This window comes from Mangrovimonas spongiae (genome assembly GCF_003944795.1).
Classification (GTDB): Bacteria; Bacteroidota; Bacteroidia; order Flavobacteriales; family Flavobacteriaceae; genus Mangrovimonas; species Mangrovimonas spongiae.
Genome location: NZ_RWBG01000003.1, coordinates 288,358 through 346,028, shown reverse-complemented (window position 1 = coordinate 346,028; position 57,671 = coordinate 288,358). Strand labels below are relative to the sequence as shown.

Below are 57,671 nucleotides of genomic sequence, written 5' to 3'. Positions count from 1 at the left end.
GCTTCAGAACAAATGATAAGCATGTTTATTAAAAATATTCCTGCTTTAAAAAAGAAGTTGTTTAATCCAGCTTTACGTATGGTTATTTGTATTCCTTCAGGAATTACAGAGGTTGAAATGCGCGCTGTAAAAGAAAGTGCCGAACGCGTTAATGGCAAAGAAGTTTATCTTATACACGAACCTATGGCTGCGGCCATAGGTATTGGTGTTGATATTATGCAGCCTAAAGGAAACATGATTGTTGATATAGGTGGTGGTACAACCGAAATTGCAGTTATTGCTTTAGGAGGTATTGTTTGCGACAAATCGGTAAAAATTGCAGGTGATGTATTTACCAATGATATTATTTATTATATGCGTACCCAACACAACCTTTATGTTGGTGAACGTACTGCCGAAAAAATAAAAATACAAATTGGTGCAGCTACCGAAGACCTCGAATTACCACCAGAGGACATGAGTGTACAAGGTAGAGATTTACTTACAGGAAAACCAAAACAGGTACAAATTTCGTATAGAGAAATAGCAAAGGCTTTAGATAAGTCCATTTTACGAATTGAAGACGCTGTAATGGAAACCTTATCACAAACGCCCCCAGAATTAGCTGCCGATATTTACAACACGGGTATTTACCTTGCTGGTGGTGGATCTATGTTGCGTGGGTTAGACAAACGTCTATCTCAAAAAACAGACTTACCGGTTTATATCGCAGAAGACCCATTAAGAGCCGTAGTACGCGGTACTGGAATAACTTTAAAGAACATAACTAAATATAAAAGCGTCTTGATAAAATAGCCATAACATATGCAACAAATCATTAACTTTTTAATAAGAAACAAAACCTTTTTGTTGTATATATTATTGCTTTCTATATCGCTTGTTTTTACTATTCAATCGCATTCTTATCACAAAAGTCGGTTTATAAATTCAGCTAACTTTTTAAGTGGTGGCATTTATAATTCGACTAACAATATTTCTGAGTATTTTAATTTAAAAACACAAAATACCATTCTTCAAGAGGAGAACAATAATTTAAGAATGCTTATTCACAACGGTGAAAAACAAAACGATTCTATTCAAATCACTTACATAGACAGTACAAGTTTTGGCATCGCTTACAAATTCACACCTGCTTTGGTGATAAAAAACAGTTACTCTGCAACTGATAATATTTTATTACTAAACAAAGGGGAACGAGATAGTATAAAAGAAGATTTTGGTGTTATTACACCAAAAGGTATTTTAGGAATAATAGACCAAACAAGTAAAAAGTTTTCTACTGTAATTTCTATTTTAAACACCAATAGTAGAATAAGCGCTAAACTAAAACATACAAATCATTTTGGGTCGTTAATTTGGAATGGTAAATCGCCCTATACAGTTCAATTAAAAGAAATTCCTAAAATAGCACCGGTAACCCAAGGCGACACCATTACAACCTCAGGGCTTTCGGCTATTTTTCCTAAGGGAATTCCTATTGGCACTGTTACAGATTTTTCTTTAGACAACGCTGAAAATTATTATACTATAAACGTAAAACTCTTTAATGACATGACTAATATTGAACATGTTTACATTATAGAGAATAAAGATAAAAATGAAATTAACAACCTGTTAAACCCAACAGATGAATAATTTAATTTCTGGCCATACATTACGTTTTGTCATACTTGTGCTTCTTCAAGCATTAATCTTAAATCACATTAATTTTTTAGGATATATAAACCCATATCTTTACATTCTTTTTATAGCACTTTATCCTATTAAAAATAACCGTTTTTTATTTTTATTTTTAAGTTTTTTATTAGGGCTTTTTGTCGATATTTTTTCCGATTCTGGCGGTATTCATGCTGCAGCTGCATTAACGGCTGCTTACACCAGACCTATTATTTTAAAGTTTTCATTTGGGGCAGCTTACGAGCATCAAACTATTAGGTTTAACACTATTGAATTTGGAGCGCTCCTCGTATATTTAATTACGCTAACCTTAATACATCATTTGGTTGTATTCTCTTTAGAAGTTTTTAACATAAAGAACATACTTTTAATACTTAAAAAAACGTTATTCTCTAGTATTTTTACTATAATACTAACCGTATTAACAATCATAATTTTTAGCAGAAAGCGTTAAATGAGACAATTATTACTATTCGTTTCTATTATTGTTGTAGGAATCGTTTTTATTGGCAGACTTTTCTACTTACAAATCTATAATTCGGACAACTACGATTTGTTTGAAGACCCTGCTATACGAAAAGTTTACGATTACCCTAAACGCGGCTTTGTTTTTGACCGGAATGGCGAGCTACTAGTTGCTAATCAGCCATCTTACGATGTTATGGTTATTCCTAGAGAAGTTAAACCTTTAGATACTGTTGAATTTTGTTCATTATTAAAAATAGACAAAGCACAATTTGTAAAAACCTACAATAAAGCTTATCACTATTCGCCAAGACTGCCATCGGTATTTGTATCGCACCTCTCAAAAGAAGATTATGCCGTACTACAGGAGAAAATGCGTAAATATGAAGGGTTTTACATTCAAAAGCGCTCTTTAAGAGATTATCAAACCTCTATTGGCGCCAATGTTTTAGGGTTTATTGCCGAAGTTAACCAAGGGCAAATACAAAAAAATCCCTATTACAAAATGGGCGATTTAATAGGGAAACAAGGAGTTGAACTGTCTTACGAGGAAGAGTTACGTGGTGTTAAAGGCGTTAAGTTTATCCAAAAAGACCGATTTAACCGCGACTTAGGCCCATACAAAAACGGTAAATTCGATACTATTCCTGTTCCCGGAAAAGATATCACCATAACTATAGATTCCAAACTACAAGCTTATGGCGAAAAACTTATGGTAAACAAAAGAGGCGGCATAGTTGCTATAGAGCCAAAAACTGGTGAAATTTTAGCTTTAGTTTCGGCACCTTCATATAATCCCAATTTATTAGTAGGCAGAAAACGTTCTAAAAATTACAACAAACTCTATAAAGACTCTATTCATCTACCATTAATAGACAAAGGCTTATTACGTGTTCACGAACCAGGCTCTCCTTTTAAAGCCCTTGTAGCACTTACAGCACTACAAGAAGATGTTATTACACCTAGCTTTTCGGTAACCTGTAGAGGCGCTTATCATTATGGCGGAAGACGCCCAATGGGATGTCATTGTGGTGGCGGACGCCGAGATTTAACCAAAGGAATCGCTAAATCTTGTAACTCTTACTTTGCAACTATTTACAGAAAATCAATCGATAAATATAGTAATGCCAGTAAAGGGATGGATGTATGGAGTAACCACATTAAAAGCTTTGGTTTAGGACAGTACCTAGGTACAGATTTACCTATTGGAAAAAAAGGTAATATTCCAGATGGTGCTTACTATGATAAATGGTATCCAGATTTTCGTTGGGGTGCTACAACAATTATTTCAAACTCAATTGGACAAGGCGAAATTTTAACCACCCCTATTCACATGGCTAACTTCACTGCCGCTATTGCCAACCGGGGTTACTACTATACACCACATATTATAAAAGGCATAGAAGGCGAAAAAATAAACAAAGATTTTGTTACTAAGCATGAAACAACCGTAGCACCAAAACATTTCGACCCTATTATTGAAGGATTATATGATGTTTATGAAAACGGAACCGCTAAGTTTTTAAGAATCCCAGGTATAGAGATTTGTGGAAAAACAGGTACTGCCGAAAACTTTATAAAAATTGATGGCGAACGCATGCAGCTACAAGATCACTCTATTTTTGTGGCATTTGCTCCTAAAGATGATCCCAAAATTGCCCTTGCTGTTTTAGTTGAAAATGGGCATTATGGATCTATTTACGCAGGAAGAATAGCCAGTTTAATGATTGAACAATATTTAAAAGGCGACATTACCAGAACCGATATGGAAACTTGGCTATTAAACAATAGCTTAGAAGATGAATATATAAAACCCTACTCAGGGCAACCATTTAGCATAAATTAATGTATAGAGAAACTAATAGATATTTTAAATTCGATTGGATTACCATTATTCTTTTTCTACTACTAGTAGGCTATGGCTGGCTAAACATCCTATCGGCTTCGCATGTTGGCGAAACATTTAATTATTTAGATTTTTCTCAACCCTACGGAAAACAACTTATGTTTATTTTCCTGACATTTATACTTATTGTGCTCGTATTGGCCATAGACGCTAAGTTTTACGAGCGGTTTTCGAGTGTTATCTACATCATAGCCATGCTCTCTTTAATAGGGCTCTTTTTCTTTGGAAAAAATGTTAATGGTGCAACTTCGTGGTATGGTATAGGCGGTATGACCATACAACCAAGTGAATTTGCTAAAACAGCAACCGCTCTAGCCGTGGCAAAATACATTAGCGACCTTAACACCGACATAAAAACATTTAAAGATCAAATAAGAATCTTTACCATAATTGCCATTCCAGCGCTTTTAATCTTATTACAAAACGATGCTGGTAGTACTATTGTTTACGCCTCATTTTTTTTCGTTTTATATAGAGAAGGTCTACCCAAAATATACCTAACCATTGGCGTTTTACTTATACTAATTGCTATATCTGCCCTAAAATTTGGCATTCTAGCCACGATATTGGGAGCGTCGGTAATTATTTTAACTTATCATTTCACAAGAAGGAAAAAACCAGCTTTCTACAAAACATTATTTACTATTATAGCATGCAGTGTATTAGCTTTTGGAGTGAAGTTTTTTTACAATAATATCCTTCAACCACACCAACAAAACAGAATTACACTTTGGCTGCGCCTAGAAAAAGACCCAGCCAAACTTGAACTCATGAAAAAACGGGAGGCTTACAACCTTATCCAATCTGAACAAGCCATAAGTTCTGGCCGCTGGACAGGAAAAGGCTTTTTAGAAGGCACAAGAACGACAGGAAAATTTGTTCCCGAGCAACATACCGATTATATTTTTAGCACCGTTGGTGAAGAATGGGGTTTTGTAGGAAGTGTTTTTGTAATTATACTTTTTGTTTTGCTCTTACTAAGAATCCTACATCTAGCCGAACTTCAAAAATCGCAATTTAGTAGAATTTATGGGTATAGTGTTGCCGCAATTATGTTTACCCATTTTATGATAAACATAGGTATGGTAATGGGCTTAATACCTACTATTGGTATTCCTTTACCCTTTTTTAGCTATGGTGGTTCTGGGCTTTGGGGCTTTACAATTTTACTATTTATCTTTATTAAACTAGATTCTAATAGAATTAACGAGTGGTAATTACTTTTTTGTAAGCTCTAATTTTTCCGCAAAATAATCACAAAAATCCATCATTGTAGCACTCATTTTTTCGTCTTGGGTAGCGCGCTTAAAAGTATTGCTCATAGCTACTAAGGTTTGGTGAAAAAACACTTTCATCTCATCAACAGGCATATCTTTTGTCCATAAGTCGATACGTAAAGACTCTTGCTTTTCACTATCCCAAACCGAAAGCATCATCGCTTTCGCTTCTTCGTTTTTTATACCGCCATCTTGGGCATTCCAAGTTAGTTTTTCCGGTACGCGATTTTCATCTAATTCTACGGTTAATTCTATGGTCGATTTTATATTTGCCATTATCGTTTTGGTTTAAATTTTGAGTTATTAAAAATTGCTTCGGGCGATTTTAAAAGCATTTGGCTTAGAGAAACATCATTGTTTTCCATGTAAGCTTTAACTATTTGCCAGCCCATATATTTTCCTATTTCTCCAGGAGATTCACTATCTATTTCTTGTAGGTAAAACTTAGAGAATGGCGCCGGATTTATAAATCTACTTGGTAATTTAGAATTGGTACTAAACAATAGTTCTTTTTCTAGAAAATAACGCCAAATCTGGTTTTCATTTTTTTCTGCCCAAAGATAATCGTCTTTGGTATACCCAATAATCTCATTCTTTTGTTTTTTAGGTAACATTTTCTCTGTAAAATAAAGCTGTTTACCAAAATAAATCATCTCGTCTAAGAGTGTTTTCTTTTGCTCTTGATATATATAGTTTTCAGAATATTTTTTAGCTAAATCGATACTTATTTGCGATTTATCAAAACGTTCTCTTAAATACTTTTGAATACCTTGATAAAACTTATGGCTTTCACCTAAATAGGTGTCTAAAGAAATTAACACAATAGTATCTGTTACAACAACCTTATTGCGGTAATCTACACTCGAAGTTGTTGTAACAACTCTTGGTATTTTAAAATTATTAGGAAAATAAAATTTTAAATGCTGAAATAAGGTTTTTATATCTTGCCGTTCTTGCTTTAAATCTGGAAATGTTTTTGTGGTTTCTTTAAGGAGTTCTTGCTGCAAAGTATCTGCCATCCTATCAATCCAAAAGGTGTCTTTATATTGACGAGGAAACATAAATGGGTAAGCCGATTTAAGTTTAGGCAAATCTTTGGGTGTGGCTTCTTGAAAAGCAAGATCAAATCGTTCTATGGTAAAATCAACATCTATAGTAGCTATCTGTCTTTCAATTTTGCTATCCTTGTTACAGGAAAAGCATATCATTAAAACGATAAAAAGCAACATGGTCTTTTTCATATAAACTTCGTTCAAGTTAATTTTCATTAATACAACGATTACGTTATTTTTGTGTGGCAAAGGTACTAATTCTTTGTTTTAAATTTAGTCATCATGCAAACAGAAAAAGTAGTTAATCATATTGTAAATTGGTTAAAAGATTATGCTAATAACGCTAAAATTAATGGTTTTGTTATAGGCGTTTCTGGCGGAATAGATTCTGCTGTAACCTCAACCTTGTGTGCCAAAACAGGATTAGATGTTTTGGTTTTAGAAATGCCCATCCACCAAGCGCAATCACAAGTTAACCGAGCTATTAATCATGTTAATTGGCTACAATCTAATTATACAAATGTTTTGATGACTCAAGTTAACTTAACCCCTGTTTTTGATAGTCTTGTCCAAGCACTACCTTCGGTAAAAAACGAAGAAGACAGATTTATGTCGCTAGCTAATACTAGAGCGCGTTTAAGAATGACCACGCTTTATTATTTTGCTGCTTTACATAACTATTTAGTGGCTGGTACAGGTAACAAAGTAGAGGATTTTGGCGTAGGGTTTTACACAAAATATGGCGATGGTGGGGTAGATTTAAGCCCAATTGCAGATTTACTTAAAACCGAAGTGTATGAGATTGCCAAATACTTAGGTATAAATCAAGATATTATTGATGCACAACCAACCGATGGCCTTTGGGGAGATGACAGAACAGACGAAGACCAAATTGGAGCATCTTACCCAGAACTAGAATGGGCGATGGCTATGGTAGAAAAAGGAAAATCTGAAGCTGATTTTTCAGGAAGGGAGCTCGAGGTATTTAAAATTTATACTCGTTACAATCGTAACAACAAACATAAAATGGTTCCTATTCCTGTTTGTGAAATCCCAGAAAATTTAAAGTAAGTAAGTTTATTCGTAAAAAATTCATTATCTTTACTTTAGCACAAAGTTTCGGTGTTATTTTTTGCCTCACAACCATTTTTAAATTTTTTTATTATGATTAAACTATTGGTTGCAGATAGTCATCCCGTTGTTCGTAAAGGGATTGAGTTAATTTTTGTGGCATCGCAAGACATAAGAGTTGTTGGAGGTGTTAGCAATGGAGAGGCTATTTTCGAATTTTTAAGGCATCATCAAGCCGATGTTATTCTTTGCGAAGTAGATTTACCAAAACTTAATGGTATTACGGCTTTAAGGCGACTCTCTAAAGAGTATCCAGATATTAATGTTCTTATGTTTACCTCTCAACCAGAGGAAATTTATGCATTAAACACTATTAAAGCTGGCGCTTCTGGCTACCTGTCTAAAATGGCTAATATTATAACACTTAAAGAAGCCATTACTAAAGTAAGCCAAGGCGAAACCTATTTAAGTCCTAATTTAACCGAGCAATTATCGTATAGACGAAAAATAAACAGACGCTCTGGTTCTTACTACAAAAAATTGTCCACCAGAGAAATTGAGGTATTAAAGTTATTATCGGTAGGTAAAAAGAATAAAGAAATTGCCCAAGAACTGGAAATAAACGAAAAAACAGTTAGTACGTATAAATCGCGTTTAATGAAAAAGCTAGACGTAAACAATATTGTTGATTTGGTTAATCGTGCAAAATTAATGAATGTTTAAAGCGGCTTATCTAGTTTTCTAGATAATAAATTATCTAACTTCTTGTAGTTCATAACATCTTCCAAAATAGTAGGATGTTGTTCTTGAATATTGTTTTTCACCTCCTCACTTAATTCATCTATTTTTCTAGAAATTAAATAACTTCTTAAATTTAAAATAGTTTGATTTACAAGTTGTGCTACAGTATCGGTCTTCTCTTTAGGGAAAATATTTTGTATTTGCCAGTTAGAAAGTTCGTACCGCTCATCTTCCATGAGAATGGTCGTTATTTCAGAGGCGACATCTGGCGTTACATCGTTAACTAAATTTTCTACAGCATATTCTGGGTCTTGATTAAGCTTTTCAATTATACTATAATAGAGTGTTTTAAAATGGTCGTTGGTAAACTCCATCTCATCTTCTTGTAAATCTAAATATATTTTCTGAAACACTTTGGCTTCCATTTCTTCCGACTCTAGTACAAGCTCATTCTCTTCGTTTTCTTTTAACAATAAATCGTCAAAAATTTCGGTACGATTACCATAAAGCAATAAAATTTGAATAATTTTTCGTTCCAATTCATATTGAACATCGACCGTTTTTCTTTGAGGTTCGTTTTTTACAACCTCGAAAGCTTTTTGTTGTTGCTCTTTTTTATATTGCTTATTAGCGTTGCTAATTTCTTTTTGCGTTAATTGCTGAAGCGTGCTAAACAAAACCGTTTCGCTAATGTCCATTATCTTAGAACATTCTCTTAAATAAATTTCTTGTTTAATCCGGTCTGGTATTTTAGAAATACTATTTACAATGTCTTTAATTGTTTCGGCACGTTTAACTGGATCGTCTTTTGCTTCATTAACTAATATAGACGCTTTGTAGCGTATAAAATCTGTAGCGTGATTTTCTAAATATGTAGTTAACTCTTCTAAGGTGTTTTCTCTTGCAAAACTATCGGGATCTTCACCTTCAGGAAAGCTACACACTTTTACATTCATGCCTTGCTCGAGGATTAAATCGATACCTCGAAGCGATGCGCGTATTCCGGCTGCATCGCCATCAAACAAAACCGTTATGTTGTTAGTCAATCTGTTAATTAACCTTATTTGTTCTGGTGTTAAGGCTGTCCCAGATGATGATACCACATTGTGTATTCCTGTTTGATAAAACTGAATAACATCGGTATAACCTTCAACTAAAAAGCAATTATCCTCTTTTGCTATGGCTTGTTTAGCATTGTAAATACCATAAAGCACTTTACTTTTATGGTAAATATCGCTCTCTGGAGAGTTTAGGTATTTAGCCGCTTTTTTATCGTTTGTTAAAATACGTCCGCCAAAACCTAAAACACGGCCACTCATACTTTTTATAGGGAACATAACGCGCCCTTTAAACCTATCGAAGTGTTTATCGCCTTTAACAATGGTGAGTCCTGTTTTTTCAAGGAACTCCATTTTATAGCCTTTTTTTAAGGCTTCGTCTGAAAATGCTTGCCATTCATCAAGCGAATAGCCTAAATCGAACTTTTCAATTGTTTCTTGTGTAAAACCACGTTCTTTAAAATAGCTTAATCCAATGGCTTTACCTTGGTTTGTTTTATGTAATGTTTTCTGAAAATAGGTGTTTGCAAAGTCGCTTACCAAATACAAACTCTCACGCTCGTTAGCTTTCTCTTTTTGCTCGTTAGTTTGCTGAGTTTCTTCAATTTCAATGCTATACTTTTTAGCTAAGTATTTTATGGCTTCTGGATAGGTAAAATGCTCGTGTTCCATTAAAAAAGCGACGGCATTACCACCTTTTCCGGTACTAAAATCTTTCCAGATTTGCTTTACAGGCGATACCATAAAACTCGGAGTGCGTTCGTCGCTAAACGGACTTAATCCTTTAAAGTTACTTCCCGCCTTTTTTAACTGCACAAAATCGCCAATAACCTCCTCTACACGAGCAGTTTCAAATACTTTATCTATGGTGGATTTTGATATCAAAATATGTATGCGATTAAGAGTGTAAAAATATAAAGATAAAAACAATAAATGTAAAAAGGCTTCATTTTTTAATGAAGCCTTTTTTGATTTCTACAGCTCTCGTTTTTAATGAATCTTAATCATCTTTTTATTCCGTTTTTAATAGTAAAGGATTTAGATTGTTTTGAACAAAATATATCCCAATTTGTGAAAACAAAAAAAAAAAAAAAATAACTTGCAGGTAAATCAAAAACTATTTATTAATCAATTTCAATTTTATTTAAAATGAAAAATTTTATGTTATCCAAATCTCTATTATCCCTATTCTTATGTATTGCTTTATTTAGCAGTTGTTCAAGCGATGACGACAACAATGACCAACCTGAAACACCATCAAATGTAAATATATATGATAAATGGTGGTATGACAGTGAAGACTTTGCTGCTGATATCTATTTTCACTCCAATGGACAGTATGAACAAAGACTTGAAATGTTAGGTAACACCTATACTGCAACTGGTGATTGGTTTTGGCTAAACGAAGATGAAACAATAATGAAAATAGAAAACTTGGTAGGTGATGCTCAAGGGGTAAACGAAGGTTGGTTTAAATTCACTGATAAACAGAATACTACAATTACTATTCAGCAAGCATTAGATGGCGAAAATTACTCCGGAGATGTTATTTTTAATGATGTTGACTAAACCCTTATTTAGTTAAATAAAAAAGCCCAAATAATGGGCTTTTTTATTCTAATCCAAATCAAATCTTAATCCTAATGAAATATTATTTTGATCGATGGCTTGGTCTTTAAATATAGGATTCAAATCGTACTTTGCATAAATTCCTACATTACCAAATCCAGCATAAGCACTTAACCCATATACGATATTGTTTGTATTATAGCTTTTGTATTTATCTTTTTCGCGATTACCGTCTAATTTATACTTCACCTTTTGTAGCGAGCCAATATTAAATCCAGCATAGCCACCTATACCAAATTTAAATTTATGATAGGTTGAATACCTAAAATAATCTTCTTTTTCGATTTTCTTTGAAGGTCCAAACTCGAAATGTACTGGGAATACTAAATTGGTTGTTCTAAATTTCGACTTTCTAACTTGATAAGGAAACTCTTGTAAAGTGATTATGCCTTCATCGTTTTCATATAAATACTTATCGTCTTTAATATCTAATTTATTCCACTGAAAAGACATGCCGTATTTTACCCTTAAAGCATTAGTGTTTTTAAACACCCGTGTTTTCCATGCCCAGCCTAACTCTACAAAACCAGATCCTCCTAATTTATATGGAGAATCGTTTAAGGACTCGCCTTCTATTACAGCATTATTAAAACCAATAGCAAATACTAAATCGCTTGTGGTTCGCCGGTCGTATTTTCTGGGCTTTAACTTATAATCTTCTTCTTCGCCAAAATAAACAACGCCTCTATCGTATGCATCTGAGTCTTCATTTTTACCAATTTTAAAAACATATTTTAAGGACTCTTCATCATTAAAATCGATTTCTTCATTGCGTTCTAACAAGGCTATTTTATTTTCAATAATAGCAATCCTATTTTCTATGTTTAAGGCACGCTTTTCGGCAGCTTGCTGTTTTAATGCATCGGCTTTTTCCTGTGTAATACTACCTGCATCAAGTTGTTTATTAATATCTTCTACTTCTTGTTTTAATAACGCTTTCTCCTCTGATGTTACCTGTTTTATGGACTCCTGTAAATACTCGATTTTATAATCAACTTTTTGAGATTGTAGGGTGTCTTGTGCCTTTACAAACGTAATACTTAAGCATAAGATGAGCGGCACGATTAATTTTGTAATAGTGTTCATAACTGTTCGTTTTTTAATTGATGATTGTTTTAATGGTTACGTTGGGCAACTGCAGTTTTTACCGTTTCGTAACTAGATAATAATGCTTCAAAAACCTTATCTCTAAAGGAGTGATCTATGTTTTCTTCAACGTCTTGAAGTAACGCCATAGCATCTACAGTTTTTGTTGCTTGATTATATATTCTATGAGCTCGTATGTCGTTTTGTGCTTTTTTAAGTAGCGAATCTATTTCTGTATCGGTAACCGATGATTGATTTGCTTTCATTTTTTGAATACTAGCCACGACTTCTTTAATTTTTTCGTCTTCAAATGTTGTTTCGACATCATTCTCCTGAACTTTTGTAGTGGCCACTAAATCATCTTGATTCACATTTTTTTGCAACAATGCCTCATGTTGTATTTCTGTTTTATTAGCATTAGAGTTGGACACAACACGATTTTTATGATCAGGGACTTTAATGTGTTCTTTTGATGCTGAATTTTCTATTAATTTCTCATTCTTAACAGTTTTTTTTACCGCATTAGTTTCAATAGTATTTTCCAATGATTTTGGCGCTTGCTCGACAACTTTACTATCCGCTTCAATACTTTTTGACTGATTAGCGACTTTAAAAAACAAGGTTGATAGTAACAGTACCCCAATAAAACAGGCAGCAATACCAATAATCCAATACCATTTTTTATTTGAGTGTTTCTCAACAACATCAAGTTTGTCTTCCAACTTATTCCAAGCTGATTGAGACGGTGAAATATGTCTCGACTCTAAACGCTCTTTTATATGCTCTTCAAATTTAAGTGGTGCCATTTTCAATCTTATTTTGCTTAATAATTTGTTGTTGCAACATTTGTCGTGCTTTAAACAACTGCGATTTTGAAGTCCCTTCTGTTATTTGCAGCATGGTAGCAATTTCATTGTGTTTATAACCTTCTATGGCATATAATATAAACACCATTTTATAGCCTTCTGGAAGTTGGTCTATTAACTGCTGAATTTCGGCAACATTCATATTAGAAGTTATATTGTCTGAATATGTGTTAGGTAAAGACATGTCTTCCATAGAAAACTCAACATGTTTTTGTTTTCTTAAAAACGAAATGGCTTCTCTAACCATAATACGTCTTACCCAACCTTCAAAACTTCCTGCTGCCTTATAACTTTTTAAATGGGTAAATACTTTTAAAAACCCATTTAGCATCACTTCTTCTGCTTGATGTACATCTTTTATGTAATACCTACAAACACTCAACATTTTAGGTGCATGCAAATCGAACAACGCTTGCTGTGCATTGCGCTTATTTTTTAAAGCCCTTTTTATAAGGTTTTGTTCGTTATTGTGCAGTTGAATGACTTTCAAAAAGTTATTTTAAAGTTGACTTCTATTTATAAAGACGCAAAATGTGATCCAATGGTTGCCTGAATAAAAAAATAATTTCAAAAAACCACAATACACTGGTTTTTAACCAAATATACTAAACAAGAAATGTTTACTTTTTTCTATCGATAACATAATTCACCATAAGTTGCAGTGAATCTTTAAACTCTGAAGATGGATAGTTTTCTAAAATACTTAAAGCTTCTTTTTGAAACTTCTCCATAACAGAAATAGCATACTCCAAACCATTATTAGCCTTAACAAAAGCAATGACTTCTTTTACGCGTTTCCTATCTTTATTATGGTTTTTAATGGAGTTTATAAGCCACTTTTTCTCTTTTGGTGTACAATTATTAAGAACATAAATTAAGGGAAGTGTCATTTTTTGTTCTTTAATATCTATACCTGTTGGCTTACCTATTTTTTCCTCGCCGTAATCAAACAAATCATCTTTAATTTGAAAAGCCATTCCTATAAGTTCACCAAACTTACGCATGGCTTCTACTTCTGGCGAATTAGGCTTTACAGAAGCTGCGCCTAAACTGCAACATACGGCAATTAGTGTGGCTGTTTTTTGACGAATAATTTCGTAATAAACAGCTTCGGTAATATCTAATTTTCTAGCCTTTTCTATTTGAAGTAACTCACCTTCGCTCATTTCTCGAACAGCAACCGAAATAATTTTAAGTAAATCGAAATCGTTATTATCTATGGAAAGCAATAAACCTTTTGAAAGCAGATAATCGCCAACTAATACGGCAATTTTGTTTTTCCAAAGGGCATTTATTGAGAAAAAGCCACGACGCCTATTGCTATCATCTACCACATCGTCATGTACTAAGGTTGCTGTATGAATCAGTTCAATAACCGAGGCACCGCGATATGTTCTTTCGCTCACCTCGCCATTATTCAGCATTTTAGCCACCAAAAACACAAACATAGGACGCATCTGTTTGCCTTTACGGTTTACAATATAATGCGTAATCCTATTAAGCAATGCTACTTTTGAAGACATAGACAGTTGGAACTTTTGTTCGAAAAGTTCCATTTCAAAAGCAATGGGTTGTTTTATTTGTTCAACGACTTTCAAAAGAGAAATGTAAAATCCTCACAAAACTAGGAAAAAACAGCTTTATATACTATTTAATAGAGCATTTTGAAATATTTAACACTTACTGCAAACACTCTTTTTTAGAAAAAAACTAAATTTATGGCTATTAATAACCTATTAAACATAAATCTTTATGAAAAAAATTACTTTGTTACTTTTTTTAAATTTAATAACCTCTTTTGGAGTTTACAGTCAATGTACTACCATTTCAGGCGGTAATTACGGAAACCTTGTTATGGTTAATGATGGGACTGCTGAACAAATAGCTACAGATAATTGGCCAAATGCTGAGTACTCTGCGATTGAAGGATTAATAATTGGCAATACTTACACTGTTACAGGAACTAATAGCACTAGCATTTATATTACTGTAGCTGAAATAGATTGGGATAATCCATCTACCGGAGGTACTGTTTTAGGGCATGGCGCCTCTTCAGTATCTTTTACAGCAACTACTACAGATGTTATTATTCACTGGCATTTAGATGCTTTGTGTAACACACAAGCGAGTGATGCTACTTTAACGACAATACAATGTACAAGCCCTTCTTGTACTTGCACTGCAACTGTTTTACCAGATGCTGCTGTTGCAACATACCCTGCTGATGGCGCTACCGACGTACCAATTGATATGACTGACCCAGCAAACCCAGTAATAAATGGATTTACTTGGACTGATAATGGAGAAGCAACTAATTATACTTATAATTTAACTAGTGTTGGCTCTGTAAACGGTGTTGCAAACCCAGTTAATATAACTTATACCTGGGCTTATAGCACAACTTATACTTGGAGTGTTACTTCAACCAACTGTCTTGGTGAAGTTACTAGTGCAGACTTTACGTTTACAACAGAGGCCGACCCTGAACTTTCTATAGATGAGTTTGAAGCACAAGGCTTTAGCCTTTACCCTAATCCAACATCTGATTTAATAAGTGTTAAAACCAATTTAGACATTACTAGTATTGATATATTTGATCAACTTGGAAAAAAAGTAATGCAAATAGATGATAGCAATTTTGATAATACTATTGATGTAAAAAACTTTGATGATGGTATTTATTTTATGACCATTACTTCTGGTGATAAGAAACAGACTTTAAAGTTTATCAAACAATAATTGTACCTAGTAAAAAACAAAAAAAGCCACTTAATTAAGTGGCTTTTTTGTTAACTCTTATTAGCTAATTGTCCGCAGGCGGCATCAATATCTTTACCACGAGAACGCCTTACCGTTACAGTTATATTATTTGCCTCTAATGTGTTTATATACATTTGAAGTGCTTCTTCATTGGCTTGTTGAAAATCGCCGTCATCTATAGGATTATATTCTATTAAATTGACTTTGCTTGGCGCAAATTTGCAAAACTGCACTAGGGCATCAACATCTTTTTGTTTATCGTTAACACCTTTCCAAACCACATATTCGTAAGTAATTCTATTTTTAGTTTTAGCATACCAATATTCCAAAGCTTCTCTTAAGTCCTTTAATGGAAATGTAGCATTAAATGGCATGATAGATGTACGAACCTCATCTATGGCAGAGTGTAATGATACTGCTAATTTGAATTTCACCTCTTCATCGGCCATCTTTTTAATCATTTTAGGCACACCCGAAGTTGACACAGTAATTCGTTTTGGAGACATTCCTAATCCTTCTGAAGAAGTTATCTTATCGATAGCTTTTAATACATTATTGTAATTCATTAAAGGCTCACCCATGCCCATAAAAACAATATTACTTAACGGGCGATCGAAATATAAACGACTTTCGTTGTCTATGGCTTTAACCTGATCGAAAATTTCATCTGGGTTCAGGTTTCGCATACGTTTAAGCCTAGCTGTTGCACAGAACTTACAATCTAAGCTACATCCTACTTGCGACGACACACAAGCTGTGGTTCTTTTTGATGTTGGAATTAAAACCGATTCAACAATTAATCCATCGTGAAGTTTAACAGCATTTTTTATCGTACCATCGTTACTACGCTGTAATTGATCGACTTTTATATGATTGATAACAAAATTATCATCTAACATTGTTCTAGTTTGTTTTGAGATATTGGTCATATCATCAAAACTATGAGCGCCTTTACTCCAAAGCCATTCGTACACTTGGTTACCACGAAAGGCTTGGTCGCCTTCAGCCACAAAAAAATCACGCAATTGTTCTTTACTTAAGGCTCGTATATCTTTCTTTTTTGTCTTCATATAAATCTGTTGCAAAAGTACTATTTACAAATGGCATAAAAAAAACCTTGTCGTTAAACAAGGTTTTATGTTATTGGATATAAAACTTTTATAGAATTAACATCGCATCGCCATAAGTGTAGAAACGATATTTTTCTTTTACGGCTTCTTCGTAAGCTTCCATAATAAAATCGTGTCCTGCAAATGCAGAGGCCATCATTAATAATGTAGATTTTGGTGTATGAAAGTTTGTTACCATACAATTAGCTATACTAAAATCGTAAGGTGGGAAAATAAATTTATTAGACCACCCTTGGAATTCGTTTAAAGTTCCGCTTGAAGACACCGAACTTTCAACAGCTCTCATTACCGTGGTTCCTACTGCACATATTTTTCGTTTTTCAGCTATTCCTTGATTAATTGTATTAACAGCTAATTTATCGATAGTGATTTCTTCGCTATCCATTTTATGCTTAGAAAGATCTTCTACCTCTACTGGATTGAAGGTCCCTAAACCAACATGCAAAGTAATTTCGGCAAAATTAATGCCTTTAATTTCTAATCGTTTTAATAAATGTTTAGAAAAATGAAGTCCAGCTGTTGGAGCTGCTACGGCACCTTCGTTTTTTGCAAAAATAGTTTGGTATCTATCTTCATCTTCAGGCTCAACCTCTCTTTTTATGTATTTTGGAAGTGGTGTTTCTCCTAATTCGTTCAGCTTTTTTCTAAAGTCTGTATAAGAACCATCGTATAAAAAACGTAATGTTCTTCCTCTTGATGTTGTATTATCGATAACTTCGGCAACTAACGATTCGTCTTCGCCAAAATAAAGTTTATTACCAATTCTAATTTTTCTGGCTGGGTCTACTAAAACATCCCATAAACGTTGTTCTTCGTTAAGCTCTCTTAATAAGAACACCTCTATTCTTGCACCTGTTTTTTCTTTGTTACCAAAAAGTCTAGCCGGAAATACTTTTGTATTATTAAGTATCATGACATCGTCTTCATTGAAGTAATCTACAAGATCTTTAAAAAGCTTGTGTTCTATGGTTTTCTTTTCTCGGTTTAAAACCATTAAACGAGCTTCGTCTCTGTGCTCTGATGGATACTCTGCCAACAACTCCTTAGGAAGTTCAAAATTAAAATTGGATAATTTCATTTGCTTGTTTTATATTTTCAAAGGTGCAAATATACAATCTGAAAGTATGGGTTGTCAAGTATTTAACCGATTATTATTGAGATATCTTAAATCCAAGTGTTTTTAAATCATCCCAAAACGCTTTGTAAGACTTTGTAACCACATAGGCATTTTTAATTAAAATGTCTGTTTTTAGTGCTAATGGCGCAAAGGCCATAGCCATTCTATGGTCGTTATACGTATTGATTTCTATGTTTCTTATTAGTTTGTTTGAAGCGTGTAATTTTAATGAATTATCTGTAATATTAATATGCCCACCTAGTTTTTTAATTTCTGTTTTTAAGGCTTGTAATCTATCGGTTTCTTTAATTCTAAGTGTATGTAATCCTGACAAATAGCATGAAAGACCTAATCCTAGACAGGTTACCGTTATGGTTTGGGCAATATCTGGGCAGTTTACTAAATTAAGTTCGATATCTTTTTCTAGAGTAACTTCTGATATTTTTTCTAGAGTTATTGTATTCTTTTTAAAACTGGTTTGCACACCAAATTGTTGGTATATGCTTGCCAATTCGGAGTCCCCTTGCAAACTATTTTCCTTATAAGACGATAAAGTTATTTTAGTCCCCATAGAAGACATAGCTACTATGCTATAAAAATAAGATGCTGATGACCAATCGGACTCTACAATACTATCTATCGTTTTATCTAAACTAGGTTTTGGGGTGACGGTAATAATATTATCCTTAAATGTTGTATCAACACCTATTTGCTCTAATAGCGACAAGGTCATTTTTATATATGGTACGGATGTTATTTCTCCTTTTAGTGTTAGCTCTAACCCATTTTTTAATTTAGGAGCAACTAACAATAACGCCGAAATGTACTGGCTACTTACATGAGCATTAAGAGTTACTTTGTCTTTTACAAGTTCCTTTCCTAAAATTTTTAATGGTGGGCAACCATCGTTCTCCATATAAGTAATATCAGCCCCAAGATTTTTTAAAGCATCAACGAGTATTTTTATGGGACGCTCTTTCATTCTTTCGGAGCCTGTTAAAACCACCTCTTTTTGTGCTTGCATAGCAAAATAGGCTGTTAGAAAACGCATAGCTGTTCCAGCATGATGAATGTCTACAACATCAAAATGTCCTGACAGACCTTTTTGCATGACATGAGAATCGTCTGAATCGGAAAGATTACTTATATTTATTTTAGGGTATAAAGCTTGTAATAACAGTAACCTATTGGATTCGCTTTTAGACCCTGAGACTGTTATATGACTCTCTTTTTTTATGTGCGATTGATGAAGTTTTAAATGCATAATAGACCTCTTCTAAAATGGGTTATTTTAGTTTTTCGTTATTATGATGCCTATCGTGGTCTCTTTTAGTTTTTTTGTTCATTTTTTTACTAAAAGCGTCTTGTAAATCAATTCCTGTTTGATTAGCTAGACATAATACCACAAAAACAACATCGGCTAATTCTTCGCCTAAATCTTTGTCTTTATCGCTTTCCTTCTCGCTTTGTTCGCCATAACGACGAGCAATTATCCTAGCAACTTCACCTACTTCCTCGGTAAGTTGTGCCATATTGGTGAGCTCGTTAAAATAACGAACGCCATGTTCTTTAATCCAATTATCTACTGCTTTTTGTGCGTTTTGTATGTCCATTTACTCTTTATTCTTAGTATCTATAATTATGGTTACAGGCCCATCATTTAGCAAGTCTACTTTCATGTCTGCTCCAAATTCACCTGTTTGAACGGGTTTTCCTAAATCTGTTTCAAATTGTTTTACAAAAGCTTCATACATGGGTATGGCAACATCTGGTTTTGCCGCTTTTATATAACTTGGTCTGTTCCCTTTCTTTGTACTAGCGTGTAATGTAAACTGACTTACAATAATAGCATCGCCATTTGTATCGATTAACGAATGGTTCATAACACCTTTTTCATCGTTAAAAATTCGAAGATTATTAATTTTTCTTGACAACCACTCTATGTCTTGAATAGTATCAGAATCTTCAATTCCTAACAACACCAAAACACCTTGTTGTATATTGGCTGTAGTATTGTTGTTTATTGTAACACTTGCTTTTGAAACACGTTGTATAACAGCTTTCATTTAATCCCAATTATCGGTTCTATAATGTTCGTCTTCACCTTCTAGTATTTGCAAATAACTACGATATCTTGAGTAAGCTATTTCATCATCATCTAAAGCTTGTTTTACAGCACATTTAGGTTCATCTACATGAATACAGTTATTAAATTTGCAGTCTTGTTTTAATTTAAAGAACTCTGGAAAATAATCGCCCACTTCTTCTTTATCCATATCAACAATACCAAAGCCTTTAATTCCTGGTGTGTCTATTAATTTAGCACCAAAACTTAAATCGAACATTTCTGCAAAAGTTGTAGTATGTTGCCCTTGCTGATGTTGTTCTGAAATAACTTTTGTTTTCAACTCTAATCCGGGTTCTATGGCGTTTGCTAGCGTAGATTTACCAACTCCTGAATGTCCCGCAAACATACTTACTTTACCAGTCATTAAATGTTTTACTTTATCAATATTTTTGCCAGTTTCTGCTGAAATCCCAATACATTCATAACCTATTTTACGATAAATATGTGCTAAATACCTAACTTCATCTAGCGTTTCTTTATCATAAACATCTATCTTATTAAACAATAAAATAGTTGTAATACCATACGCTTCGGCAGTCACTAAAAAGCGATCTATAAAACTGGTGAATGTTGGCGGATTATCGATGGTTACTAATAAAAAAACCTGATCGATATTGGCTGCAATAACATGTGTTTGTTTTGATAGGTTTACCGATTTTCTAACGATATAATTTCTCCTGTCATGAATATTATTTATGATGCCAGTAGTTTCATCGTTTTTAGTTTCTAGTTCAAAATCTACCATGTCTCCAACCGCAATAGGGTTCGTACTTTTTATACCTTTTATACGAAATCTTCCTTTTATACGGCATTGGTAATTTTTTCCCAATTGGGTTTTTACGGTATACCAACTTCCTGTAGATTTATAAACTGTTCCTGTCATGCTTTTGGATCAATATTCTGCAAAATAAAGAATATTATTGATTGCTCCTAAAAGCATTTCAACCTTATCCATTTATTATCTTTTCTTGATGGTTTATAGACTCTTGATGAATAGCCTTAAATACTCTTAAAATAAACTCTTCACTTAACTTTTTCTCCTCGCCTTGTAAAATCATTTTTCCTAGAATTTCATTCCAGCGTTTCGATTGCAAAACTGCTACATTATGCTGTTTTTTTAAGTTACCAATATCATCAGCTATTTTCATGCGCTTTCCTAGCATGTCTATTAATTGATGATCAATAACATCTATTTGTGTTCTTAGGGTATTGATTTTATTTTTAAACTCGGCAGCTTCGCCTGTTTCCTTTCTAATTTTTAAATCCTCAGTATATGTTTTTAGTGTTTCCGGGGTGATTTGCTGTGCAGCATCACTCCAAGCTTTATCGGGATTATGATGTGTTTCTACCATAAAGCCATCATAATTAAGGTCTAGGGCTGTTTGGCATAAATCGAAAATAATATCGCGACGTCCTGCTATGTGAGATGGATCTAAAATTAATGGTAAATCGGGAAAACGATTTTGTAAATCGACGGCTATTTGCCATTCGGGATTATTACGGTATCTGGTTTTTTCATAGGTTGAAAACCCTCTATGAATAACCCCTAAGTTTTTTACATCGGCCGTATAAAAACGCTCTACAGCACCTAACCATAATGCTAAATCTGGATTAACAGGATTTTTAATTAACACTGGTTTATTGGTTCCTTTTAAGGCATCTGCAATTTCTTGAACAATAAAAGGGCTTACTGTTGTTCTTGCGCCTATCCAAAGAATATCAACATCGTGTTTTAAGGCTAAATCTACATGGTTGGCATTTGCGACTTCGGTTGTGGTAAGCAAGCCTGTTTCTTCTTTTGCTTTTTGCATCCATTTTAAACCTAATGCGCCTACACCTTCAAAATTTCCTGGTCGTGTTCTTGGTTTCCAAATTCCTGCTCTAAAAACGGTAGTATCTGTTTCCTTTAATTGATGAGCAATTTTTAGGACCTGTTCTTCTGTTTCAGCACTACATGGTCCAGCAATAACTAACGGATGTTCTAAACCAAAGCTATCTAACCAACTTCTTAATTCTTTTTTGTTTTCCATAATTTCCTTTTATTCAATTCCGTTTAAAATGTCTTTTATATGATTGATGTCATTCATTTCTTTATAGACGTCTTCAAAAGCATTGGTCTCTAAACATGTCTTAAAACGCTCTAAGTTATTAATGTATTCGTCTAATGTTTCTATAATATTAGTTTTATTCTGCTTAAAAATGGGGGTCCACATATCTGGTGAACTTTTTGCTAAACGCACTGTTGATGCAAAACCGCTGCCCGCCATATCAAAAATATCACGTTCATTTTTTTCTTTCTCCATAACTGTTTTCCCTAACATAAATGAGCTTATATGTGATAAATGAGAGACATAAGCAATATGTTTATCATGAGACTCTGGATTCATATATCGGATTCGCATCCCCATAATGTTAAAAATAGCTAAGGCCATTTCTTGTAATTTAAAGGCTGTTTTTTCAACCTCACAAATAATATTTGTTTTTCCTTTAAACAACCCTTGAATAGCCGCACTTGGTCCAGAAAACTCTGTTCCTGCAATAGGATGCGTAGCCATAAAATTTCTGCGCTTTGGATGGTTTTCAACTGCCTTACAAATATCTAATTTGGTAGAACCCGATTCCATAACCAAGGTATCATCTGAAACGAGGTCTAGTATTTGCGGTAATACATTAACCGATGCATCTACAGGAATAGAAACAATAACAATATGCGCGTTTACAATATCGTTTAAAGTCGCTTTATTATCGATAATCCCTAAATCCAAGGCTTGGTTTAAATGAGCTTCATTTTTATCAATTCCAAATAATGTAATATCTGGATTGAGATGTTTAATATCTTTTGCGATACTTCCTCCAATTAATCCAACACCTACTATGTATACATTTTTTATATTCATATCTATCTTACTCTTGCTAAGGTTTCTTCTAAATCTTCGGTTGAGGCACAAAGTGAAAACCTAACATAACCTTCACCATTGCTACCAAAAACGGTTCCTGGCGCAATAAAAATGGCTTTTTCTTTTAATAATAAATCCACAAATTCTTCTGATTTTACTAACGGTGGTAACTTGGCCCACACAAACATACCTGTACTATTTTCGTTGTAAGTACAGTTTAAAGCATTGGCAATTTGCCACACATAATTCCGGCGCTTTCTATAGACACTATTTAGGCTTTTATACCACATATTAGAACAGTTTAAAGCTTCTATAGCACCTTTTTGAATACCATAAAACATACCCGAATCCATATTGCTTTTTACTTTAAGTATGTGTTGTATAAATTCCGATTTCCCTAAAACCATACCTACACGCCAACCTGCCATATTAAAAGTTTTACTTAAGGAATTTAATTCTAAGCAACAGTCTTTGGCGCCTTCAAATTTTAAAATACTTTTAGGATTATCATTAAGTATAAAACTATAAGGATTGTCGTTTATTAGTAAAATATTATGACGCTTAGCAAAATTGATTAATGCCTGATAAAACATATCATCTGCTTGTGCCCCTGTTGGCATATGCGGATAATTAACCCACATAATTTTCACCTTACTTAAGTTAGTTTTTTCTAACGCTTTTAAATCTGGCAACCAGTGTGTATTTTCGGTTAAATTATAAGGTATAGGTGTGGCTCCCAATAGTTTGGTTACTGACGAATAGGTAGGATAGCCTGGATTAGGTGCTAAAACCTCATCTCCTGGATTTAAAAATGCCATAGAAATATGCATAATGCCTTCTTTACTTCCCATTAGGGGTAAAATTTCGGTTTGTGCACTTAACCATACATGAAATTGTTTTTTGTAAAACAGTGCTATAGCATCTCGTAATTCTGGCAACCCTTGGTAGCTTTGGTATTGGTGAGCAACCTCTTTACTTAAGTTTTCTGTTAATGCACTTACTACACGTTCCGATGGATTTAAATCGGGGCTTCCTATACCTAAATTTATAATAGGTTTCCCTTGAGATTTTAAAAAATTCACTTCTTTTAATTTCTTAGAGAAATAATATTCTTCTACGGTATGTAATCTATCGGCTACTGTAATCATTGTTTTGCATTTTTGTATTCGCCTAGAATTTTAAAATCCTGAGCCATAAGCTTAAGTATGGCTTTTGCTTTGTTGTAATCGTTGTAATCATCAAAAGTAACATCCACGAAAAAGGCATATTTCCAAGGTGTCTCTATTTTAGGCAACGATTGTATTTTGGTTAAATTTAACTTGCAGTCGCTCATCATGTTTAACACAGCTGCTAAACTGCCTCGTTTATGTTCTAGTTCAAATTTTAATGAGACTTTATTAATCTCGTTTTTAGTGATTTCTGAGTTATGGCGTTTTACTACAACAAATCGTGTTTCGTTGTGAGAAATGGTTTGTATACTTTTTGCTAAAATGTCTAAACCAAAAATATTGGCTGCTAAATCACTTGCTATGGCTGAAACTCCGTTTAATTGCTTGTCTTGAATTTGTTTTGCCACATCGGCTGTATCATTAGCCTCAATAAGTTTTATATGCGGGTAGTCTTCAAAAAATGCTTTACATTGTAATAAAGCCATTGGGTGAGAATGCACTTCTTTAATATCGTAAATACGCTGTCCTGGCAATGCCATTAAATGATGCTGAATATCTAAATAATGCTCCCCTACAATGTGTAATTTATTAACATCGATTAAGGCATAATTGGGAATAATTGATCCCGCAATAGAATTTTCTAACGCCATAATAACGGTATCTGTTTGACCATTTAAAAGACTTTGCACTGCAGCATCAAACGACAGGTATTCCTTTATCTCGACGTTTTCTTGAAAGAAAGCTTGAGCTACAATATGGTGGAACGATCCTTTTATACCTTGTATGGCAACTGAATTAATCATATATATTCAAAAAAAAAATCCCGATTTAATAAATCGAGACCTTCTGTTAGTATTATCTTATTTGACATGTTTACATATCAGGCCTCGTTCCCTTTGCTAAAAAAGAAATAAAACCAGTTATAATATGTAAATGTGCTATTAGTTTTCATTTTGTTAAAGCTAAAGTAACCAAATAATTGAAAAAACAAAATCTTTTTTTAGAAGGATTTGCAATATAACGTTTTCGCTATGCGTTGAGATAGACAATATTGTTTATTTTTGACAAAATTTCAGCTTGTTTTATGTCTATAGAAGTTTCTAACATCACTAAAATTTACAATCAACAAAAAGCATTAAATAATGTTTCTTTTAAAGTTGACAAAGGCGAAATTGTTGGCTTTTTAGGCCCTAATGGTGCTGGAAAATCGACCATGATGAAGATTTTAACAACTTATATTGAGGCTTCTAAGGGTACTGCTAAAGTAAGTGATTACAATGTTGCAGACTCTTCAAGAGACGTACAAAAACGCGTTGGATATTTACCAGAACACAATCCGTTGTATTTAGATATGTATGTAAAAGAGTATCTAAACTTTAACGCCAATGTTTACAACATTCCTAAATCTAGAATAGATGATGTTATCGAGCTAACAGGCCTTACTCCTGAAGCACACAAAACCATAAATCAGCTTTCTAAAGGGTATCGACAGCGTGTTGGTTTAGCGAATGCTTTATTACATGATCCCGAAGTTTTAATTCTGGATGAGCCTACAACTGGTTTAGATCCTAACCAGCTAATCGATATAAGAAATCTTATTAAATCTATTGGTAAAGAAAAGACAGTGTTTTTATCGACACACATTATGCAAGAAGTTGAAGCTATGTGCGATCGTGTTATTATTATAAATAAAGGCGAAATTGTTGCCGACAAAAAGTTAAAAGATCTTCGTGATAACCAAATACAAACCGTTATTGTAGAATTTGACTATCGTGTAGAAGAGGCTTTTTTACTTAAACTCCCTAAGGTTTCTAAAGTTGAAAATACGCACGATTTTGTTTATGAAATTACGTTTGCAACAACTGAAGACATGCGCTCGCATGTATTTGATTTTGCTCATGATAACCAATTAAAGATTCTACAACTCAATCAAAAAAATGCAAGCTTAGAAAGCTTATTCAGAGATTTAACTAGAAATTAAAAGATTACCAAAAAATCAATTCTCCAGTATACAAGCGTTCTATAGTAACTATTGGTGGTTGATTTACTGAAATCAAATCCCCTGTACCTCGTAAAACACCTGTTAATTCTTGTTGTGGATTAACAATCATGTCATTACTTCCACGGTGATTAACCTCTACATTATCAGCAATTAAATTTGCACCTTCAAACCTTCCTGCACCAGCAAAAAAGCCTACAAATAAATTGGTAGTTGTACCTGATAAATAAAACGATGATATATTATTAGAGGTTACTCTTACTTGGCTACAATCTAATTGTAGCCTAAAATCGCCTACGGTAAACTCCGAGCCTCCGTTATAATCTTCTGAAAGAAGTTTCAAGTTATTATAACTTAATACGCCATCAGATAATACTTCAAATTGAGACGAGGTTCGTATTTCTGAAATATCTGGCGAGCTTACATACACTTTGGTTGGGGCATAATCTCGTGCATAATTACACATATTATTATCGGTGATAATTAATTTTGAGTTTTCAACTTTTATATCAACATCATTTATAAGATTTTTACCAGATTCCACCACAACTTTTGTTGTTACATCATCTTTTAAAATAAGCTGCACATTTCTATTAACTAAAATCCTATTAAATGTTGCAACTGTAATCTCTTCTTGAACTGTTTGCCCCGACGTTTGGAAACAATCGTTTGCATCTTCACTATCGCAAGAGAACAAACCTATTAAAACAATTATATAAAGTAGTTTTTTCATATTACAATCGTATTCCAACACCAAGTTCTACAGCTTCGGCTTTTGCCCCGTGAGATTTTAATGTTAATGCGCCAAAAAGTTTTTTTCCAAAGTAACGTTTTAAACCAATTCTTAAATACGTTCTCCCTTCAAAATCGTAAGGATAATATACATAATACCCTAGCTGCGTGACTACCGACATTTTATTAATAAACAATTCGTGACCAGCAAAAATCCCCACGCGTTTCCAGTCTTCATCGCCACTAACATTTTCTTCTGGATAAGCTACGGATTGGTAGTAAATTAATTCTTTTAAAAACTCCGAAAAAAACACATCGGCACCAAGTTGCACAGCACTTACATGCCCTAAACGCTTATCGGCATACGCCGAAACAACAAAAAATGGATATTGACCACTACCAACAAAATCGCTTTCATTTATTCCGCCTCTTAAAACGACATTAAGCTTAATGGGTTCGGTGAATTTTTCTTTTTTAATATTGTAAACATATTCAGGTTCTTCATCTTCCAAATTATAAGTAAGCCCTACGTTTAATGTTAGCGAATTTACACTTGTATTTGGCGCTTTTACATTGGCATTTGAATAATGAATTAGGCTTAATCCTGCTTGTAAACCAAACTTATTAAAAAGGCGCTCTTTTTTATAATTAAGCATAAGATAGGTGCTACTTAATAAACGAGAACCGAAGGCTATATTTTTATGGTTCTCAACTTTATCGTAAGGATTGCTTGCATAAGCTAACCCTTGACCAACACGCAGCATAACATGTCGTTTTAAAAAGTAGAAATTATAATGTGCATATAGTGAATAGTTATTTCCTAACACATCGTTTTTTAAGTTTTGATAAGCAAACGACACCCCATAATCTGGATAATTATAACGTTGTTCCCAATCTTGATGTCCAAAGGTTTTTTTGTTCCAACTTAAGATAAATCCTTCTGGATGCCCTTTAATTAAATGTAGAATATCGTTATTATGAAGTGCGATATTACCTTTAAAGTAATTGACATCAAATGTAGACGTAGTTAATTTCTCCTGTGCAAATGCATAACAAGCATACAACACAAAGATGCAGGTTAATAGGTGCTTCATAGTTTCGTTTAGTGAAGCAAAAATAACAGAATTATTAAAATAACGCTTCGGCTATGGCTTTAATATTGTCGCTTTTTCCCATTGAGTAATAATGCAATACAGGAACGCCTGCATCTTGTAATTCTTTTGATTGCTGAACACACCACTCTACCCCAACCTGTCGTACAGCTTTGTTATCCTTACAGTTTTCAACAGCATTAATCAACTCTTCAGGTAAATCAATTTTAAATACTTGTGGTAAAAGTTGCAAATGCTTTTTAATAGAAATAGGCTTAATTCCTGGTATAATTGGCACATGTATTCCTGCTTGTTTAGCAGCTTTAACAAATTCAAAATATTTCTTATTATCAAAAAACATTTGTGTAACCACATAATCGGCACCACAATCAACTTTGTGTTTTAAGCGTTTTAAATCGGTTTGTAAGGATGGTGCTTCAAGATGTTTTTCTGGGTAACCTGCAACACCAATACAAAAATCGGCTTTGTCATCGGCTTCAATAACATCGTGAAGATATTTTCCTTTATTTAAATTTTGAATTTGTTTAACTAACTCATTCGCATATAAATGTCCGCCTTTAGAAGGTTCGAAATACTTTTGATGACTCATCGCATCGCCACGTAAGGCCATTACATTTTCGATGCCTAAGTAATGGCAATCTACTAGTAAATACTCGGTCTCTTCTTTGCTAAAACCACCACATAACACATGCGGAACCGTATCTACATTGTACTTGTATTTTAAAGATGCGCAAATACCTACCGTACCAGGACGCATACGTGTAATTTTTCTATCTAAAAGCCCATCTTTTTCTATATAAACATGCTGTTCTCTAGATGTAGTTACATCTATAAACGGCGGTTTAAACTCCATTAAAGGATCGATGTTATTATACAATTCTTGTATATTACTTCCTTTTTGTGGCGGAATAATTTCAAACGAAAATAAAGTCTTGCCTTTGGCGTTTTTAATATGCTCGGTTACCTTCATAATTTACTGATAGCCAAACCCTAAATCTAGGCAATAAGGTAAGCTACCAATAAAGAAACTGCTGTCATAAGTACAACTTGAACGGCAAAACGGATTTCTAATTTTAATTTCCCCATAACATTCTTTTTTTGATAGTACGATATTACGCTATAATTTGGATTTCAATTTTAATTTAATTGTAATTATTTATTAATTTTTTGTTGTTTTTAATACTCTGCTAAATTTGGACTTAACCATTTTCTAGCTTTTTCTTCTTCTATTCCTCGACGCTGTGCATAATCTTTAAGTTGCTCTTCAGTTATTTTACCAAGACCAAAATATTTAGCCTCTTTATTTCCAAAATAGTATCCACTTACACTAGCAGCTGGCCACATGGCTAAACTATCGGTAAGTTTTACACCTATCGTTTCTTCAACTTGCAACAAACTCCAAATAGTCTTTTTCTCTAAATGATCTGGACAAGCTGGATAACCAGGTGCTGGACGAATACCTTTATAGTCTTCTGCTATTAATTGGTCGTTGGATAAATTTTCTTCGGAAGCGTAACCCCAGTGTTTGGTTCTTACTTCTTTATGTAAATATTCCGCAAATGCTTCGGCTAATCTATCGGCTAATGCTTTGATCATTATGGCATTGTAATCGTCGTGATTCGCTTCAAATTCTTTGGCTAATTGCTCGGTTCCAAAACCTGTTGTGACACAGAAACAGCCTATATAATCTTGAACTCCAGTATCCTTTGGTGCGATAAAATCGGCTAATGCAAAATTTGGAACACCGTCTCGTTTTTTTAATTGCTGACGCAAGGTTAGGAATTGGTATTTGGTGTTTGGTGTTTGGCCTTCAACCGTTACTTCAATATCATCATTATTTACAGTATTTGCTGGAAACAAACCGAAAATAGCTTTAGCTTTCAGTAGTTTTTCATCAAAGACTTTTTGCAACAAATCTTGAGCATCCCTAAATAATTCTGTAGCATGTTTACCTACAACATCATCGGTTAAAATATCTGGATATTTCCCATGTAAATCCCAACTTCTAAAAAATGGTGACCAATCGATGTAGTCTTTTAAAATAGTAATATCAAAATCTTGAATATCTTGAATTCCTAACTGTTTGGGCTTAACAATTTTGATCGTTTTCCAATCTATTTGAAATTTACGTTCTCGAGCTGCCTCTATTGAGATATACTCCTTTTTCTTACCGCGTTTTAAAAACTGCTCACGGAATTTTTCATATTCCTCACGAATCTGTTCTTTATAAACTTTGTTGTCTTTTTGTAATAAATTCCCAACAACAGTTACCGCTCTCGAAGCATCGTTTACATGAACTACTGTATTTGAGTAATTGGGAGCAATTTTTACTGCAGAATGCGCTCGTGATGTTGTGGCACCGCCTATTAACAACGGAACATTAAACCCTTGTTTTTCCATTTCTTGGGAGACATAAACCATTTCATCTAGTGAGGGTGTTATTAAACCACTTAACCCAATAACATCGACGTTTTCTTTTTTAGCCATTTCTATAATTTTTTCTGGCGGGACCATAACCCCTAAATCGATAATCTCGTAATTGTTACACCCTAACACCACGCTTACAATATTTTTACCAATATCATGCACATCGCCTTTTACAGTCGCCATTAATATTTTACCGTTAGATTGTTGCGAATCATCTTTTTCGGCTTCAATATATGGTTGTAAATGTGCTACGGCTTTTTTCATGACACGCGCCGATTTCACCACTTGCGGGAGAAACATTTTTCCGCTTCCAAATAAATCCCCTACCACGTTCATTCCAGTCATTAAATGCCCTTCGATAACCTCAATAGGTTTGCTTACAACTTGTCGTGCTGCTTCAACATCTTCAATTATAAATGCGTCAATTCCTTTTACCAAGGCGTGTGTAATTCGGTCTTGCAACGGTTCATTACGCCATTCTTGCACTTTTGCTACATCGTCCTTTTTTTGTCCTTTTACAGTTTCGGCAAATTCCAGTAAACGTTCGGTAGCATCGTCTCGCTTATCAAAAAGTACGTCTTCTACGTGTTCTAATAAATCCTTCGGAATTTCATCATACACTTCTAACATAGTAGGGTTGACAATTCCCATATTCATACCGTTTTGGATGGCGTGATATAAAAATGCGGCATTTATAGCTTCGCGAACCACATTATTTCCTCTAAATGAAAATGACACATTACTTACACCACCAGAAACGCTAGCATACGGTAAGTTTTCTTTTATCCATTTTGTGGCTCTAAAAAAGTCTAAGGCATTTAGGCGATGTTCTTCCATTCCTGTGGCCACAGGAAAAATATTGGGATCAAAAATGATATCTTCTGGTGGAAAATGAACTTGATTTACCAAAATATCGTAAGAACGCTTACATATTTCAATTCTTCGCTCGAATGTATCGGCTTGTCCATCTTCGTCAAATGCCATAACTATTACGGCTGCACCATAACGCTTGATAAGTTTTGCATGATGAATAAATGCTTCTTCCCCTTCTTTTAAACTAATAGAGTTTACTACCGATTTTCCTTGTACAACTTGTAAACCAGCTTCGATAATATCCCATTTAGAACTATCAATCATAATGGGCAAGCGTGCTATATCTGGCTCTGATGCAATAAGGTTTAAAAAGGTAACCATGGCTTGTTTACCATCTAGCATGCCTTCATCCATATTCACATCAATAATTTGTGCGCCTCCTTCTACTTGATCTCTGGCTACCTCTAAAGCTTCGGTATAATTTTCCTCTTTAATTAATCGTAAAAATTTACGCGATCCTGTGACGTTAGTACGCTCGCCAACATTAATAAAATTACTTTCTGGTGTAATAATTAAAGGCTCTAGACCAGATAGTTTTAAGTATCGGTTTTTATTCTCTTTCATACTTTAAAAGTTCTTGACTGCGCTCGAACCGACAGTTCTTGGTTTATATTTAGCCGCCACTTCGGCAATGGCTTTTATATGTTCTGGTGTGGTACCGCAACAACCGCCTATAATATTTACCAAACCATCTTTTAAATAGTTTTCTATAAGTTGTTGCATCTGTTTAGCGGTTTGATCATACTCCCCAAACGCATTTGGCAATCCAGCGTTTGGATGTGCCGATGTAAAAAAATCGGTTTCGTGAGACAATCGTTTTAAATACGGTTGTAATTGGTCTGCACCAAGTGCACAATTAAAACCAACACTTAACAACGGTATATGAGAAATGGAAATTAAAAATGCTTCTACGGTTTGTCCTGAAAGTGTTCTTCCAGAAGCGTCGGTAATAGTTCCTGATACCATAACAGGAATATCAATATTATGCTCTTCCTTAACTTCTTGTATGGCGAATAATGCTGCTTTTGCGTTTAAAGTGTCGAAAACAGTTTCTACTAGCAGTATATCGGCACCACCATCGACTAAAGCTTCTACCTGTTGTTTGTAGGCCATACGCAATTCTTCAAACGTTATTGCTCTAAATTCTGGTCTGTTAACATCTGGCGATAAACTTGCTGTGCGATTAGTTGGCCCAATACTTCCAGCCACAAAGCGTGGTTTTTCAGGATTTTGCTTAGTGAATTCGTCTGCGACTTGTTTGGCTATTTTAGCGGATTCGTAATTTAACTCATACACCAAGTCTTCCATATGGTAATCGGTCATACCAATGGTTGTACTAGAAAATGTATTGGTTTCGACAATGTCGGCACCTGCTTCAAAGTATTTAGCATGAACTTGTGCAATAGCTTCGGGCTGCGTTAAGGATAATAAATCGTTATTACCTTTTAATGAATGTTTAAAATCTTTAAATCGTGAACCACGAAAATCGTTTTCAGTAAAATTATAACGCTGTAACATGGTTCCCATAGCGCCATCTAATACTAAAATTCGGTGTTGTAATATTTTAAAAATGTCTGACATTTTATATTTTTTAAAATGTCATCATGAAAAGAGAGAAGAATAATTCTCGGGTTATCTGTCCCAATTGTGGGGTAGAATTTAGCACCTTCTTTAAAATTAAAGGGTTGCTAAGGCTTCGTCGGGTCTATTCCCTCTGCCTTTCGTGATAACATCATTAAGATTATGAACTAAGGGACAAAGTAACGTAATAAAAAGTTGAATAGCAATATTTATTCAAATAAATCTGAAGACAAATATCTATCGCCTATATCGCAAATAATGGCAACAATTACCCCTGACTCTATAGTCTCTGAAACTTTAAGAGCAGAAGCCACAGCACCACCACTACTCATCCCTGCAAACACACCTTCTTCTTTTGCCAGTCTGTTGGCCATTTCTCGTGCGTCTTTTTCGCCTACTTCTACAATTTGATCTACTTTATCTCTATTGAATATTTTGGGTAAATAAGCTTCTGGCCATTTACGAATACCTGGAATTTTTGCGCCGTCTTTAGGTTGCGCACCGACTATTGCTACGTTTGGTTTTTTTTCTTTTAGAAATGTTGACACGCCCATTATGGTTCCTGTGGTTCCCATTGCCGACACAAAATGAGTGATTTCGCCATTAGTGTCTCGCCAAATTTCTGGGCCTGTTGTTTTATAGTGTGCTTGCCAATTATCATTATTCGCAAATTGGTTAAGCATAAAATAGCCTTTTTCTTTATGGAGTTGTTCTGCTAAATCCCGTGAGCCTTCAATCCCGTCGTCTGCTGAGGTTAAAATAAGCTCTGCGCCATAAGCACGCATAGTTTTTATACGCTCTTGGGTAGAATTTTCTGGCATTACTAAAATCATTTTTACGCCTAGCAATTTTGAAATAAATGCCAAAGCAATTCCGGTATTACCGCTTGTAGCTTCTACCAAGGTATCGCCTTTTTTTATATCGCCTCGTTTTAAAGCTTCAGAAATCATATTGAAAGCAGCACGATCTTTTACACTTCCGCCAGGGTTTTTTCCTTCAAGTTTTAAAAACAATCTGACGCCTTCATTTTTTAAGATATTTTTGGCTTCTATTAATGGCGTATTTCCTATTAAATCGGTTATAGACTGGCTATTTATCATGATTTCTAGTACTAATTTTTATTTCTGATTTGTAGGTTACTAAAGAATTTGGCGGCACCGATTGTGTTATCCATACATTAGCGCCAATAATACTATTTTCACCAATTACAATGTCACCGCCTAAAATTGTAGCGTTGGCATAAATGGTTACATTATTTTCAATGGTGGGGTGACGTTTTGTTTGCGCTAAACTTTTCTTTACAGATAGCCCTCCTAAGGTAACTCCTTGAAAAATCTTGACATTATTTTTAATAATACTGGTTTCTCCTATTACAATTCCTGTACCATGGTCGATAAAAAAGGATTCTCCAATAGTGGCTCCAGGATGAATGTCAATTCCTGTTTTGCCATGAATACATTCGCTCATCATTCTTGCTACAATTGGCACGCCTAATTTAAAGAGTTCATGGCTCATTCTATGGGTAGCAATAGCGTGAAATCCAGGATAAGCTAAGTAAATTTCCTCCAAACTCTTGCAAGCTGGATCGTTTTTTTCTGTCGCTAATGCATCCAGTTGAATTTTATGTTTAATTTCTGGTAATTTATTTTTAAAGTCTTCCCATATTTTTTTGGGCTCTTTATCTGTTATTTCAGAGACTACCGTTTTAAAAACTGTTTCAAGCGCTTTAAGTTCCTGCTGTTGCTTTTGTTCATTATCAAAAAGCATATAAAACAATCGTTTGGTAAAGTCGGGTACCGTTTCTTTAATTCTTAAATTGATTTGCATATTTCGCTCTTATAAACTGTAAAATTACTATTCCATTTTTGGATATACACAAGCTTTAAGATTTAATTAAAATAAAACCCCGCAGCAACATAAATTACCACGAGGAATTACAACTAAATATACAGCAACTAATTTTTAATTTATAGCTTGCACCACGGCTTTTGGTGCTTCTTTTCTACTTCCATCAAAACCATCTACCCCACTTACAGTTGTATATTTTAACACATATTTTTTTCCAGGGTTTATAATTTTATAAGCTGATTGGCACATTAGTGTTGCTTCATGGAAACCACATAAAATCAACTTTAATTTACCTTCGTACGTATTAACATCGCCTATAGCAAAAATTCCAGGAATGTTGGTTTGATAATCTAACGTATCGACTTTTATGGCATTTTTTTCAATTTCTAACCCCCAATTTGAAATAGGCCCTAGTTTTGGTGATAGACCAAACAGCGGAATAAAATGATCCGCTTCTAAAAGTATGTTCTCGCCTTCTTTTTCGATTGTTACACCTTCAACATTTTGATTACCATGAATGGTTGTTACCTCAGCGGGCGTCACTAAATTTATTTTTCCTAATAGCTTTAATTCTCTCACTTTTTCGACAGAATCTAAAGCACCTCTAAATTCATTTCTACGGTGAACCAAAGTTACCTCTGAAGCTATATCAGCTAGAAAAATACTCCAATCTAAAGCAGAATCTCCTCCACCAGAAATAACCACTTTTTTATTGCGATATACCTCTGGGTCTTTAATAAAATACTCTACGCCTTTGTCTTCGTAAAATTCCAGATTGTCAATTTTAGGTTTTCTAGGTTCAAAGCTTCCTAATCCTCCAGCAATAGCTACTACAGGCGCATGATGTTTGGTTCCTTTATTTGTTGTAACAATAAATGTCCCGTCTTCTAACTTTTCAATAGTATCTGCGCGTTCTCCTAATGTAAATCCCGGCTCGAACTGCTTGCCTTGTTCTAGAAGGTTTTTAGTTAAATCACCTGCCAAGACTTCTGGAAAACCTGGAATATCATAAATTGGTTTCTTTGGATAAATCTCTGAACATTGTCCACCTGGCTGTGCTAATGCATCTATTAAATGGCATTTTAATTTTAATAATCCTGCTTCAAACACGGTAAATAATCCGGTTGGTCCTGCGCCTATTATTAATATATCGGTTTTAATCATGCTTAAATATGTTTGTTTGAAATTAATGTTTTAGTCACATTGTTTAACGTTTGAACTTTGTGCTCAAAATCGCCTTTTATTGTTTTTCTAAATCGGTTTAAATTTTGTACTAAATCGTCTATATTTTCTGGAATCACATCTTCAAAAAATTGTCGTAAACGTTTGGCTGTTGTTGGCGATTTCCCATTGGTAGAAATAGCTACTTTCACATTTCCTTTGGTAACTATTCCGCCTAAATAAAAATCGCATAACTCTGGTGTATCTGCTACATTTACTAATATGTGATTTGCTTTTGCATCGTTGTAAATTTGCTTATTGACTTCTGGTTTGTCTGTCGCTGCAATGATTAAATCTTGATCTAATAAAAACGACTCGTGATAAGACATTTTGATTAACTTAACATCAAACTGTTTTGCTAATGTTATAACATTTGGTCTAAAAAAATTAGCAATCATAGTTACTTTGGCATTGGGACTAGATTTAAGTAAAAACGTTAATTTTTCTAAAGCCACATACCCACCACCAACAATTAGTGTATTAATGCTATGCATTTTTATAAAAATTGGGTATAAATTGTTTCTCTCATTCATGGTTAAGCTACTTTTAAAGTTTCTACTTGTTTAGCGATTGAACTTAGTGCAACACGCTGTTTTACAACATCACCAACTACAATAATTGCAGGGTTTGACAGTTGTTGTTGTTTTACAACATCACAAATCGTATCTACAGTTCCAACACCAAATTTTTCATCTTTTGTTGTTCCGTTTTGAATAATTCCAACAGCAGTTTTTGCTTTACCTTGGGCTGTAAAGACATCCATGATTTGTCGTAATTTTCCCATTCCCATTAGGATAACAACTGTTGCTGTAGACTTTGCTGCAAGCACAATATCATTAGACATATTATGCGATTTGGTTGTACCAGTGATAACCCAAAAACTTTCTGAAGCACCACGTTTTGTTAACGGAATTCCTTGAAATGCAGGCACTGCTAATGCTGAAGAAATACCAGGCACCACAAAAGTTTCTAAACCAAAAGGTTTCACATAGTCAATCTCTTCTGCACCACGACCAAACACAAAAGAATCACCTCCTTTTAGTCTTACAACATGCCCTTTTGTTAGCGCTCGCTGAACGATTAACTCGTTAATTTGCTCTTGTTGAAATGAGTAGCATCCTTTACGCTTACCAACATAGATCATTTCAGCATGATCTGAAGCATAACTCAACAAATCTTCATTAATTAATGCATCATATAGAATTACATCTGCTGATTTTATTGCTTTAATCGCTTTTAAAGTAATTAATTCCGGATCTCCTGGACCAGCACCAACCACCGTTAATGTGGGTTTTTTTGTTTTAACCTTCTTCATACTTCCATGTTTTAACTAGCCACTTTCTGTTCCTTTTTTCTATAAGCCTTTACTATACTTAAAAATGATTGAGCATTTTCTAAATATTGTTTTGCAAAAGCAACTGATGGTGCGTGTACTTTTATTTGATAAATCAAATCTGAAAAAGAAATATCTAAATCCACTCGTTTTGTTTCTACAAAATCTTTATCAAACTGACTGATAATTCCTGCTTGAGTATTGGTTGTTTTATTTTCGGTTAACAAAATGGCCTTTGCTGAATTTACCATAGAATTATAGGCATGATAAATAGCATGAGAATACACCTTATTCTGAAATGCTTCTTCAGCAAGCTCAATTTTCTCTTGGCTTTCTAAAAATAAGGTTGAAATTAAATCAATAACCACACCTGCACATTCACCAACACCAATCGCTTTAACATATTTATGATTTGTTCCCCAATCAATAAAATCTTCTTGGGTTAAATTGCTTACATCGGACAAATCTGTAAGCATCTCATAAAAATACATTTGCCCTTTGGCTAAATAATAATCCAAAAAAGACTCATTTTTTGCATTCTCCTCATAATCATTTAAGATTCTCCTTAAAGCTTCAGGACCACGACGACTAGGAACCTTCACTACTTTATCCGCAAAAATGCCTTGCCCATTTCCTCTGTTTCCACCGCCTAAAAGCACTTGTAAAGCTGGAGCTACTAATTTATCAGGTGTACGAATTGACATCCCTTGAAACCCAATATTTGCCATATTGTGTTGTCCACAGGCATTCATACAACCACTTATTTTTATAATTAAATCGTTATTTTTTAAATATTGTGGATATTCAGTTTTAATTACACGCTCTAACTCTTCGGCTATCCCAGTACTGCTTGCTATTCCTAAATTACACGTGTCAGTTCCTGGGCAAGCTGTAATATCTACCGCTTTGTTATAACCAACTTCTGCAAACCCTAATTTGGATAATTCTTGATAGAAATATGGTAATAAATCTTCTTTTACAAACGGAATTAATATGTTTTGGCGTAAGCTTAATCGTATTTCTCCTGCTGCATAATCTTCAACTAAATTAGCTAACAATCGTGCTTTGTCTGTGTAAAAATCACCTAACAACACTTTAATTCCAATCGCTACATATCCTTCTTGTTTTTGCTGAATAACGTTAGTACTTTTCCATGTTTGAAATGCTTTTTCATCTTTTATAACAACTTTTGGTACTAAAACATTTACTGGTTTTGAAACCGGATAATGTTCTGTATCTATTGGAACAGAAGCGAATTCTATTGCTTTTTGTTCTTCTTTTACAAGACGCTTGAATTCTTCTAAACCAATAGCTTTTATTAAGAATTTCATACGTGCTTTTGCACGACTTTTACGTTCGCCATGTCGATCAAAAACTCTTAACACCCCTTCCATAACGGGTATAATCTTATCTGAGGGCAAAAACTCATAAAGCACATCGGCATGACGTGGTTGCGAACCTAATCCGCCACCAAGCATAACTTTAAAGCCACGAACACCATTGTTTATTTTAGCAATAAAACCTAAATCATGCATATAAGACAATCCTGTATCTTCATCTGAAGCCGAAAAAGACACTTTAAACTTTCGTCCCATTTCTTGACAAATAGGGTGTCGTAAAAAGAATTTAAACAACGCATCTGCATAAGGCGATACATCAAAAGGTTCGTTTACGTCAATTCCAGCAGTTTCACTTGCTGTTACATTTCTTACAGTATTACCACAAGCTTCACGAAGGGTTACCTCATCGCGTTCTAACTCCGCCCACAATTCTGGGGTTCGATCTAAATCGACATAATGAATTTGTATGTCTTGACGCGTGGTAATATGCAATCGTCCACGAGAATACTCATCAGAAACGTCTGCTATTCTTCGTAACTGCTTACTTAAAACCTTTCCGTAAGGTAGTTTAATACGAATCATTTGCACACCTTGTTGCCTTTGTCCGTAAACGCCACGTGCCAAACGTAAACTTCGGAATTTTTCCTCATCAATCTTTCCATTATGAAATAGCTCAATTTTATTAGCTAACTCTATAATGTCTTTCTCCACAACGGGGTTTTCTATTTCTGTTCTAAAACTCTGCATAACATGCTTTTAATGTTATTGTAGGTGAATCCCACACTCTCTATTTTGTAAGGCTTTTACCGGATCGAAATAATCATGATTTTTTTGCAACCCATGTTCTGCTACATAATTATCTAAGTCGGCATCTGTCCAATAGTAAAAAGGACTCACTTTTAAAATTCCTTCTTTACTAAAACTTAGGATGTCTTTTTTATTTCGTAGCTCAGTTTGGCGCACTCTAATATTTGTAAACCATACTTCGGGTTGATGCTCTTTTAAAGCTCTTCTAAAGGGTTCTAGTTTTACTGTTTCTGAAAACGCTTCAAAATTTTCATCTTCAACACTAGGAAATCCAATAGTTGCTTCCACTTCTTCTTTAGTAATTAATGCCTGATAACGATAAATATTTAGATTGTACTGTTTAATTAAACTAGATGCATGCTCGTAGGTTTCTTTTGTATTATACAAGGTATCACACCAGATAACCTTAATATCATTCACGTGCCTTGTGATGGTACTCAACAAAACGGAAGAATATACACCAAAACTTGTTGTTACTAATCTATTATCTGTGAGTTTTAAAGCCCAACTTATAATTTCATTGGGGGTTTTATCTTTTAATTCTTTATTCCAAAACTCAATGTCAATGCTATGTTTAATCATTTTTTATTTTATTTTACTTAAATCCTATCGGAATAATAGGAATTAAGAACAAAACTATATAAAATATTTAATCTGACAAGGTTAAAATTCACTTAATTACTTAATTAAATCGGCTAATGATGTATTGTTAAAAATATGGAGTGTGCTATCTCTTACTTCTGTCATTAAATTATGAACTGTACATGCTGTTTCGTCTGGGCAATCATCGCATTTTTCATAAAAATTTAAACTCACGCATGGCACCATAGCTATTGGGCCTTCAAGAATTCTCATGACTGAAGACATCTTAATGTCTTTAGGGTCTTTAAGCAAGTAGTAGCCACCAAGCTTCCCTTTTTTAGAACCTAAAAAGCCATTTTTTCTTAAAGTCAATAAAATACTTTCCAAAAATTTTCTAGAAATATTTTCATCTTTAGAAATGGCACTAATTTGAACAGGTTGATTTCCTTCCTGTTTGGCTAAATAGGTTAGTGCTTTAAGACCATATTTTGTTTTCTTTGAAAGCATATTTTCAAAGATAACCAAATTCTCAAATCAACCTAATGCTTGTTTTAAATCACTTATAATATCGTCGGTATGCTCTAATCCAACTGAAACTCTCACTAAACCATCTGTAATTCCGACTTCTAATCTATCAACTTCACTTAATTTACTATGCGTAGTTGATGCCGGATGTGTGGCAATACTTCTAGTGTCGCCTAAGTTTGCCGACAATAACAATAATTGCAATTTGTTTAAAAATTGCCTTCCGGCTTCAATACCTCCTTTTATTTCAAAAGCTACAATATTACCGCCTTTTTTCATTTGCTTTTTGGCTATGTCGTATTGTGGATGCGATTTTAAAAATGGATACTTTACCAATTGCACATTTTTATGCGACTCTAAAAACTCTGCTACTTTTAACGCATTTTCGCAATGCCTATCTACACGAACTGAAAGCGTCTCCAAACTTTTTGATAATACCCACGCATTAAATGGCGACAAAGCAGGGCCGGTATTTCTTGAAAACAAATAAACCTCTCTAATCAAATTGGCTTTACCAACAGTAACACCACCTAAAACACGACCTTGACCATCTATTAATTTAGTTGCTGAGTGAATGACTAAGTCTGCTCCAAATTTAATTGGGTTTTGCAAATAGGGTGTTGCAAAACAATTGTCAATTATTAATAGTAGATTGTGCTTTTTGGCAATGTTTCCTAATAATTCCAAGTCTAAAATATCAACAGCAGGGTTGGTTGGTGTTTCGGCATAAAGAATTTTAGTGTTTGATTGAATAAGGCTTTCAATATTATCAACTTCATTCACTTTAAAATAACTGGTTTCTATATTCCATTTTGGTAAAAATTTGGTAAACAAACTATGTGTTGATCCAAAAACGCTTCGGCAAGACACTACATGATCTCCAGCATTTAACAAAGCAGCAAATGTTGAAAACACGGCAGACATGCCTGTTGCATAGGCATAGCCGGCTTCGGCGCCCTCTAACTTGCAAATCTTATCTACAAACTCTGATGTGTTTGGATTTGTAAAACGGCTATAAATATTGCGTTCCTTTTCTTCTGAAAATGAGGCACGCATATCTTCGGCATCTTCAAACACAAAACTACTGGTTAAGTGCAATGGCGTTGAATGCTCTAAATATTGTGAACGCTCCATTTGTGTGCGTATAGCTTGGGTTTCAAAATGGTTTTCCTTGCTCATTATCTTTAATTTTTTTCTTTTAATTAATATGTTTTGAAAGGCGTAAAATATCTCCAAAAACGCCTCTTGCAGTTACTTCTGCACCTGCTCCAGCCCCTTGAATTACGATTGGGTGCTCGCCATACGATTCGGTGAAAATTTCAAAAATGGCGTCAGCTCCTTTTACTTGTCCTAAAGCGCTATTTTTAGGAATTGACACCAATTTTACTTCTAAATTCCCTTTATCTTGTTGTAAATCTCCAGATAAATCACCAACATATCGCAATACATGGTTTGGTTGTTGTGTATCTTTTATATTCTGAAATGCTGAATCAAGAACATCCAGTTGCTGTAAAAACTCTGCAACCGAAATATCACGATATGCTTCAGGTATTAAATTTTGAACAGCAACATCATCAAACTCGTTTATTAAATCCAATTCGCGAGCTAGAATAAGTAGTTTCCTTGCTACATCATTTCCTGAAAAATCTTCTCGTGGATCTGGTTCGGTAAAGCCTTTATCAATCGTTTCTTGAACAATGGTACTAAATGGTTTATCCTGAATCGAAAAATTATTGAACAAGTAACTTAACGTTCCTGAAAACACACCACGAATGCGTGTAATATTCTCTCCAGATTCATGCAATAGCTTAATAGTGTCTATTAGCGGCAAGCCTGCACCAACTGTAGTTTCGTACAAGTATTGTTTGTTATTGTCTTTTAAATGTTGGCGTAAATCTGCATAGAAATTGTGTGAAATGGTGTTGGCAATTTTATTGGACGACACCAAATCGAAACCTGCTTCTACCAAAGGCTTATAATTCTTATGAAATATTTTGCTTGCTGTATTATCAACAGCAATAAGATTTTCAAAATGATGCGCCTTGGCAAACTCAATAACGTCTTGAATGCTATAATCTTCTTGAGCTGATGTAATTTCGGTTTTCCAGTTTTTTGAAACACCATGTTTTGCTAACAGCAGTTTTTTAGAGTTGGCAATGGCGAAAACATTTAAGTTAATGCCTTTGCGTTTTTCAATCTCTGTTTTAGATTTTAAAACTTGATTAATCAAAGCACCACCAACCAGTCCATGACCAAAAATGGCGATGTTTATCTTTTTTGAAATACCGAAAATTTCACCATGAATTACATTAACCGCTTTGTGTAATTGTGTTTTTTTAACCACCAAACTCACATTACGTCCTGTAACCGTATTATTGAACAACAGTGGCGTGATTTGATTTTTAATTAATGCGTTAAATGGTTTATGGAACGAGCTCAACTCGATACCAATAATGGAAAGGACTGCGACATCATCTACCACTCCAATTTTATTGACATTCTTTGCGTAGAAATCGGTTTCAAACTCACGCTCCAAAGCAATAACAGCTTGTGTAGCTTGTTCGGAATTTATAACCAAACCAATACCTCTTTCGGAAGATCCTTGAGACACAATACTCACACTAATACCGTAATTGCTCAACGCTTTAAAAATTCTCGCATCAACACCCACTTTGCCTAACAAACCACGACCTTCTAAATTTATAAGTGCAACGTCTTCTAGAACCGATAAGGACGTCACCTCTTTATTGCTTGTTTTTGCTGTGATTAACGTCCCTTCATCCTCAGGGTTAAACGTATTTAAAATACGAAGGCTGATGTTTTTTTCAACAAGGGGAATAATGGTTTTAGCATGTAAAACGCTTGTTCCAAAGTTCGCCAATTCGTTAGCTTCGTTAAAGGATAATTCCCTAATTTTTTGTGCATCTTCTACCAAATCTGGGTTTGCTGTGTAAATACCATTTACATGCGTATAGTTTTGCAATTCTTCGGCATCTAAATAGCTGGCCAATAATGAGGCAGAATAATTACTTCCATTTCTGCCCAACAAGGTAGTTTCTCCATTTTGATTAGAACCAATAAACCCTGTTACAACGTTTACAGTTGTACCATTGTAGCTTTTAAAATGTGACAAAACGTTGTCTTTAGATTGCTTATCAAGAGGTTGCGCATTTATATAATTGGCATCGGTTTTTATTAAGGCTCTCGCATCTGTTGAATTAGCATTAATGCCTTTTGATTTTAGTATTTCTGAAATCAATTTCACAGATAATAATTCGCCATACGACAATACTTGGGCCTTAATTTTATCGCTATAATCACCTAGCAACTTAACGCCTTCAAAAATGTTGTTTAATTCTGAAAACTCTTCAGTAAAATCAATACTTGGCAGAGGTTCTATTTGATAGTTTTTAAACGCTTCAAAAGCAGTTTTATAGTCTTGTTTTTTAGCAGCTTTCTCCAAAATAGTCTCCAAGGTGTCGGTTGCTTTTCCTCTAGCCGAAACCACAACCGCTATACGCTCGCCTTCACTTACTTTATCCTCTATAATTGACAACACACGGTTTAATCCGTCGCCATTGGCAAGCGATTTTCCTCCAAATTTTAATACTTTCATTCTTTTGTTTTTGGTTTCAGGCCTAAAAATGCCTTCTATAATTTGTTCTAATTGTTTAAATTCTATTAAAAAGGCATCGTGCCCGTGGCTGGAGTGAATTTCACTATAGGTCACATTAGGATGCGTTAATGCCAATTGACGTTGAGTTTCTCGGTTTTCCTCGGCTGTAAAAAACAAATCAGAATCTACACCAACAATGGCGATGTTAGATTTTATACTATCCAACACATTTACATTATCGCCTCTATCATGAGTAACATCGATACTTTTTAGCAATTGATTCATGAGTTTGTAAGCCGATAGTTGAAAACGCTCTTGTAATTTTTTTCCATGATGCAACAACCAACTTTCAACATTAAAGATTTCTAAATCATCATTTTTACTACGCTGAAAACGCTCTTTAAACGATTGTGGTGTTCTGTAACACAACATCGCATGCATGCGTGCATCGTGTACTGGATTGTTGGAATTAACTAAAAATTGTTCTTGAATTTGACAATTGGCAATTAACCAATCGGTAGATTTCCAATCGGTAGCTACGGGAATTAAATATTCGGTAAGATTTGGCGACAAAAATGCCATTTCCCAAGCAATTCCTCCTCCTAAAGACCCCCCAATTAAAGCATATAGTTTATCAATGTTAAGCTTTTTTAACCCCAGCAAAAAGATTCTTGCAATATCTCTAGCAATAAAGTCTTTATAGTTATCAATCTCAATTCCATCATAACCGTTACCTGGAATGTTAAAGGCTAAAACCGTATACTTTTTTGTATTTATTACTTTGTTATCACCAATTAAATCTGCCCACCAACCTGTTTCTCCTGTAACATTACTATTGCCAGTAAGCGCATGATTTACCATAACAATAGGAGCCGTTTCTAAAGGCTTACCAAAGATTTGGTAAGATAATGTTATGGTTTGATTTACACCATTCTCTAAGGTTATATCGCTTGGAGATAAATATTTTAAATGTTTCATTTCTTAAATATCAATTCAAGTTCATGCAAAATTTAATTTGCTAAAAATTGATATGTTAAAAAGAAATGTGTTTTTCTGGGAAGTCTTACTTGGGTTATCTATCTATTTGATTTTTTAAAATTCAAATTGTAGAATGTAGCACCTTCTTTGTAAACAAAGGGTTGCTAAGGTTTCGCAGGGTCTATTCCCTCCACCTTTCTTGATAACAATACAATAAATTTTTGAACTTTTGTGAGTGCAAATATTCAAACAGAAAGTTTACAATTCCAAATAATTTTGATTTTTTTTATAAAATCTCTTAAAAAAATTAGGTGTATTGTTCTATATATTTCGCTTTAATAATCTGTGCTACAGGCTTATTTTCAATCTTACTTTCTAACCAAGAAATAATATCTAAATATAAAAATGCTCGACGCTCGTATGGGTGATTTTCATATTGTTTTAATTGCGTATGAAATAACGTAAAGGCTTTTTTAATGTCGTGTGGGAAAATATCTGGTAAGCCGCGAATAAACTTAATCATTTCCTTTTGTACTTCGTTTAAATCGTTAATTTTCAATAGATATTTATACGTATCTCGGAGTAAACTTTCTAGATGATAATCCAACCCTTCTTCGTAATGCGCTACTACATTTAGTACTCTTGAAAAGCATTGTAAATCTTCTCTCATAGATAACGATTTATTAGAAATAATCTTATTTAAATAATGAATACACTCACGGTTGTTACCTGCCCCAAAATGCATACTTGCAAATTTGTAATAGAAAATCATGGTGTGATGTTCGTCTATCCTATCCTCATATTTTGGTAGCTGCTTTTCAATTTCTGGAATTAGTTTCAACCCTTCTTTAAAACTACCATCTATAAAATAATAGTTTACCATATTTACATTATGGTATAAAAAACATAGTGCCTCGACATTTTCATCTTTTGTAAACGTAGGCTTGTCTATCATTTCTTTAAAATGGCTTAAATACTCTTGAAACTTGTCTTTATTTTTTATGTAAAAAAGGGACTCCAACAGGTAATTATTACCTTTAACAAAAAACACAGGGTTTAAGTTAATCATATCTGGATTTTGCCTAAAAAGCATAACCCATTTTAAAGCATATTTATAGCAGTTTAAAAAGTCTTGCATTAAAAAACTATACCATAGGTAAGCTTTATATAACCACAGTTTTTCACGAACACCTAAGTCATTAATATTATACTTTGGTAATCTTGCCTTAAAATATGCTTGAATTTCTTTAGCATCTTTTTTATTCTTAGCATAACCAAACTTTAAAAACAATCCATACAGCTGTAATGATAAATTGGATAGCTTACTAGCAATTACGTTAGCCTGACTTAACTCTTTGGCTTGTATGGTTAATTCATCAGCACGTCCGCTAATACTTCTTGTTATATATTGCGATTCGATAACTTTTTCCAACTCCACAATTTCATAAGCTAAGTTTTTTTCTTCATGAAGTATTGCCACATCTTTGGCTTTATCTAGAATTTTTAACGCCTGTTTATAAAGCCCTTTATGGTACAAGATAGACGCAAAATCTAATTGCTCTCTAATTTGCGAACGAGCGTTTTGGTGCGAAGGGCTTAACCGCAAACTAACTAAAATTTGTTTGTACAAATGGGCTTTTACATTGGCTAGTTGTTGCTTTTTTATGTTTGAGCTTTTAAGAATTGTTTTCTCATCATAATTAAGCATTTTGTCTAAAACATTAAACAGATTGAGAAATTTAGAATCCTCATTTACGCCTAACCTTCCAACATACAATTTAAATTGTCGCTTTTCAGATTTGGTCATAGATTTCACCAACGAAAACAAATTATCTTTTTGGCCTTTAGTCATCGAATAAAAAACAATATTAACTTACTGATAAATAACTATTTAACTTCAAATCACTGATTTGAACATCGTAAACCTAAACACAGGTTTAAGCGCTATCATAAATCCAAAGTATAAATTCGTAAGACAATACAAAAATTTATTTTTTAATGTCTAAAGATAAAGTCCAAATTTTCGATACCACATTACGTGATGGCGAACAAGTTCCTGGATGCAAATTAAACAAAGGACAAAAACTAGTTATTGCCGAACGCTTAGACACCTTAGGAGTCGATGTTATTGAAGCAGGCTTCCCTGTATCTAGTCCAGGTGACTTTGAAGCTGTTGCAGCCATAGGAAGGATTGTAAAAAACGCTACGGTTTGTGGTTTAACACGTGCTGTTGAAAATGATATAAAAGTTGCTTCCGAAGCTTTAAAAACAGCCAAAAGACCTAGAATACATACAGGTATAGGAACCTCCGACTCTCACATAAAATATAAGTTTAACACCACTCGCGAAGAGGTTTTAGAACGTGCTTTTAAAGCTGTTAAATATGCGAAATCTTTTGTGGAGGATGTTGAATTCTATGCTGAAGATGCAGGAAGAACCAGTAATGAATTTTTAGCAAAAGTTTGCGAACAAGCTATCGCTGCTGGCGCAACTGTTTTAAACATTCCAGATACAACAGGCTACTGTTTACCAAGTGAATATGGCCAAAAAATAAAATACCTAAAAGAACACGTAAAAGGTATTGAAAAAGCTATTCTATCTTGCCATTGCCATAACGATTTGGGTTTAGCTACCGCCAATTCAATTGAAGGAGTTATTCATGGTGCCAGACAAATAGAATGCACCATTAATGGTGTTGGAGAACGTGCCGGAAACACAGCTTTAGAAGAAGTTGTTATGATATTAAAACAACACCCTTACCTAAATTTAGATACAGGTATTAATACCAAGGAACTATATGGCATTAGTCAATTAGTTCAAGAACAAATGGGCGTTTTTGCCCAACCAAACAAAGCCATTATTGGCAGCAATGCTTTTGCACACAGCTCTGGCATACATCAAGATGGGGTTATTAAAAATCGTGAAACATACGAAATCATAGACCCTAAAGATGTAGGCGTTACTGAATCGGCTATTGTATTAACCGCTAGAAGTGGCCGTGCTGCTTTAGCTTATCGCGCTAAAAATATAGGCTACGATTTAACCAAATTGCAGTTAGATGATGTTTACCAAAACTTTTTAGTGTTTGCAGATAGAAAAAAAGAAATTAACGATACCGACATCCATCAAATTATTGAAACAAGTAATGTGTATCAACAAATCATTTCAGCATAATGGGAAAAACCTTATTTGATAAAGTTTGGGATGCACATGTGGTTGATTCTATTGAAAACGGCCCTCAAGTTTTATATATAGACAAACATTTAATTCACGAAGTTACCAGTCCACAGGCTTTCAATGAACTTGAAGAACGTAACATTCCTATTTTTAGGCCCGACCAAATAGTCGCTACAGCAGATCACAATACACCTACTCAAAATCAGCATTTACCTGTAAAAGATGCTTTGTCTAGAAACCAATTAAAACAACTTGCTAACAATTGCAAGAAGAACAATGTTACACTTTATGGTTTAGGACATAAATACAATGGCATTGTTCATGTTATGGCTCCAGAATTAGGCATTACACAACCAGGCATGACAATGGTTTGTGGCGATAGTCACACCTCGACACATGGGGCTTTTGGAACTATTGCTTTTGGTATAGGTACCAGTCAAGTGGCGCAAGTTTTTGCTAGTCAGTGTTTATTACTAACCAAACCTAAAAGTTTACGTGTTACTGTTAACGGCACTCTTAAACCAGGTGTTTTACCAAAAGATGTAATTCTATACATTATTTCAAAAATTGGCACAAACGCAGGCACAGGGTACTTCTGTGAATATGCCGGTAATGTTTTTAAAAACATGAGTATGGAAGGCAGAATGACTGTTTGTAATATGAGTATTGAGATGGGTGCTCGTGGCGGTATGATTGCTCCAGATGAAACTACTTTTAAATATATAAAAGACAGAGAATTTGCACCAAAGGGCAAAGACTTTGAAAACAAAGTTGCTTACTGGAAAACGCTTCCTACCGATACAGATGCCGTTTTTGACAAAGAATACGAATTCGATGCTGCCGATATAGAACCAATGGTAACTTACGGCACCAACCCAGGAATGGGTATAAAAATAAATGCTAAAATCCCCGATTTAAACGACACCTCTTTTGAAAAATCTTTGGAATACATGGATTTTAAGAAAGGAGATTACATGTTAGATAAGCCTATAAATTATGTGTTTATAGGAAGCTGTACCAATTCGCGCATTGAAGATTTTCGTGTTGCAGCACAATATATTAAAGGCAAACAAAAAGCACCAAATGTAACCGCTTGGTTAGTTCCTGGAAGTAAAAAAGTAGAAGCTCAAATTGAAGAAGAAGGTTTAAAAACAGTATTTGAAGCGGCTGGTTTTGAATTAAGACAACCTGGTTGTAGTGCCTGTCTAGCCATGAACGACGACAAAATTCCAGAAGGCGAATATTGTGTTTCCACATCTAACAGAAATTTTGAAGGTCGCCAAGGACAAGGCGCAAGAACCATTTTAGCAAGTCCATTAGTTGCTGCTGCTACAGCAATTGAAGGTAAGATTGTTGATGTTACTAAAACGTTTAGCTTAGAAAAAGAATTAATTTAAACATGGAGAAATTTACAACATTACAAAGCACTGCAATTCCGTTGGAAATTGAAAACATTGATACCGATCAAATTATCCCAGCGCGTTTTTTAAAAGCTACCGATAAACAAGGTTTTGGTGATAATGCATTTCGCGATTGGCGTTTTGATAAAACTGGAAACATCAACAAAAAATTTACTTTAAACAACCCAAAATATAGCGGCAGCATATTGGTTGCTGGTAATAATTTTGGTTGTGGCTCTAGTCGCGAACACGCCGCTTGGGCATTAACGGGGTATGGGTTTAAAGTTGTTATCTCTAGCTTTTTTGCCGATATTTTTAAAGGTAATGCCCTAAACAATGGATTATTACCATTACAAGTGTCAGAAGCATTTTTAAAAGAATTATTCACCGTTATTAAAACCCAACCAAACACTAAACTTGTTGTCGATTTAAAAGCGCAAACCTTAACTGTTGAAGGGATCAATTTACAAACTAATTTCGATATTGACCCTTACAAAAAAACATGCATGATTAACGGTTATGACGATATAGATTACCTCGTAAGTAAAAAAGAACAAATTGAAGCTTTTGAAATGTCGCGTTAGTGATTGAGCGATTGTTTGAGCTCTTTTTGAAACACAAAAAAGCGAGAGCGAAAGCACGACCCGAAAGGGAAACGCCAAAACAGATAAAAGAACTAACAAATTACAATTTTATGAAACTAAACATTGCTGTATTACCTGGAGACGGTATAGGCCCCGAAGTTACCGATCAAGCTATAAAAGTCCTACAAGCCATTGCTTTGGAGTTTGACCATACGTTTATCTTTAAGCAAGCATCTGTTGGTGCTATCGCTATCGACGAAACTGGCAGCCCACTTCCCGATGCTACATTAGCCCTTTGTAAACAAAGTGATGCCGTGCTTTTTGGAGCAATTGGCGATCCTAAATACGATAACAACCCTAATGCAAAAGTGCGTCCAGAACAAGGTTTATTAAAGCTTAGAAAAGAACTGGGTTTGTTCGCCAACATTCGTCCTGTAAAGGCTTACGATATGTTATTGGATAAATCGCCCTTAAAAAAAGAGAATATTAAAAATACCGATATTAGTATTTACCGTGAATTAACGGGCGGCATTTATTTTGGCGAGAAAAAACTTAACGACACAGAAACTGTTGCTTCGGATTTATGCGAATACTCGCAAGAAGAAATAGAACGTATTACACACTTAGCTTTTAAAGCAGCTCAAACTAGACGTAAAAAAGTAACTTTAGTCGACAAGGCTAATGTTTTAGAAACGTCTCGTTTATGGCGAAAAGTAGTCAAACAAGTTGCAGCACAGTATTCTGATGTGGAATTAGATTTTTTATTTGTAGATAATGCTGCCATGCAAATGATATTAAACCCAAAACAGTTTGATGTTATTTTAACCGAAAACATGTTTGGTGATATTATAAGTGATGAAGCTAGTGTTATTGGCGGTAGTATTGGTTTATTAGCATCGGCATCGGTAGGTAACAAACATGCTATGTTTGAACCCATACATGGCTCTTACCCACAAGCTAAAGGTAAAGGTATTGCCAATCCTGTAGCTTCTATTTTATCGGCCGCTATGTTACTAGACCATTTTAAGCTACATAATGAAGCTAATATGATTAGACTTGGTGTTGAAAAATCGTTACAACTACAAATTACAACACCAGATTTAAATACAAAACACGAAAATATTACAACCGATAAGGTTGGTAACTTTATAGAAGACTTTATTAGTCACCCAAAAGACACTAATCTAAATTTTGCAAATATTCATTTAGGCCAGTCCACGATTATTTAGTTTGTTGATTAGTTATTTTTAATTGTAATCGGAAAAAAAGCACCTTATTTAGGTGCTTTTTTTATGCTATACATACTAACAAATTACACTAAAAACTGAAACAAATCGGGTTTGTTATTTAGATAATCACCATAAAAATTTCTGTCTTTCATTTTAGTTATTAAAGGCTCTAAATCTTCTTTAAATTTTAACTCAATACCAACAACAGCTGAGCCTGTATCTCGGTTAGATTTTTTTGTGTACTCAAAATGCGCAATATCATCGTTTGGCCCTAAAATATCTACTACAAATTCTTTTAATGCGCCAGCACGTTGCGGAAACTTCACAATAAAATAATGCTTTAAATTTGAGTACAATAACGCACGTTCTTTTATTTCGGCAGTGCGTGTAATATCATTATTACTTCCGCTTACTACACAAACTATATTTTTACCTTTAATTTCTTCCTTAAAATCATCTAAAACCGAAATGCTTAATGCGCCAGCAGGCTCAACTACAATAGCATCTTTATTGTATAAATCCAAAATGGCTTGACACACTTTACCTTCGGCAACTGTTACCATTTGATCTAAATTTGATTTACAAATTTGAAAATTTAAATCGCCTACACGTTGAACTGCAGCACCATCTACAAACTTTTCAATGTGATTAAGTTGTGTGTTTTTTTGATTTTCAATGGACGTTTTCATGGAAGGTGCTCCTAAAGGTTCTACCCCAATAATTTTAGTTTGTGGGGATAATTCTTTAAATACTGTTGATAATCCAGCTGATAATCCGCCTCCGCCAACAGGGACAAACACATAATGAATAGGATGTTCTGCTTGATCAATAATTTCTAATCCAACTGTAGCCTGTCCTTCAATTACCTTTTCGTCATTAAACGGATGAATAAAAGCTTTGGAAAGCAGCTCACATTCTTTCATTGCCAAATGATAAGAATCGTCAAACGTATCGCCTTCAAGAATAATTTCAATGTAATCTTCACCAAACATTTTTACCTGCTCTATCTTTTGTTTTGGCGTTGGAGCAGGCATATAAATAGTTCCTTTAATTTTTAATAATTTACAGGACAAGGCGACACCTTGTGCGTGATTACCAGCACTAGCACAAACAACACCATTTTCTACTTCAGAGGCTGACAACGAAGACATTTTATTATATGCGCCTCTAATTTTATAAGAACGTACTTGCTGTAAATCTTCTCGTTTAAACATGATATTACAGTCAAACTCTTCAGAGTATCTAAAACTTGATGTTAATGGCGTCACCGCTGCAACATCGCTTAACTTTTTGGCTGCAGCTTCTACTGCTTTTAATTTAGGAAAATAAATTGTTTGCGTTTGCATTGGTTTGTTTTTAAGCTAAAACACTTTCTTCTTTAGCTTCGGTTTTTATCACTTTCATTGCTGTCATTGCGGCACGAAGACGTTTACCAACGGTTTCGATTGGATGATTTCTTATAGCGTCATTCACTTTGATTAATTCGATATTATCAACGCCTGTTTTATTTGAAAACGACTTACCTATTACTGAAGTGTCTACCGTTTTCATAAAATCTGCTAATAACGGTTTGCAAGCATGATCGAATAAATAACAACCATACTCTGCAGTATCCGAAATGACGCGGTTCATTTCAAACAACTTTTTACGCGCAATGGTATTGGCTATTAATGGTAACTCGTGTAAGGATTCGTAGTAAGCAGAATCTTCAATTATTCCTGCGCTTACCATAGTTTCAAAAGCGAGTTCTACACCAGATTTCACAAATGCTACTAACAACACACCATGATCAAAATACTCTTGTTCTGTGATGTGATCTGAAGTTAACTCTGTTTTTTCAAATGCGGTTTTACCAGTTGCTGCTCGCCATTTTAATAGATTTACATCATCATTTGCCCAATCTTTCATCATAGTTTTAGAGAAATGACCAGAAATGATATCATCCATATGTTTTTCGAATAACGGACGCATAATGGTTTTTAATTCTTCAGATAATTCAAACGCTTTAACTTTTGAAGGATTTGACAATCTATCCATCATGTTCGTGATTCCACCATGCTTTAAAGCTTCGGTAATAGTTTCCCAACCAAACTGAATTAATTTTGCAGCATAACCAGCATCAATTCCTTCTGCAACCATTTTATCAAAAGACAAGATTGCGCCAGTTTGTAACAAACCACATAAAATAGTTTGCTCGCCCATTAAATCAGATTTTACCTCTGCCACAAAAGACGATTCTAAAACACCTGCTCTATCACCACCAGTAGCAACTGCGTAAGCTTTTGCCTGCGCCCAACCTTTATTTTCTGGGTCGTTTTCTGGATGCACAGCAATTAATGTTGGGACACCAAAACCGCGTTTGTATTCCTCACGCACTTCAGTTCCTGGACATTTTGGCGCGACCATAATTACCGTAATATCTTTACGGATTTGCGTACCTTCTTCCACAATATTAAATCCATGCGAGTAGCTTAACGTCGCCCCTTTTTTCATTAAAGGCATCACTTGGTTAACGACATCTGTATGTTGCTTGTCTGGTGTTAAGTTTAATACTAAATCTGCTGTTGGAATTAAATCTTCGTAGGTCCCAACATTAAATCCGTTATCGGTTGCGTTTTTGTACGACGCACGTTTTTCATCAATTGCTTGCTGACGTAAAGCATAAGAAATATCTAAACCAGAATCTCTCATATTTAAACCCTGGTTTAACCCTTGTGCGCCACAACCTACAATGACTATTTTTTTATCTTTTAATGCCGTTACGCCATCTTCAAATTCTGAAGCGTCCATAAATCTGCATTTTCCTAATTGTTCTAATTGTTTTCTTAATGGTAATGTGTTAAAATAATTTGCCATTTTAGTTTGTTTTTAGTGTTGAAAAGTTTCCAACATTTTACTTATTTCCATTGGTGTTTTGGTAACTGCTATTCGTCCAGAACGGGTGAATTGCAAAATTCCAAACGCACTTAATTCCCTGTGTAACAATTCTATTTCGCTACGTCTTCCTGATTTTTCAAGTACAAAAAACGCTTTGTTTACAGTGACAATTCTAGCGTTGCTTTCTTTAATAATATTTTGAATTTGTCGCTCTTCAAACAATAAATCTGATTTGATTTTGAATAGACAAGATTCTTGATAAATAGTTTCTTCTTCAGTGTGATAATAGGCTTTAATCACCTCAACCTGTTTTTCTATTTGACCAATAATTTTTTTCATTTGATCCTCGGTTAACTTCACCACAATGGTCCATTTAGACACATTTTCAATTTCTGAAACTGAAGAATTTATACTTTCAATATTGATGTGCCTACGTTGAAATATTGCCGAAATACGGTTTAATAAGCCTATATTATTTTCGGTATAAATAGAAACGGTATATAATTTATTTTCACTCATAATTACTCTAATCTTACATCTGAAACACTTGCTCCTGTTGGTATCATCGGGAATACATTATCTTCTTTTTCAACCATAACTTCTAAGAAATACGGCCCTTCAGTTTCCATCATTTCTTTTACTGCACTGGCTAAATCTTCTCTTTTAGACACGCTTTTCGCATTAATATGATACCCTCTAGCAATCGCTACAAAATCTGGATTTTCCATTTCTGTAGACGCATAGCGTTTGTCAAAAAATAGTTGTTGCCACTGCCTTACCATACCTAAAAAATTATTATTAAGTACGACAATTTTCACAGGAACTTTAGTTTGAAAAATGGTGCCTAATTCCTGGATAGTCATTTGGTAACCGCCATCACCAGCAATCATCACCACATCGCGTTCTGGTGCTCCCATTTTTGCACCAATTGCAGCTGGTAACGCAAATCCCATAGTTCCTAATCCGCCAGACGTAATATTACTTTTAGACACATTAAAATCGGCATAACGACACGCAATCATTTGGTGCTGCCCAACATCACTAACAATTGCTGCTTTGCCTTTGGATTGCATGTTAATCTCTTTAAGCACTTCACCCATTGATAAGCCTTCTTTTGTTGGATGTAAATCGTTTTTTATGACTTTATCAAATTCAACTTGATATAGATCTTTAAATTTTTGATGCCAATCTGTATGCAAATTTTCTTTTAAAAGCGGAAGAATTGCCGCCAATGTATCTTTTGAATTCCCTAAAACAGCAACATCTGTTTTTACATTTTTATCAACCTCAGCTGGATCAATTTCAAAATGAATCACTTTAGCCTGTTTAGCGTAGGTTGCTAAATTTCCTGTGACGCGATCATCAAAACGCATTCCGATTGCGATTAAAACATCACATTCGTTAGTTAACACATTTGGCGCATAATTACCGTGCATACCAACCATACCAACATTTAATGGATGTGTTGAAGGAATTGCCGAAGCCCCTAAAATAGTCCAAGCCGATGGTAAACCTGCTTTTTCGATAACCGCTTTAAATTCAGCTTCTGCTTCACCTAAAATCACACCTTGTCCCCAAACGACTAGAGGTTTCTTCGCATTATTTATTAAATCTGCAGCAGCTTGCAAATCGGTTGGATTGGTTTCAGGAATTGGTTTATAGCTTCTAATTCCTGTACATTTTTCGTATTTAAAATCGAATTCTTCAAACTGCGCATCCTTAGTAATATCTATTAAAACAGGACCAGGACGACCACTTTTTGCGATATAAAATGCTTTAGCAATGACTTCAGGAATTTCTGAAGCTTTTGTGACTTGATGGTTCCATTTAGTCACAGGTGTTGAAATACCAACAATATCGGTTTCTTGAAATGCATCACTACCTAATAAATGCGAACCAACTTGACCAGTAATACACACCATTGGCGTGCTATCTATTTGCGCATCTGCAATACCTGTAATCAAGTTAGTTGCGCCAGGACCAGAAGTTGCCATAGCAACACCAACCTTGCCCGAAATGCGCGCGTAACCTTGAGCTGCATGAGTTGCGCCTTGCTCATGACGTGTTAAGACATGATGAATTTCGTTTTGAAATTTAAACAACTCATCATAAACTGGCATAATGGCACCGCCAGGATAACCGTAAAGCACATCTACACCTTCTGCTATTAAGCTTCGAACAACCGCTTCGCTACCCGAAATGCGGATACCTTTTGAAGTAGATTGCTCGTTGTTTCTTATCGTTTTTGTTTCCATAAATTAGTATGGCGTTAATTAGTTTCTATTCTAAAACTCGTCGGTAACGCAACCTTTGGATGCAGACGACACTGTTTTAGCATATTTATAAAGGACACCACGATTAAATTTTAATTCTGGTGCTTTCCATGATTGTTTTCTTTGTGATAATTCTTCTTCTGAAACTTCAAGTTGAATCGTATTTGTTTCAGCATCTATAGTGATAAAATCACCGTCTTTAACTAACGCGATTGCACCACCATCTTGAGCTTCTGGTGTGATGTGACCAACCACAAAACCGTGTGTTCCACCAGAGAAACGTCCGTCGGTAATTAATGCCACATCTTTACCCAAACCTGCTCCCATAATAGCAGCTGTTGGCTTTAACATTTCTGGCATTCCTGGTCCGCCTTTTGGTCCTTCGTAACGAATTACAACCACGTCACCTTTTTCTACTTTACCATCTCTGATACCATCGTTTGCTGCATATTCACCTTCAAACACTTTTGCTTTTCCGCGAAAGCGCAATCCTTCTTTTCCTGTAATTTTTGCGACACTTCCGCCTTCGGCTAAATTGCCATAAAGCATACGTAAATGACCTGAAATTTTTATTGGTTCTTCAATTGGCTTTATAACATCTTGACCTTCGGTTAAATCATCAACATCTAATAAATTTTCGGCTAGTGTTTTTCCGGTAACGGTTAAACACCCCCCATGAATTAAGCCTTTTTTCAATAAATACTTTAAAACTGCAGGAATACCGCCAACACGATGCACATCTTCCATAAGGTATTTTCCACTAGGTTTTAAATCGGCTAAAAATGGTGTGTTGTCACTAATATTCTGAAAATCTTTTAAATTGAAATCGATATTTGCTGCTCGAGCAATTGCTAAAAAGTGAAGCACAGCATTGGTCGATCCGCCTAAAATAGTTACCAAACGAATAGCATTTTCTAAAGATTTTCGTGTAATGATATCACTTGGTTTAATGTCTTTTTCAATTAACAATCTCATCGCTTCACCAGCTTTTATGGCTTCTTGTTTTTTCTCTTCGCCAGTTGCTGGATTTGATGAGTTGAAAGGCAGGGTCATCCCTAAAGCTTCAATTGCAGACGCCATTGTATTTGCGGTGTACATTCCGCCACAAGCACCAGCGCCAGGACATGC

The 57,671-nt window shown here is 34.5% G+C and carries 52 protein-coding genes and 2 riboswitches (2 of these 54 only partly in view); of the genes, 14 read left to right on the top strand and 38 right to left on the bottom strand.

The genetic code is table 11. The features are described 5' to 3' along the window. The 5 genes in view from EJA19_RS08635 to rodA are tightly spaced (at most 9 nt apart) and all read left to right on the top strand, a layout consistent with a single transcriptional unit that may run on beyond the window. Window positions 1–795, top strand: the 3' portion of a protein-coding gene (locus EJA19_RS08635; protein ID WP_125467962.1) for a rod shape-determining protein. Its footprint begins 234 nt before the window's first position; only the last 795 of its 1,029 coding nucleotides appear in the window; its start codon lies beyond the left edge, outside the window; its stop codon occupies window positions 793–795. A 9-nt stretch (window positions 796–804) separates the two neighbouring features. Further along, a complete protein-coding gene (mreC, locus tag EJA19_RS08630; protein ID WP_125467961.1) occupies window positions 805–1,635 on the top strand; it encodes a rod shape-determining protein MreC in 831 nt (276 codons plus the stop codon). After that, window positions 1,628–2,131, top strand: coding sequence for a rod shape-determining protein MreD (locus EJA19_RS08625; protein ID WP_125467960.1), 504 nt, complete (start codon window positions 1,628–1,630; stop codon window positions 2,129–2,131). Before mreC ends, EJA19_RS08625 begins: the two co-directional genes overlap by 8 nt. Then, window positions 2,132–3,988: a penicillin-binding protein 2 gene (gene mrdA / locus EJA19_RS08620; protein WP_125467959.1), complete on the top strand. Its 1,857-nt coding sequence runs from the start codon at window positions 2,132–2,134 to the stop codon at window positions 3,986–3,988. Further along, complete coding sequence (gene rodA, locus EJA19_RS08615) at window positions 3,988–5,265, top strand: rod shape-determining protein RodA (protein ID WP_125467958.1); 1,278 nt, start codon at window positions 3,988–3,990, stop codon at window positions 5,263–5,265. Before mrdA ends, rodA begins: the two co-directional genes overlap by 1 nt. On the opposite strand, the gene gldC is transcribed toward rodA, so the two are convergent. Both gldC and gldB read right to left on the bottom strand, forming a co-directional pair. Further along, window positions 5,266–5,601 carry a gliding motility protein GldC gene (gene gldC / locus EJA19_RS08610; protein WP_125467957.1) on the bottom strand — a complete coding sequence of 112 codons (336 nt, stop codon included), beginning with the start codon at window positions 5,599–5,601 and terminating at the stop codon, window positions 5,266–5,268. Then, entirely contained in the window at window positions 5,601–6,566 is a 966-nt protein-coding gene (gene gldB / locus EJA19_RS08605; protein ID WP_125468020.1) for a gliding motility lipoprotein GldB, read from the bottom strand. Before gldB ends, gldC begins: the two co-directional genes overlap by 1 nt. A 93-nt stretch (window positions 6,567–6,659) precedes the next feature. Here gldB and nadE point away from each other — a divergent pair, with 93 nt between their 5' ends. Both nadE and EJA19_RS08595 read left to right on the top strand, forming a co-directional pair. Beyond that, complete coding sequence (nadE, locus tag EJA19_RS08600) at window positions 6,660–7,448, top strand: NAD(+) synthase (RefSeq protein WP_125467956.1); 789 nt, start codon at window positions 6,660–6,662, stop codon at window positions 7,446–7,448. A 93-nt stretch (window positions 7,449–7,541) separates the two neighbouring features. After that, window positions 7,542–8,171 (top strand): response regulator, encoded by a 630-nt coding sequence (locus EJA19_RS08595; protein ID WP_125467955.1) that lies wholly within the window; start codon window positions 7,542–7,544, stop codon window positions 8,169–8,171. Here EJA19_RS08595 and dnaG read toward each other — a convergent pair. After that, window positions 8,168–10,132, bottom strand: a complete 1,965-nt coding sequence (gene dnaG / locus EJA19_RS08590; protein WP_125467954.1) for a DNA primase — start codon at window positions 10,130–10,132, stop codon at window positions 8,168–8,170. The two genes, EJA19_RS08595 and dnaG, sit on opposite strands and share 4 nt — an antisense overlap. A 276-nt stretch (window positions 10,133–10,408) precedes the next feature. On the opposite strand from dnaG, the gene EJA19_RS08585 reads away from it, so the two are divergent. Next, window positions 10,409–10,816: a hypothetical protein gene (locus EJA19_RS08585; RefSeq protein WP_125467953.1), complete on the top strand. Its 408-nt coding sequence runs from the start codon at window positions 10,409–10,411 to the stop codon at window positions 10,814–10,816. 48 nt (window positions 10,817–10,864) lie between these two features. Here EJA19_RS08585 and EJA19_RS08580 read toward each other — a convergent pair whose 3' ends face one another. The 4 genes from EJA19_RS08580 to EJA19_RS08565 form a co-directional block, all read right to left on the bottom strand. After that, entirely contained in the window at window positions 10,865–11,962 is a 1,098-nt protein-coding gene (locus EJA19_RS08580; RefSeq protein ID WP_125467952.1) for a porin family protein, read from the bottom strand. A gap of 29 nt (window positions 11,963–11,991) precedes the next feature. Continuing rightward, a complete protein-coding gene (locus EJA19_RS08575; RefSeq protein ID WP_125467951.1) occupies window positions 11,992–12,768 on the bottom strand; it encodes a hypothetical protein in 777 nt (258 codons plus the stop codon). Further along, window positions 12,755–13,318: an RNA polymerase sigma factor gene (locus EJA19_RS08570; RefSeq protein ID WP_125467950.1), complete on the bottom strand. Its 564-nt coding sequence runs from the start codon at window positions 13,316–13,318 to the stop codon at window positions 12,755–12,757. Before EJA19_RS08570 ends, EJA19_RS08575 begins: the two co-directional genes overlap by 14 nt. Window positions 13,319–13,448: 130 nt before the next feature. Next, a complete protein-coding gene (locus EJA19_RS08565) occupies window positions 13,449–14,426 on the bottom strand; it encodes a polyprenyl synthetase family protein (RefSeq protein ID WP_125467949.1) in 978 nt (325 codons plus the stop codon). A gap of 154 nt (window positions 14,427–14,580) precedes the next feature. On the opposite strand from EJA19_RS08565, the gene EJA19_RS08560 reads away from it, so the two are divergent. After that, the gene (locus EJA19_RS08560; RefSeq protein WP_125467948.1) at window positions 14,581–15,567 is read left to right on the top strand and encodes a T9SS type A sorting domain-containing protein; all 987 of its coding nucleotides are present in this window, start codon (window positions 14,581–14,583) and stop codon (window positions 15,565–15,567) included. 50 nt (window positions 15,568–15,617) lie between these two features. Here the strand turns inward: EJA19_RS08560 and rlmN are convergent, their stop codons facing one another. From rlmN to EJA19_RS08510, 10 genes are all read right to left on the bottom strand, one after another. Further along, the gene (rlmN, locus tag EJA19_RS08555; protein WP_125467947.1) at window positions 15,618–16,658 is read right to left on the bottom strand and encodes a 23S rRNA (adenine(2503)-C(2))-methyltransferase RlmN; all 1,041 of its coding nucleotides are present in this window, start codon (window positions 16,656–16,658) and stop codon (window positions 15,618–15,620) included. An 88-nt stretch (window positions 16,659–16,746) separates the two neighbouring features. Further along, entirely contained in the window at window positions 16,747–17,796 is a 1,050-nt protein-coding gene (queA, locus tag EJA19_RS08550; protein ID WP_125467946.1) for a tRNA preQ1(34) S-adenosylmethionine ribosyltransferase-isomerase QueA, read from the bottom strand. 73 nt (window positions 17,797–17,869) lie between these two features. Further along, window positions 17,870–19,099 carry a 3-phosphoshikimate 1-carboxyvinyltransferase gene (locus tag EJA19_RS08545; protein WP_125467945.1) on the bottom strand — a complete coding sequence of 410 codons (1,230 nt, stop codon included), beginning with the start codon at window positions 19,097–19,099 and terminating at the stop codon, window positions 17,870–17,872. Between the two features lie 22 nt (window positions 19,100–19,121). Further along, window positions 19,122–19,448 (bottom strand): nucleotide pyrophosphohydrolase, encoded by a 327-nt coding sequence (locus tag EJA19_RS08540; RefSeq protein ID WP_125467944.1) that lies wholly within the window; start codon window positions 19,446–19,448, stop codon window positions 19,122–19,124. Further along, a complete protein-coding gene (gene dtd, locus EJA19_RS08535; protein WP_125467943.1) occupies window positions 19,449–19,901 on the bottom strand; it encodes a D-aminoacyl-tRNA deacylase in 453 nt (150 codons plus the stop codon). Beyond that, complete coding sequence (rsgA, locus tag EJA19_RS08530) at window positions 19,902–20,846, bottom strand: ribosome small subunit-dependent GTPase A (protein ID WP_125467942.1); 945 nt, start codon at window positions 20,844–20,846, stop codon at window positions 19,902–19,904. Window positions 20,847–20,910: 64 nt separating this feature from the next. After that, the gene (locus EJA19_RS08525) at window positions 20,911–21,993 is read right to left on the bottom strand and encodes a bifunctional 3-deoxy-7-phosphoheptulonate synthase/chorismate mutase type II (RefSeq protein ID WP_125467941.1); all 1,083 of its coding nucleotides are present in this window, start codon (window positions 21,991–21,993) and stop codon (window positions 20,911–20,913) included. A 9-nt stretch (window positions 21,994–22,002) separates the two neighbouring features. Further along, window positions 22,003–22,854, bottom strand: coding sequence for a prephenate dehydrogenase (locus EJA19_RS08520; protein ID WP_125468019.1), 852 nt, complete (start codon window positions 22,852–22,854; stop codon window positions 22,003–22,005). An 8-nt stretch (window positions 22,855–22,862) separates the two neighbouring features. After that, window positions 22,863–24,008 carry a pyridoxal phosphate-dependent aminotransferase gene (locus EJA19_RS08515; protein WP_125467940.1) on the bottom strand — a complete coding sequence of 382 codons (1,146 nt, stop codon included), beginning with the start codon at window positions 24,006–24,008 and terminating at the stop codon, window positions 22,863–22,865. Next, window positions 24,005–24,832: a prephenate dehydratase gene (locus EJA19_RS08510; protein WP_125467939.1), complete on the bottom strand. Its 828-nt coding sequence runs from the start codon at window positions 24,830–24,832 to the stop codon at window positions 24,005–24,007. Before EJA19_RS08510 ends, EJA19_RS08515 begins: the two co-directional genes overlap by 4 nt. A 281-nt stretch (window positions 24,833–25,113) precedes the next feature. Here EJA19_RS08510 and gldA point away from each other — a divergent pair, with 281 nt between their 5' ends. After that, window positions 25,114–26,010, top strand: a complete 897-nt coding sequence (gene gldA, locus EJA19_RS08505; RefSeq protein WP_125467938.1) for a gliding motility-associated ABC transporter ATP-binding subunit GldA — start codon at window positions 25,114–25,116, stop codon at window positions 26,008–26,010. Between the two features lie 4 nt (window positions 26,011–26,014). Here gldA and EJA19_RS08500 read toward each other — a convergent pair whose 3' ends face one another. From EJA19_RS08500 to EJA19_RS08425, 16 genes are all read right to left on the bottom strand, one after another. Next, window positions 26,015–26,761, bottom strand: a complete 747-nt coding sequence (locus tag EJA19_RS08500; protein ID WP_125467937.1) for a head GIN domain-containing protein — start codon at window positions 26,759–26,761, stop codon at window positions 26,015–26,017. A gap of 1 nt (window position 26,762) precedes the next feature. Beyond that, the gene (locus EJA19_RS08495; RefSeq protein WP_125467936.1) at window positions 26,763–27,854 is read right to left on the bottom strand and encodes an acyloxyacyl hydrolase; all 1,092 of its coding nucleotides are present in this window, start codon (window positions 27,852–27,854) and stop codon (window positions 26,763–26,765) included. A gap of 34 nt (window positions 27,855–27,888) precedes the next feature. Beyond that, entirely contained in the window at window positions 27,889–28,842 is a 954-nt protein-coding gene (gene metF, locus EJA19_RS08490; protein ID WP_125467935.1) for a methylenetetrahydrofolate reductase [NAD(P)H], read from the bottom strand. 206 nt (window positions 28,843–29,048) lie between these two features. Next, window positions 29,049–31,736, bottom strand: a complete 2,688-nt coding sequence (gene metH / locus EJA19_RS08485; RefSeq protein ID WP_125467934.1) for a methionine synthase — start codon at window positions 31,734–31,736, stop codon at window positions 29,049–29,051. Window positions 31,737–31,739: 3 nt separating this feature from the next. Continuing rightward, on the bottom strand, window positions 31,740–32,753 hold the full coding sequence (locus tag EJA19_RS08480; protein ID WP_125467933.1) for a homocysteine S-methyltransferase family protein: 1,014 nt from the start codon (window positions 32,751–32,753) through the stop codon (window positions 31,740–31,742). A 48-nt stretch (window positions 32,754–32,801) separates the two neighbouring features. Next, window positions 32,802–32,905, bottom strand: a riboswitch (SAM riboswitch). A 57-nt stretch (window positions 32,906–32,962) separates the two neighbouring features. Next, window positions 32,963–33,853, bottom strand: a complete 891-nt coding sequence (gene cysM / locus EJA19_RS08475; RefSeq protein ID WP_125467932.1) for a cysteine synthase CysM — start codon at window positions 33,851–33,853, stop codon at window positions 32,963–32,965. Beyond that, window positions 33,843–34,580, bottom strand: coding sequence for a serine O-acetyltransferase EpsC (gene epsC, locus EJA19_RS08470; RefSeq protein WP_125467931.1), 738 nt, complete (start codon window positions 34,578–34,580; stop codon window positions 33,843–33,845). Before epsC ends, cysM begins: the two co-directional genes overlap by 11 nt. 135 nt (window positions 34,581–34,715) lie before the next feature. Continuing rightward, window positions 34,716–35,765, bottom strand: a complete 1,050-nt coding sequence (locus EJA19_RS08465; protein WP_125467930.1) for an NAD(P)/FAD-dependent oxidoreductase — start codon at window positions 35,763–35,765, stop codon at window positions 34,716–34,718. 2 nt (window positions 35,766–35,767) lie between these two features. After that, on the bottom strand, window positions 35,768–36,355 hold the full coding sequence (locus tag EJA19_RS08460) for a precorrin-2 dehydrogenase/sirohydrochlorin ferrochelatase family protein (protein WP_125467929.1): 588 nt from the start codon (window positions 36,353–36,355) through the stop codon (window positions 35,768–35,770). Window positions 36,356–36,357: 2 nt separating this feature from the next. Next, window positions 36,358–37,137 carry a uroporphyrinogen-III C-methyltransferase gene (gene cobA / locus EJA19_RS08455; RefSeq protein WP_125467928.1) on the bottom strand — a complete coding sequence of 260 codons (780 nt, stop codon included), beginning with the start codon at window positions 37,135–37,137 and terminating at the stop codon, window positions 36,358–36,360. 11 nt (window positions 37,138–37,148) lie between these two features. After that, the gene (locus EJA19_RS08450; protein WP_125467927.1) at window positions 37,149–39,242 is read right to left on the bottom strand and encodes a HEPN domain-containing protein; all 2,094 of its coding nucleotides are present in this window, start codon (window positions 39,240–39,242) and stop codon (window positions 37,149–37,151) included. Between the two features lie 15 nt (window positions 39,243–39,257). Then, window positions 39,258–39,884, bottom strand: coding sequence for a phosphoadenosine phosphosulfate reductase domain-containing protein (locus tag EJA19_RS08445; protein ID WP_125467926.1), 627 nt, complete (start codon window positions 39,882–39,884; stop codon window positions 39,258–39,260). Between the two features lie 96 nt (window positions 39,885–39,980). Continuing rightward, on the bottom strand, window positions 39,981–40,391 hold the full coding sequence (locus tag EJA19_RS08440; protein WP_125467925.1) for an RrF2 family transcriptional regulator: 411 nt from the start codon (window positions 40,389–40,391) through the stop codon (window positions 39,981–39,983). A gap of 27 nt (window positions 40,392–40,418) precedes the next feature. Beyond that, window positions 40,419–41,588: a trans-sulfuration enzyme family protein gene (locus EJA19_RS08435; protein ID WP_125467924.1), complete on the bottom strand. Its 1,170-nt coding sequence runs from the start codon at window positions 41,586–41,588 to the stop codon at window positions 40,419–40,421. A 19-nt stretch (window positions 41,589–41,607) separates the two neighbouring features. Beyond that, a complete protein-coding gene (gene thrA / locus EJA19_RS08430; RefSeq protein ID WP_125467923.1) occupies window positions 41,608–45,003 on the bottom strand; it encodes a bifunctional aspartate kinase/homoserine dehydrogenase I in 3,396 nt (1,131 codons plus the stop codon). 91 nt (window positions 45,004–45,094) lie between these two features. Then, a riboswitch (SAM riboswitch) is annotated at window positions 45,095–45,212 on the bottom strand. Window positions 45,213–45,310: 98 nt separating this feature from the next. Then, window positions 45,311–46,855, bottom strand: coding sequence for a hypothetical protein (locus EJA19_RS08425; RefSeq protein WP_125467922.1), 1,545 nt, complete (start codon window positions 46,853–46,855; stop codon window positions 45,311–45,313). Between the two features lie 146 nt (window positions 46,856–47,001). Here EJA19_RS08425 and EJA19_RS08420 point away from each other — a divergent pair, with 146 nt between their 5' ends. The 4 genes from EJA19_RS08420 (at window position 47,002) to leuB (ending at window position 51,393) form a co-directional block, all read left to right on the top strand. Further along, window positions 47,002–48,177 (top strand): 2-isopropylmalate synthase, encoded by a 1,176-nt coding sequence (locus EJA19_RS08420; RefSeq protein WP_125467921.1) that lies wholly within the window; start codon window positions 47,002–47,004, stop codon window positions 48,175–48,177. Further along, entirely contained in the window at window positions 48,177–49,577 is a 1,401-nt protein-coding gene (gene leuC, locus EJA19_RS08415; protein WP_125467920.1) for a 3-isopropylmalate dehydratase large subunit, read from the top strand. The genes EJA19_RS08420 and leuC overlap by 1 nt, the downstream gene beginning before the upstream one ends. Window positions 49,578–49,579: 2 nt before the next feature. After that, window positions 49,580–50,164, top strand: coding sequence for a 3-isopropylmalate dehydratase small subunit (gene leuD / locus EJA19_RS08410; protein ID WP_125467919.1), 585 nt, complete (start codon window positions 49,580–49,582; stop codon window positions 50,162–50,164). Between the two features lie 110 nt (window positions 50,165–50,274). Next, window positions 50,275–51,393 carry a 3-isopropylmalate dehydrogenase gene (gene leuB, locus EJA19_RS08405; RefSeq protein ID WP_125467918.1) on the top strand — a complete coding sequence of 373 codons (1,119 nt, stop codon included), beginning with the start codon at window positions 50,275–50,277 and terminating at the stop codon, window positions 51,391–51,393. Between the two features lie 83 nt (window positions 51,394–51,476). Here leuB and ilvA read toward each other — a convergent pair whose 3' ends face one another. The 5 genes in view from ilvA to ilvD are tightly spaced (at most 30 nt apart) and all read right to left on the bottom strand, a layout consistent with a single transcriptional unit that may run on beyond the window. Next, window positions 51,477–52,739 (bottom strand): threonine ammonia-lyase IlvA, encoded by a 1,263-nt coding sequence (gene ilvA, locus EJA19_RS08400; RefSeq protein ID WP_125467917.1) that lies wholly within the window; start codon window positions 52,737–52,739, stop codon window positions 51,477–51,479. Window positions 52,740–52,749: 10 nt separating this feature from the next. Beyond that, complete coding sequence (ilvC, locus tag EJA19_RS08395) at window positions 52,750–54,249, bottom strand: ketol-acid reductoisomerase (protein ID WP_125467916.1); 1,500 nt, start codon at window positions 54,247–54,249, stop codon at window positions 52,750–52,752. 12 nt (window positions 54,250–54,261) lie between these two features. Then, complete coding sequence (gene ilvN / locus EJA19_RS08390; protein ID WP_206075165.1) at window positions 54,262–54,789, bottom strand: acetolactate synthase small subunit; 528 nt, start codon at window positions 54,787–54,789, stop codon at window positions 54,262–54,264. Window positions 54,790–54,791: 2 nt separating this feature from the next. Continuing rightward, window positions 54,792–56,525 (bottom strand): biosynthetic-type acetolactate synthase large subunit, encoded by a 1,734-nt coding sequence (ilvB, locus tag EJA19_RS08385; RefSeq protein WP_125467914.1) that lies wholly within the window; start codon window positions 56,523–56,525, stop codon window positions 54,792–54,794. A gap of 30 nt (window positions 56,526–56,555) precedes the next feature. Continuing rightward, window positions 56,556–57,671, bottom strand: the 3' portion of a protein-coding gene (gene ilvD, locus EJA19_RS08380) for a dihydroxy-acid dehydratase (protein ID WP_125467913.1). It continues 564 nt past the right edge of the window; only the last 1,116 of its 1,680 coding nucleotides appear in the window; its start codon lies off the right edge, out of view — the gene reads right to left on this strand; the stop codon is at window positions 56,556–56,558.

Bases quoted from the DNA above. Each gene is read 5' to 3' on its own strand.
- leuB (WP_125467918.1), top strand. From the start codon at position 50,275: ATGAAACTAAACATTGCTGTATTACCTGGAGACGGTATAGGCCCCGAA.
- EJA19_RS08500 (WP_125467937.1), bottom strand. From the start codon at position 26,761: ATGAAAAAACTACTTTATATAATTGTTTTAATAGGTTTGTTCTCTTGC.
- epsC (WP_125467931.1), bottom strand. From the start codon at position 34,580: ATGCAAATCAATTTAAGAATTAAAGAAACGGTACCCGACTTTACCAAA.
- rlmN (WP_125467947.1), bottom strand. From the start codon at position 16,658: ATGAAGACAAAAAAGAAAGATATACGAGCCTTAAGTAAAGAACAATTG.
- ilvC (WP_125467916.1), bottom strand. From the start codon at position 54,249: ATGGCAAATTATTTTAACACATTACCATTAAGAAAACAATTAGAACAA.
- EJA19_RS08540 (WP_125467944.1), bottom strand. From the start codon at position 19,448: ATGGACATACAAAACGCACAAAAAGCAGTAGATAATTGGATTAAAGAA.
- nadE (WP_125467956.1), top strand. From the start codon at position 6,660: ATGCAAACAGAAAAAGTAGTTAATCATATTGTAAATTGGTTAAAAGAT.
- cobA (WP_125467928.1), bottom strand. From the start codon at position 37,137: ATGAAGAAGGTTAAAACAAAAAAACCCACATTAACGGTGGTTGGTGCT.
- ilvN (WP_206075165.1), bottom strand. From the start codon at position 54,789: ATGAGTGAAAATAAATTATATACCGTTTCTATTTATACCGAAAATAAT.
- EJA19_RS08595 (WP_125467955.1), top strand. From the start codon at position 7,542: ATGATTAAACTATTGGTTGCAGATAGTCATCCCGTTGTTCGTAAAGGG.
- rsgA (WP_125467942.1), bottom strand. From the start codon at position 20,846: ATGACAGGAACAGTTTATAAATCTACAGGAAGTTGGTATACCGTAAAA.
- EJA19_RS08445 (WP_125467926.1), bottom strand. From the start codon at position 39,884: ATGATTAAACATAGCATTGACATTGAGTTTTGGAATAAAGAATTAAAA.
- gldA (WP_125467938.1), top strand. From the start codon at position 25,114: ATGTCTATAGAAGTTTCTAACATCACTAAAATTTACAATCAACAAAAA.
- EJA19_RS08480 (WP_125467933.1), bottom strand. From the start codon at position 32,753: ATGTCAGACATTTTTAAAATATTACAACACCGAATTTTAGTATTAGAT.
- rodA (WP_125467958.1), top strand. From the start codon at position 3,988: ATGTATAGAGAAACTAATAGATATTTTAAATTCGATTGGATTACCATT.
- metF (WP_125467935.1), bottom strand. From the start codon at position 28,842: ATGAAGGTAACCGAGCATATTAAAAACGCCAAAGGCAAGACTTTATTT.
- EJA19_RS08560 (WP_125467948.1), top strand. From the start codon at position 14,581: ATGAAAAAAATTACTTTGTTACTTTTTTTAAATTTAATAACCTCTTTT.
- ilvB (WP_125467914.1), bottom strand. From the start codon at position 56,525: ATGGAAACAAAAACGATAAGAAACAACGAGCAATCTACTTCAAAAGGT.
- EJA19_RS08510 (WP_125467939.1), bottom strand. From the start codon at position 24,832: ATGATTAATTCAGTTGCCATACAAGGTATAAAAGGATCGTTCCACCAT.
- EJA19_RS08495 (WP_125467936.1), bottom strand. From the start codon at position 27,854: ATGAAGCACCTATTAACCTGCATCTTTGTGTTGTATGCTTGTTATGCA.
- EJA19_RS08440 (WP_125467925.1), bottom strand. From the start codon at position 40,391: ATGCTTTCAAAGAAAACAAAATATGGTCTTAAAGCACTAACCTATTTA.
- EJA19_RS08435 (WP_125467924.1), bottom strand. From the start codon at position 41,588: ATGAGCAAGGAAAACCATTTTGAAACCCAAGCTATACGCACACAAATG.
- EJA19_RS08585 (WP_125467953.1), top strand. From the start codon at position 10,409: ATGTTATCCAAATCTCTATTATCCCTATTCTTATGTATTGCTTTATTT.
- EJA19_RS08465 (WP_125467930.1), bottom strand. From the start codon at position 35,765: ATGATTAAAACCGATATATTAATAATAGGCGCAGGACCAACCGGATTA.
- mreC (WP_125467961.1), top strand. From the start codon at position 805: ATGCAACAAATCATTAACTTTTTAATAAGAAACAAAACCTTTTTGTTG.
- mrdA (WP_125467959.1), top strand. From the start codon at position 2,132: ATGAGACAATTATTACTATTCGTTTCTATTATTGTTGTAGGAATCGTT.
- EJA19_RS08625 (WP_125467960.1), top strand. From the start codon at position 1,628: ATGAATAATTTAATTTCTGGCCATACATTACGTTTTGTCATACTTGTG.
- gldB (WP_125468020.1), bottom strand. From the start codon at position 6,566: ATGAAAAAGACCATGTTGCTTTTTATCGTTTTAATGATATGCTTTTCC.
- leuD (WP_125467919.1), top strand. From the start codon at position 49,580: ATGGAGAAATTTACAACATTACAAAGCACTGCAATTCCGTTGGAAATT.
- thrA (WP_125467923.1), bottom strand. From the start codon at position 45,003: ATGAAACATTTAAAATATTTATCTCCAAGCGATATAACCTTAGAGAAT.
- ilvA (WP_125467917.1), bottom strand. From the start codon at position 52,739: ATGCAAACGCAAACAATTTATTTTCCTAAATTAAAAGCAGTAGAAGCT.
- EJA19_RS08425 (WP_125467922.1), bottom strand. From the start codon at position 46,855: ATGACTAAAGGCCAAAAAGATAATTTGTTTTCGTTGGTGAAATCTATG.
- EJA19_RS08515 (WP_125467940.1), bottom strand. From the start codon at position 24,008: ATGATTACAGTAGCCGATAGATTACATACCGTAGAAGAATATTATTTC.
- EJA19_RS08420 (WP_125467921.1), top strand. From the start codon at position 47,002: ATGTCTAAAGATAAAGTCCAAATTTTCGATACCACATTACGTGATGGC.
- EJA19_RS08575 (WP_125467951.1), bottom strand. From the start codon at position 12,768: ATGGCACCACTTAAATTTGAAGAGCATATAAAAGAGCGTTTAGAGTCG.
- EJA19_RS08450 (WP_125467927.1), bottom strand. From the start codon at position 39,242: ATGCAGAGTTTTAGAACAGAAATAGAAAACCCCGTTGTGGAGAAAGAC.
- cysM (WP_125467932.1), bottom strand. From the start codon at position 33,853: ATGATAAATAGCCAGTCTATAACCGATTTAATAGGAAATACGCCATTA.
- dtd (WP_125467943.1), bottom strand. From the start codon at position 19,901: ATGAAAGCTGTTATACAACGTGTTTCAAAAGCAAGTGTTACAATAAAC.
- queA (WP_125467946.1), bottom strand. From the start codon at position 17,796: ATGAAATTATCCAATTTTAATTTTGAACTTCCTAAGGAGTTGTTGGCA.
- EJA19_RS08460 (WP_125467929.1), bottom strand. From the start codon at position 36,355: ATGAATGAGAGAAACAATTTATACCCAATTTTTATAAAAATGCATAGC.
- leuC (WP_125467920.1), top strand. From the start codon at position 48,177: ATGGGAAAAACCTTATTTGATAAAGTTTGGGATGCACATGTGGTTGAT.
- gldC (WP_125467957.1), bottom strand. From the start codon at position 5,601: ATGGCAAATATAAAATCGACCATAGAATTAACCGTAGAATTAGATGAA.
- metH (WP_125467934.1), bottom strand. From the start codon at position 31,736: ATGAAAGAGAATAAAAACCGATACTTAAAACTATCTGGTCTAGAGCCT.
- EJA19_RS08580 (WP_125467952.1), bottom strand. From the start codon at position 11,962: ATGAACACTATTACAAAATTAATCGTGCCGCTCATCTTATGCTTAAGT.
- EJA19_RS08545 (WP_125467945.1), bottom strand. From the start codon at position 19,099: ATGCATTTAAAACTTCATCAATCGCACATAAAAAAAGAGAGTCATATA.
- EJA19_RS08525 (WP_125467941.1), bottom strand. From the start codon at position 21,993: ATGGAAAACAAAAAAGAATTAAGAAGTTGGTTAGATAGCTTTGGTTTA.